The organism is Nitrosospira sp. Nsp13 (genome assembly GCF_900101945.1).
Classification (GTDB): Bacteria; Pseudomonadota; Gammaproteobacteria; order Burkholderiales; family Nitrosomonadaceae; genus Nitrosospira; species Nitrosospira multiformis_D.
Genome location: NZ_FMVD01000005.1, coordinates 230,351 through 271,977 on the forward strand (window position 1 = coordinate 230,351; position 41,627 = coordinate 271,977).

35 protein-coding genes (1 of these 35 cut by a window edge) are annotated in these 41,627 nt (G+C 51.7%); 27 read left to right on the forward strand and 8 right to left on the reverse strand.

Features of this window, described 5'->3' with window-relative positions; genetic code table 11:
* From pgi to BLO43_RS08505, 9 genes are all read left to right on the forward strand, one after another.
* On the forward strand, nt 1-1,392 hold the 3' portion of the coding sequence (gene pgi / locus BLO43_RS08465; protein WP_254773394.1) for a glucose-6-phosphate isomerase. It extends 345 nt beyond the left edge of the window; only the last 1,392 of its 1,737 coding nucleotides appear in the window; its start codon lies off the left edge, out of view; its stop codon occupies nt 1,390-1,392.
* An 87-nt stretch (nt 1,393-1,479) separates the two neighbouring features.
* On the forward strand, nt 1,480-3,159 hold the full coding sequence (gene pgm, locus BLO43_RS08470) for a phosphoglucomutase (alpha-D-glucose-1,6-bisphosphate-dependent) (RefSeq protein ID WP_090906681.1): 1,680 nt from the start codon (nt 1,480-1,482) through the stop codon (nt 3,157-3,159).
* A 230-nt stretch (nt 3,160-3,389) separates the two neighbouring features.
* Nucleotides 3,390-4,409 (forward strand): phosphogluconate dehydrogenase (NAD(+)-dependent, decarboxylating), encoded by a 1,020-nt coding sequence (gnd, locus tag BLO43_RS08475; RefSeq protein ID WP_090906682.1) that lies wholly within the window; start codon nt 3,390-3,392, stop codon nt 4,407-4,409.
* Nucleotides 4,384-5,814: a glucose-6-phosphate dehydrogenase gene (zwf, locus tag BLO43_RS08480; RefSeq protein WP_254773395.1), complete on the forward strand. Its 1,431-nt coding sequence runs from the start codon at nt 4,384-4,386 to the stop codon at nt 5,812-5,814. Before gnd ends, zwf begins: the two co-directional genes overlap by 26 nt.
* Before the next feature lie 368 nt (nt 5,815-6,182).
* Nucleotides 6,183-7,055: a carbonic anhydrase family protein gene (locus tag BLO43_RS08485; protein ID WP_074631022.1), complete on the forward strand. Its 873-nt coding sequence runs from the start codon at nt 6,183-6,185 to the stop codon at nt 7,053-7,055.
* A gap of 204 nt (nt 7,056-7,259) precedes the next feature.
* Nucleotides 7,260-8,483: a tetratricopeptide repeat protein gene (locus tag BLO43_RS08490; RefSeq protein ID WP_090906684.1), complete on the forward strand. Its 1,224-nt coding sequence runs from the start codon at nt 7,260-7,262 to the stop codon at nt 8,481-8,483.
* Nucleotides 8,484-8,827: 344 nt separating this feature from the next.
* Nucleotides 8,828-9,262: a hypothetical protein gene (locus BLO43_RS08495; RefSeq protein ID WP_090906685.1), complete on the forward strand. Its 435-nt coding sequence runs from the start codon at nt 8,828-8,830 to the stop codon at nt 9,260-9,262.
* A gap of 165 nt (nt 9,263-9,427) precedes the next feature.
* Entirely contained in the window at nt 9,428-9,817 is a 390-nt protein-coding gene (locus BLO43_RS08500; RefSeq protein WP_090906686.1) for a hypothetical protein, read from the forward strand.
* A 647-nt stretch (nt 9,818-10,464) separates the two neighbouring features.
* Nucleotides 10,465-12,063, forward strand: coding sequence for a hypothetical protein (locus tag BLO43_RS08505; protein WP_090906687.1), 1,599 nt, complete (start codon nt 10,465-10,467; stop codon nt 12,061-12,063).
* Between the two features lie 172 nt (nt 12,064-12,235).
* Here the strand turns inward: BLO43_RS08505 and BLO43_RS08510 are convergent, their stop codons facing one another.
* A complete protein-coding gene (locus BLO43_RS08510; protein WP_090906688.1) occupies nt 12,236-12,877 on the reverse strand; it encodes a transposase in 642 nt (213 codons plus the stop codon).
* 459 nt (nt 12,878-13,336) lie between these two features.
* On the opposite strand from BLO43_RS08510, the gene BLO43_RS08515 reads away from it, so the two are divergent.
* From BLO43_RS08515 to BLO43_RS08525, 3 genes are all read left to right on the forward strand, one after another.
* Nucleotides 13,337-14,869 (forward strand): 2-isopropylmalate synthase, encoded by a 1,533-nt coding sequence (locus tag BLO43_RS08515; RefSeq protein WP_074631015.1) that lies wholly within the window; start codon nt 13,337-13,339, stop codon nt 14,867-14,869.
* 114 nt (nt 14,870-14,983) lie between these two features.
* Nucleotides 14,984-16,264 (forward strand): YihY family inner membrane protein, encoded by a 1,281-nt coding sequence (locus tag BLO43_RS08520; RefSeq protein ID WP_090906689.1) that lies wholly within the window; start codon nt 14,984-14,986, stop codon nt 16,262-16,264.
* 1 nt (nt 16,265) lies between these two features.
* Nucleotides 16,266-16,775 carry a TlpA family protein disulfide reductase gene (locus BLO43_RS08525; RefSeq protein ID WP_175443900.1) on the forward strand — a complete coding sequence of 170 codons (510 nt, stop codon included), beginning with the start codon at nt 16,266-16,268 and terminating at the stop codon, nt 16,773-16,775.
* 88 nt (nt 16,776-16,863) lie between these two features.
* Here the strand turns inward: BLO43_RS08525 and BLO43_RS08530 are convergent, their stop codons facing one another.
* Nucleotides 16,864-18,573 (reverse strand): proline--tRNA ligase, encoded by a 1,710-nt coding sequence (locus tag BLO43_RS08530; protein ID WP_090906690.1) that lies wholly within the window; start codon nt 18,571-18,573, stop codon nt 16,864-16,866.
* 322 nt (nt 18,574-18,895) lie between these two features.
* On the opposite strand from BLO43_RS08530, the gene BLO43_RS08535 reads away from it, so the two are divergent.
* From BLO43_RS08535 to BLO43_RS08580, 10 genes are all read left to right on the forward strand, one after another.
* Nucleotides 18,896-19,456 (forward strand): RNA pyrophosphohydrolase, encoded by a 561-nt coding sequence (locus BLO43_RS08535; protein WP_074631011.1) that lies wholly within the window; start codon nt 18,896-18,898, stop codon nt 19,454-19,456.
* Nucleotides 19,457-19,813: 357 nt separating this feature from the next.
* Nucleotides 19,814-20,812, forward strand: coding sequence for a cytochrome-c peroxidase (locus BLO43_RS08540; RefSeq protein ID WP_074631010.1), 999 nt, complete (start codon nt 19,814-19,816; stop codon nt 20,810-20,812).
* A 368-nt stretch (nt 20,813-21,180) separates the two neighbouring features.
* Nucleotides 21,181-21,426, forward strand: coding sequence for an RNA chaperone Hfq (gene hfq, locus BLO43_RS08545; protein WP_041512373.1), 246 nt, complete (start codon nt 21,181-21,183; stop codon nt 21,424-21,426).
* Entirely contained in the window at nt 21,419-22,609 is a 1,191-nt protein-coding gene (gene hflX, locus BLO43_RS08550; RefSeq protein WP_090906691.1) for a GTPase HflX, read from the forward strand. The genes hfq and hflX overlap by 8 nt, the downstream gene beginning before the upstream one ends.
* A 102-nt stretch (nt 22,610-22,711) precedes the next feature.
* Nucleotides 22,712-23,905 carry an FtsH protease activity modulator HflK gene (gene hflK, locus BLO43_RS08555; protein WP_090906732.1) on the forward strand — a complete coding sequence of 398 codons (1,194 nt, stop codon included), beginning with the start codon at nt 22,712-22,714 and terminating at the stop codon, nt 23,903-23,905.
* A complete protein-coding gene (gene hflC, locus BLO43_RS08560) occupies nt 23,906-24,784 on the forward strand; it encodes a protease modulator HflC (protein ID WP_175443901.1) in 879 nt (292 codons plus the stop codon).
* A 185-nt stretch (nt 24,785-24,969) separates the two neighbouring features.
* The gene (locus tag BLO43_RS08565; protein WP_074631008.1) at nt 24,970-25,155 is read left to right on the forward strand and encodes a DUF2065 domain-containing protein; all 186 of its coding nucleotides are present in this window, start codon (nt 24,970-24,972) and stop codon (nt 25,153-25,155) included.
* Between the two features lie 149 nt (nt 25,156-25,304).
* Nucleotides 25,305-26,474 (forward strand): ATP phosphoribosyltransferase regulatory subunit, encoded by a 1,170-nt coding sequence (locus tag BLO43_RS08570; protein WP_090906692.1) that lies wholly within the window; start codon nt 25,305-25,307, stop codon nt 26,472-26,474.
* Between the two features lie 99 nt (nt 26,475-26,573).
* The gene (locus tag BLO43_RS08575) at nt 26,574-27,881 is read left to right on the forward strand and encodes an adenylosuccinate synthase (protein WP_090906693.1); all 1,308 of its coding nucleotides are present in this window, start codon (nt 26,574-26,576) and stop codon (nt 27,879-27,881) included.
* Nucleotides 27,882-28,091: 210 nt separating this feature from the next.
* Nucleotides 28,092-28,520: a GNAT family N-acetyltransferase gene (locus BLO43_RS08580; protein WP_175443902.1), complete on the forward strand. Its 429-nt coding sequence runs from the start codon at nt 28,092-28,094 to the stop codon at nt 28,518-28,520.
* A gap of 97 nt (nt 28,521-28,617) precedes the next feature.
* Here the strand turns inward: BLO43_RS08580 and BLO43_RS08585 are convergent, their stop codons facing one another.
* Nucleotides 28,618-30,048, reverse strand: coding sequence for a porin (locus BLO43_RS08585; protein ID WP_090906694.1), 1,431 nt, complete (start codon nt 30,046-30,048; stop codon nt 28,618-28,620).
* A gap of 573 nt (nt 30,049-30,621) precedes the next feature.
* The gene (locus BLO43_RS08590; protein WP_090906695.1) at nt 30,622-31,251 is read right to left on the reverse strand and encodes a helix-turn-helix transcriptional regulator; all 630 of its coding nucleotides are present in this window, start codon (nt 31,249-31,251) and stop codon (nt 30,622-30,624) included.
* A gap of 189 nt (nt 31,252-31,440) precedes the next feature.
* Here BLO43_RS08590 and BLO43_RS08595 point away from each other — a divergent pair, with 189 nt between their 5' ends.
* Nucleotides 31,441-31,830 (forward strand): hypothetical protein, encoded by a 390-nt coding sequence (locus tag BLO43_RS08595; protein WP_090906696.1) that lies wholly within the window; start codon nt 31,441-31,443, stop codon nt 31,828-31,830.
* Between the two features lie 59 nt (nt 31,831-31,889).
* On the opposite strand, the gene BLO43_RS08600 is transcribed toward BLO43_RS08595, so the two are convergent.
* A complete protein-coding gene (locus BLO43_RS08600) occupies nt 31,890-33,233 on the reverse strand; it encodes a porin (protein WP_090906697.1) in 1,344 nt (447 codons plus the stop codon).
* Between the two features lie 200 nt (nt 33,234-33,433).
* Nucleotides 33,434-34,945 carry a threonine ammonia-lyase, biosynthetic gene (gene ilvA, locus BLO43_RS08605; protein ID WP_090906698.1) on the reverse strand — a complete coding sequence of 504 codons (1,512 nt, stop codon included), beginning with the start codon at nt 34,943-34,945 and terminating at the stop codon, nt 33,434-33,436.
* A gap of 293 nt (nt 34,946-35,238) precedes the next feature.
* On the opposite strand from ilvA, the gene rpiA reads away from it, so the two are divergent.
* The 4 genes from rpiA to corA all read left to right on the forward strand — a co-directional run bounded on the left by rpiA (nt 35,239) and on the right by corA (nt 39,350).
* The gene (gene rpiA / locus BLO43_RS08610; RefSeq protein ID WP_175443903.1) at nt 35,239-35,898 is read left to right on the forward strand and encodes a ribose-5-phosphate isomerase RpiA; all 660 of its coding nucleotides are present in this window, start codon (nt 35,239-35,241) and stop codon (nt 35,896-35,898) included.
* Nucleotides 35,899-35,979: 81 nt separating this feature from the next.
* Entirely contained in the window at nt 35,980-36,687 is a 708-nt protein-coding gene (gene phoU / locus BLO43_RS08615) for a phosphate signaling complex protein PhoU (RefSeq protein WP_074631000.1), read from the forward strand.
* Between the two features lie 33 nt (nt 36,688-36,720).
* Complete coding sequence (ppx, locus tag BLO43_RS08620) at nt 36,721-38,265, forward strand: exopolyphosphatase (protein WP_090906700.1); 1,545 nt, start codon at nt 36,721-36,723, stop codon at nt 38,263-38,265.
* Between the two features lie 14 nt (nt 38,266-38,279).
* A complete protein-coding gene (gene corA / locus BLO43_RS08625; protein ID WP_090906701.1) occupies nt 38,280-39,350 on the forward strand; it encodes a magnesium/cobalt transporter CorA in 1,071 nt (356 codons plus the stop codon).
* Nucleotides 39,351-39,440: 90 nt separating this feature from the next.
* Here the strand turns inward: corA and BLO43_RS08630 are convergent, their stop codons facing one another.
* Nucleotides 39,441-40,205: a 3',5'-cyclic-nucleotide phosphodiesterase gene (locus BLO43_RS08630; RefSeq protein WP_090906702.1), complete on the reverse strand. Its 765-nt coding sequence runs from the start codon at nt 40,203-40,205 to the stop codon at nt 39,441-39,443.
* A 180-nt stretch (nt 40,206-40,385) separates the two neighbouring features.
* On the reverse strand, nt 40,386-41,426 hold the full coding sequence (locus BLO43_RS08635) for a glycosyltransferase family 2 protein (protein ID WP_254773396.1): 1,041 nt from the start codon (nt 41,424-41,426) through the stop codon (nt 40,386-40,388).
* Between the last annotated feature and the right edge of the window lie 201 nt (nt 41,427-41,627).

Genomic DNA, 41,627 nt, shown 5'->3' on the forward strand with positions numbered 1-41,627 from the left:
AGCGGCCAGCAAATCAATTCGACGGAACAGCGTGCCGCGCTTCACACTGCCTTGCGCGCACCCGAAAGTGAACTGATTGTTGTCGATGGGCTCAATATCGTACCTGCGGTGCATGCGGTGCTGAATCAGATGGCCGCTTTTGCTGATCAATTGCGTAGCGGCCAGTGGCAGGGATACACGGGCAAGCGTATTCGCAATATCATCAATATCGGAATTGGCGGTTCCGACCTGGGGCCGGTAATGGCCTATGAAGCACTGCGCCATTACAGCTTGCGTGACATGGTCTTCCGCTTTGTATCCAACGTGGATGGTACGGATTTTAAGGAAGCCACAACCGGCATCGACCCCGAAGAAACATTGTTCATTGTCTGTTCGAAAACATTTACCACGACCGAAACACTTGCTAACGCGCACGCGGCCCGTCAATGGACGCTGGATAAACTCAATGATGTCCGCGCCGTACGCAAGCACTTCGTCGCGGTCTCGACCAATGTCAAGGAAGTATCGAATTTTGGCATTGATCCCGCCAATATGTTCGGTTTCTGGGACTGGGTAGGCGGACGTTATTCAATGGACTCGGCAATTGGCCTTTCAACCATGATCGCCATCGGATCCGAAAATTTTCGCGCCATGCTGGCGGGCTTTCACGCAATGGATCAGCACTTCCGCACTGCGCCATTTGACAAAAATTTGCCCGTCCTCATGGGGCTGCTTGCGATCTGGTACAACAACTTCTTCCATAGCCAGACGATAGCTGTACTGCCTTATGATCAGTATCTCAAGCGCTTCCCGGCGTATCTGCAGCAATTGACAATGGAGAGCAATGGCAAACACGTGACGCTCGATGGCTCGCGTGTTAGCTATCAAACATCACCCATCATCTGGGGGGAACCCGGCACCAACGGTCAGCACTCATTCTATCAACTTATCCATCAGGGTACGCGCCTGATCCCTTGCGACTTCATCGGTTTCTGCCAGACCCTGAATCCCCTGGATAATCATCACGACCTGCTGATGGCAAATCTGTTCGCCCAGACCGAAGCATTGGCGTTCGGCAAAACCATGGATGAAGTAAAAGCCGAGGGTACGCCGGACTGGCTGTGCCCGCATCGGAGCTTTGAAGGTAATCGTCCTACCAACACTATCCTGGCCGAGCGTCTGACACCCCATACGCTTGGAGCGTTGGTTGCGCTCTATGAACATAGCGTTTTTACGCAAGGGGCGATCTGGAATATAGATTCATTTGATCAATGGGGTGTTGAACTTGGTAAAGCACTCGCTCAGCGCATTGTCCAGGAGTTGGAAAGTCCAGGCGAGCCACTATTGACACATGATAGTTCGACAAACGCGCTGATGCGGCGTTACGGTAAACTTAAGGGAGCGCCGTCATGAAAGTAGGCACGCGTCAAAGCAGCCAAACCTGAACAGGTAAAATTCACCTACGCAATTTTGCTTCCGGTACCGTCACAGTGAGATAGCATGATCCTAAATCAAAAGACAACCAGGAAAGTCAGCTTCCTTGCGGGAAAACTCGCCCAGTCATCAATGCTGCTGAATGTACCCAGACTTGTTACCTCCTACTACACGCAAATCCCCGACTGGTCGGTGCCAGCGCAAAGAGTTGCATTCGGCACTTCGGGGCATCGCGGCTCGGCCTTTGAAACAAGCTTTAATGAATGGCACGTGCTTGCCGCCACGCAATCTATTTGTCAGTACCGTAAACAGCAGGATATTAATGGTCCGTTATTCCTGGGTATCGACACACACGCTCTTTCCGAACCGGCATATGCCAGTGCACTTGAGGTACTGGCCGCGAATGGGGTCGAGGTCATGCTGTCCACCAATGGGGAATATACGCCCACTCCGGCGGTTTCTCACGCAATATTGACTTATAACCGCGGGCGGACGAAAGGACTCTCCGACGGTATAGTTATTACCCCTTCCCACAACCCGCCCGAAAGCGGTGGTTTTAAATACAATCCGCCCCACGGCGGCCCGGCGGGTGTCGAGATTACTGCCTTGATCGAATCCATGTCCAATGAGTTTTTGAAGAACGGACTCGACGGGGTGAAAAGGCAACGTTTCGAGGAGGCGTTGCATGCCCCTACAACGCATCGGTATGACTTTCTCAATACCTACGTCAATGACCTTGGCCAGGTCATTGATATGGATGCCATACGTGGCGCGAATATCCGCATGGGGGTGGATCCACTCGGCGGTGCCGGCGTACACTACTGGGGTGCGATCGCGGAACGCTATGGGTTGAATCTGACCGTTGTCAATGAGGCCGTCGATCCGACCTTCCGCTTCATGACACTGGATTGGGACGGCCGGATTCGCATGGACCCATCCTCCCCTTACGCCATGCATGGGCTGATTGATCTGAAAGATCAGTTCGACATCGCCTTCGCCTGCGACACCGATCATGACCGGCACGGGATCGTTACCCGGAGTATGGGCCTGCTGCCGGCGGATCATTATCTTTCCGTTGGCATTCACTACCTTTTTCGGCACCGCCCCGTGTGGAACGGTAACGTAGCGGTAGGCAAAACGGTGGTGAGCAGCCAGATGATCGATCGTATCACCGCAAAACTTGGTCGACGGCTTTATGAGGTGCCGGTCGGCTTCAAGTGGTTTGTGGAGGGTCTGCACGAAGGCTTCCTCGGCTTCTGCGGCGAAGAAAGTGCGGGCGCATCTTTCCTTCGCCTCGACGGCACGGCTTGGACGACGGATAAGGATGGAATCACGCCGGCATTGCTGTCGGCGGAAATTACCGCGCGCATGGGCCGTGATCCCGGTGAGCTATACCAGGAGTTGGAGCGCGAGTTTGGCAAATCCGTCTCTGAACGTGTTGACGCGCCAGCCACTCCGGAACAAAAAAAGATTCTGGCCAGACTTTCGCCACAACAAATACGTTCCGCAGACTTGGCGGGCGAAAAAATTGAGACCGTTCTCACCCACGCACCGGGCAATGATGCCCCTATTGGCGGTATTAAGGTGATAGCCAGGAATGGGTGGTTTGCAGCGCGTCCGTCCGGTACCGAAGACATTTACAAAGTTTATGCCGAGAGTTTCAGTGGTGTCGATCATCTGCACCGTATTCTTGAGGAAGCACAGACAATAGTTGCTGACGCGCTTGCTACGGCGACGAATGTCTAGACCACCTCAGATAACGAATGGGTGGCAGACCCCGTATACCCAGTAATCTGATTGCAATCATGCGCTGCTATATGTATTCCGCACTACGGAATCTCTGAATAGACCCCTTATAGAGCACATTGCCGGCAACCTTGGGGGGCGGGAACACTCGGAAGTTCCCTAATGGATTCTTCCGACCTTTGCTTCCGCGCTAGTGCCACTTAAATTCAATTCTTAAACAGGAGGTCAAGATGCAACTGGGGATGATCGGCTTGGGGCGCATGGGTATTAACATGGTGGGACGTCTGATGAAGGCCGGAAACGAGTGTGTGGTTTACGATCCTCGCGCTGAAGCCGTCCAGACTTCACGGTCGCAAGGTGCCGTCGGAACATCCTCGCTTGAGGAGTTGGTTGCTCGTCTGGCTACACCGCGCGTCATATGGTTAATGGTTCCCGCGGCACTGGTTGATGAGATTCTTTCGAAAATCGCATCACTGGTTGAGGCGGGTGACATCATTATTGACGGAGGCAACTCTTATTACCACGACGATATCAGGCGTGGCGCCGAGATGCGTTCACGCGGAATCCATTACGTCGATGTCGGGACAAGCGGTGGCATCGCTGGCCTTGAGCGTGGATATTGTTTGATGATCGGAGGTGAAAAAGAAATCGTCCATCACCTTGACCCAATCTTTGCTGCCCTCGCACCGGGCATTGACGCAGCTCCACGCACGCCTGGCCGCCAAGACAGCGAGGGCACGGCGGAGCAGGGCTACTTGCACTGCGGACCGCATGGCGCGGGTCATTTCGTCAAGATGGTCCATAATGGGATCGAATATGGTCTCATGGCGGCTTATGCCGAGGGTTTGAATATCCTGCATAGCGCCAATGCCGGCAAACGGGTGCAAGACATGGATGCGGAGACAACGCCGATGCGCAATCCCGAATTTTACCAATATGAGCTGGATTTGCCGGAAATCGCCGAAGTCTGGCGGCGAGGCAGCGTCGTGGCGTCCTGGCTGCTCGATCTGACAGCCGAGGCTTTGATTGACGATGCCGAACTCACCGAATTTTCGGGACGCGTCTCGGATTCCGGCGAGGGACGCTGGACAACGCTGGCTGCAGTCGACGAAGGTGTGCCTGTGCCAGTGATTAGCGCTGCGCTTTTCAGCCGCTTTGAGTCCCGTGGCAATGCCGACTATGCAGACCGGTTGCTCTCTGCCATGAGGAAGCAATTTGGCGGCCATGGCGAGAAAAAAGCGGGAGGGTGAGATGGAAGAGGCGGGCGGTAGCGCGGTCCCATCCGATGCGTTGGTGCTGTTCGGGATAACGGGTGACCTTGCCCAGAAAAAAATCTTTCCGGCGCTTTATGCGATGGCGAAGCAGGGTTCTCTCAATGTGCCCGTGGTCGGCGTGGCCTCTTCGAATTATAGCGTCGCGCAACTCCGCGACAAAGCGGCTGCGGCCATCAGGAAGGCCGGAGAAGTTGATGACCAGAATGCGCTGAATCACCTGCTTTCCCTGCTCCGGTATGTAAGTGGAAATTACAATAGCCCGGAGACGTTCAAAACTATCAAGGCGGCGCTGGGTGATGCCCGGCGCCCGGCGCATTATCTCGCTATTCCGCCTTCTCTTTTCGCGACTGTCATAGAAGGCCTTGGCGCCGCCCATTTAGCGGATCATGCGCGAGTAGTCGTTGAAAAGCCTTTCGGACGCGACCTGGCCTCAGCGCGCGAGCTCAATCGCGTCGCGCGCTCGGTATTTCCGGAAAACGCGATCTTTCGCATCGATCACTTTCTCGGAAAGGAGGCGATCATGAACATTCTCTATTTCCGATTCGCCAATTCATTCCTTGAGCCGATATGGAATCGGAACTACGTAGCCAGCGTCCAGATAACGCTCGCCGAGAATTTTGGCGTGGAGGGCCGCGGTGGATTTTACGAATCCGCAGGCTGCCTTCGCGACGTGATACAGAATCATCTTTTCCAGATCGTCGCGCTGCTCGCCATGGAGCCCCCTTCCTACAGGGGTTTTGGATCGGTTCAGGGCGAAAAAGCCAATATTCTTCGGGCCATGCGCCCGGTAATATCAGACGACGTGGTGCGTGGACAGTATGCCGGTTATCACAAGGAAGCGGGTGTTGCCAAGGATTCCGACGTCGAGACGTTTTGCGCTTTGCGCCTTTTCATTGACTCTTGGCGCTGGGAAGGCGTTCCGTGGTACTTGCGCTCGGGGAAATTTCTCGCAGAGACGGCAGCGGAAGTTATCGTCCAACTGAAGCCGCCCCCGCAACGGCTTTTCGCCGATTCGGGACCGGAAAATTGCAGCGCCAATTACTTGCGTTTCCGGCTTTCTCCCCTCTCCGCTATTGCCATTGCCGCCCGGGTCAAGCGCGCCGGCAAGGAATTTATTGGCGATCAGCGGGAACTCTGCCTGGTCGAAGAACACTTCGGGCGTGAATCGCCTTACGAGCGGCTATTGCATGACGCCATGATCGGCGATGGTGCTCTGTTTACACGCCAGGAAGCGGTAGAAGCCGCCTGGGCGACGCTTGATCCCGTTCTCACAACGCATCATCGGGCCCTTCCCTATAAACGAGGGAGCTGGGGACCCAAAGCAGCCGAGGCCCTCATCGCGCCAGATGGATGCTGGCACAACCCGGAGTCGAGAATCTGATGCGCTGTTACGCCGCGCCGCGGCACTGACTATGACATCAATGGCATAAGAAGCCGATGTCGGGCTCATGCTGCGGCTCATTCCTCCAAGAAACCCATCTCTCCAATAACGCAATCCACTGAAATCCGGTTCCAATGGGAGCTTTTGATAATTGGAATCCGGAATGAAGCACACCGCCATCATGATATTCATCCGACATATTACTGATATATATGGGGAAATAATGATATCTTCGTATAACTGGAAGGGTTAACGAATTTTTTACATTAAGACGACGCTTTTTTCACAGTTCGCATGTTATTTTTGGATTGCATAACGTCATTTCTGTCCTTCCATATCGAATGTCATAATCTTACGAGGACTTTCTTATGAATAAATCATTTTATTTTAAATTGACACAATCGGCTGCACTGGTTTCCGCTGTTTTTTTCTGTACATTACCCGCCGCGCAGGCAGATACGCTGGCGGATAATCTGGCTGCGATGGAGGCGCAAAGCCCCATTAACATCACCACGAATAACACAACTTTTGTCAAAAACTTATCTCCTCTTTTATTTACGTTGAATTCCGATACTCAGCTGAAGGTAATCAATAATGGCTCGCCTGGCGTGGACAAAACCGCCGCCAGAGCTAATCTTGTTGATCCAGGTGCCGGATCGGTAACGGTTGGCGGTGATACGTACAGGTTGTCCCAGTTCCACTTTCATGCACCTGCGGAGCATTTGGAGAACGGCTATAAATTTCCCATGGAGATGCATATGGTATTTGCCGATTCCAAAAATAACTTGCTTGTCGTAGGCAGATGGGTTGAGGAGGGGGCATTCAATCAGGCGCTTGACCCGATTTTCTCTAACTTGCCGCAGACCGTAACGGATACGCTCACAGTCGATCACTTCAATTTGAATGCACTGATTCCGGATAATCTGAACTCCTTTCGCTACGATGGATCACTCACAACGCCTCCATTCTCGGAGGGCGTAAAATGGGTTGACCTGGCGCAACCGCTAGATATGTCCGCGGCTCAAATTAATGCTTTCAGTTCGCTTTTTCCCAATGGTGATGCACGTGAGATTCAGGCACTCAATGGGCGAACGATACTCACCGATGTACCGGGATTTGCTACTGTCGCGGTGGTTCCTGAACCGGAAACCTATACCATGCTGCTGGCGGGACTGGGCCTGATAGGCTTTATGGCAAGACGGCGTCTTGTTAACGGGGGCTTTATGGGTTCTGTCGCATAAATTTCCGTAAGCAAGAAATAGTCAGCACGTTTTTTTTACTTCCACCATCCCGGAAGGATGGTGGAAGATTAAAACACGAATCTGCTGATCCCTCTAGATTCCCTCGAATTAATGATTCTCTCGTACTCGATTATTCTTTACCGGAGATCTTTGCGGAGATTAAGTACGCCGCTGGTCTCTGCCACAGCCTGGTAGTCCGGTGAAATGAAAGCGCGTGTCATTCCGTTCGTCATTATTTCTTTTCTATTAGCTTTCTCATCTCTTATCCATGCCCAGAATGGGGAATGGGCAAGTCTCAACGCCGAAGCGAGGTCACTCTATCAGAATGGTCAATACGACCAGGCGGTAGTGCTGGTTAAAAGAGCGCTTGATATCGCTCAAAGGGAATGGGGCCCCGATCATCCCAATGTGGCCCAGACATTGAACAATCTCGGCTTAATCTTTCATGGTCAGGGCGAGTACGCGCAAGCGGAGCCGCTCTATACGCGTTCGCTGGCAATCTGGGAAAAAGCGCTTGGGCCCGATAGCCCCACAGTGGCTAAAGGGATGAACAATCTGGCGGAGCTTTATCGCGTCGAAGGACGATATGCGCAGGCCGAGTCGCTCTACAAACGTTCGCTGGCAATCTGGGAAAAAACACTTGGGCCCGGCCATACGGATGTGGCCACGAGTCTCAATAATCTTGCGCTACTCTACAAGATTCAGGGGCATTATGCGGAAGCCGAACCGTTATATCAACGCTCCCTCGCAATCTGGGAGCAATCCGCCGGACCCGATCATCCTGATGTGGCCATTAGCCTGAATAACCTTGCGGGACTCTATCGCGCACAGGGTAGCTACGTCAGGGCCGAGCCGCTTTACAAGCGTTCGCTGGCGATCTGGGAGCGGGCGCTCGGGCTCGATCATCCTAGTGTCGCCCAAGGTCTGAACAATCTTGCGGAGCTATATATCGCTGACGGCGACTTCACCCTGGCCGAGCCACTTTTAAAGCGTTCGCTGGCGATCAGCGAGGAAGCACTGGGATCCGACCACCCAAATGTGGCAACAACTCTGAATAACCTGGCGAAACTTTATTATGGGGAGGGCAAATACGAGGCGGCTATACCGCTCTTTGAACGCTCGCTGGCGATCTGGGAGAAAGCACTTGGGCCTGATCATCCGCATGTGGCCTTGAGCCTGAATAATCTTGCGAAACTTTATGAGGCCCAGGGACAATACGCGAGGGCTGAGCCGCTCTTTATCCGTTCCCTGTCCATCCTGGAGAGAGCTCTTGGCCGGACGCATCCCAATGTGATCGTAAGTTTAAATAATGTCGCCGAATTCTACAGAAAGTCCGGCAGAGAAATAGAGGCAGCGGCGGTGGAAAGACGAATATTAGCCGCCAATGGAGGAAGCGCTATGGAGCGAGTTTCTGGCGAAATCAGGTGATCACAGATTCACTACAATAGTAGCGGTGATTATGGTCCGGTCGACGGTGCCTGAAAGTGTAACGCTGTAAACGCTTGATTTTACTATTTTAACCTCGTGGCAGAAACTCTGGGAGCTTGCCGGACTCAAAGAATCGAAGCAAAGAAGTTACTGGGCCAGGACGGATTTTGACGATTTTTAAGGCCAATAGGTGTTCTATTAGCCAGAAAAGCGGCGAAATAGGGATCGGCCCCAATGTGTTTACAAGGCTTTTGCAGCCGATTTCCTTTAAGCCCGACAGACTGCTAAGATTTGGCAAGACATTTCATTTGTCTATCTTTCTGAGCCGGATAAGGAGGAGTACCATGAAACACAGGTTCACTCTGGATAACGCCATAGTTAGGTTCGCGGCGCTTGCCGGCATCATGATTTTCGGCTTGATGAGCGTATCTCATGCACAGACTGACAAGGCGGCGGCACCGTCTGGTCCTATGTCTGTACAGGGTACCTTGATCGTAGCGCAGCTCTCACAAAGATGGGGAGACGCCGCGACGGGTCAAAAAGATTTGCCGCCCGAAAGCGCAAGCGCTGCCTCCACACCCGGCACACCCAATCAGGCAAACTCTTCATCAAGCTGGTCATCCGTGGAACAAGCGCCTGGGTCTGGCTCGTGCAGGTACGCCACACCGGAACAAGAAAGTTTTTTTTGCAAGATGAGAAGAATCTTCTATGGCCGCGACTCCTGGGGACCGAACCAGGATATGGATAGTAATATCTCGGCGGGAGGCGCGGGAGGCTAGGATCCATATTCCAGTTTGTGGAGTGTCGACAGCGTCGCATTGATCAGATGAAACAATCATCTCCGCATTGAACCAGATGCGGGCATTCAGATAAGTTCGTAGATCTGTGCAGCATTCGTTTCGCTATTTCGCTGGATTAGCGGAAAAATAGAAAGAGGAATTGTCATGGTACGTTATTCCATTTTGAGAAACGCTGCGATTCAGTTTGTGGTACTTGCTGGTCTCACGATTTTCGCCATGACGACTATCTATGCCCAGGGCGGCGGGGCAGCGGGACAGCCGCCATCCGGACAGGAAGACGCCGCGTCAGGTCAGGAAGGTTCGCTGCTAAAAAAAGATAGCACCACACCCGGGCAGGGCACGCCCGATCAGTCCGGCTCTCCATCCGTCTCGTTACCTTCAGATCAGGAAGCCGGCTTGGACGAGCACCCTCCCCCTAAACCGAAGAGTCTTTTCCAAAAGATTATCACGATATTCTTCGGACGAGACTCGCCCCCCGGACCGAACCGGGATGTGGACACCAATATCTCCGCAGGGGGGGCAGGGGGAGGATAACGCACGCTTGGCAAAACAAAGCACGCGGCAAAGAATCAGGCGAATGTTTCCATTGCGGCCCATTCTCCAAACTTTATTGGATAACACTGATGTCATAATGCTGATCGGATATATCCATACCGGTCAAGTCCATCCGAAAAACCATTTAGATCAACCCCCAGAAGAAACTTAATGACGTAGGAATATTTACTGCGAGATCCCGGCAGGCCCGCAATTGAAAGCACTGACCTCCAGGATAAATACTCAATCCAGCCATACACCTGCCTTAGCTGCAACGGCTACCATAACTGTGACCGGCTTACCTCTTCCATAAAACGCTACATTCAATTATCGGCAACCCTTTTGCCGGTATGGTCTTGCAATCACATCCATCCATCGCTGAATTCTGGCAAAAACAGGGATGGTCTGATTACACCAGCATTTCTTGACAGGTTCTTCACTTCCATTTGACATTCTTTTAACGAATGTTCCAGCATTTTTCACATCTGCGTGACATTTCTTTGACACGCGCCATGCTATTTTTCCTACGAACATGAGTTTCTTTCAAATATCGAAACTCATCGATAAAAATTATTGCAACGACATAATTACAAGGCTCGCAATCTTAAAAACCTAGCCATATTTAATTCTGAAATCCGGAGCATGTGATGAAATCTAGTCTTACATTAACCTTTCTGTCCTGTTGTGTATTTTCGACCTCGCTATATGCTCAGGCTATCGATTTGTATGTGGATACCAAAACCAAACAGATCTATTCCGAGCCCGGGGCTGGGCGTGTACGCATGGGTTCTTTCGAAAAAGTGCCCGACACACCCGCGAAACCACCCGCCAGCGCGGATTCGGGTCAAGCACCGGCCACTGGCAAAGACGCCGGAGTGGCCCAAGCTCCTCAAGGTGCGCCGGTAAGCGCAACTCCTGCGGATAAATCAAAAGGCGTGGTCGCAGAGACGGCGAAAGGAGGGTTTGGCTTCGCAGATTGGAAAGAGAAAGACCCATTCAAGTGGAATCTGAATGGAGACGGTAGCCAGTATCTTAAATTTGGCTTTCTTAACCAGGTCCAGTTACGGTATGAGCAAAATAATCCGGGATCATTGATACAAGGCCAGCCCGTGGATGATTCGACCGACATCGGACTGCGCCGGACTCGTCTCGTCCTGCAAGGACAAATCACTGATCGGGTATACTTCTACACCCAATACGGGATGAATAATTTCAACTTCCTGTCTCAAATGAACGGGAATCGACATATTGAAGCCTATTTTCATGATGCCTTCGGTGAATTGCGGTTGACTGAGGGGCATCAAATGGTTTTTGGGGGGGGGCTCGGCATGTTTAATGGCCTCACCCGCTTCAGTGCCCCTAGCGTCAGTACCATTATGACAATGGATGTCCCGGTTGGTCTTCAGTACACCACGGAACGGACGTCCTTGTTTAATAGGCAGCTGGGCGTCTATCTTCGCGGCCAGATCAGCAAGTTTCGCTATATCGTAGCAGCTAATGATTCGTTTCCGATAACAACCGACGGAATAACGAATGACGGCGCTATTTCCCCCACAGTTTCCAATTTTGCCCAAGTTGGCCATAAAAAGAATTTTACGGGAATGTTCTACTGGAATTTCTGGGAGACGGAACCGAATACCAACCCTTATATGCAGGGAACCTATCTGGGCAAGAAAAGCATACTGAATCTTGAAGCCGGCTTTGCCACACAGAAAGACGCCATGTGGACGGGCACTTCTGCTGCGGACGCTCGATTTCATGATATGACACACTGGTCAGTCGCGGGCTATCTGGATGCGCCGGTGGATAAGGTGAGGGAAACAGCCATCTCCGCTTATATTGGATACACCAGTCTGAATTATGGGCCAAATTATCTTCGCATGAACGGCAATGGCCAGAACTCGGCTAACGGGGTCGGTCCGGGCGGCAGCTTGAATGGAGCAGGCAACACCTTCCCGATGTTTGGTACAGGTGATCTCTGGTATGCGCAGATAGGGTATTTGCTACCCATAGATTGGCTGGGGGGAAAGAATGGCCAGCTTCAACCCTACGCTTCGATAACAAGTGCGAATTGGGAGGCTTTGCGTGATCAAATGAATGTATTTAACTTAGGACTTAACTGGCTGATAAAAGGCCACAACAGCAAGGTTACTTTCGATTGGCAAAATAGGCCGATATTCAATACCGCCGGAAATACGATTGCCAATAGAAATCAATTCGTCTTGCAATATCAGATTGCTTTCTAACAGGTATTTCTCTCTCTCTATTCATTTGATCCCCCGGGCCGGCGAAGCTGGCCCGGGTCATTACATCCGCTCATTTTTCCTCCCGCGGATGCCTTCGCGATATAGTGTCTTCCGCGTACTGAGTGATGAGTCGGCAAGATTAAGATGGGGGCCTGCCACGTTTACGCAACGGTTATAGGCTATAGCCAAAGGGATTCTTTTTGCCTTTCCTGACCCAGGTCGCGTCCGGGTCAGCACTCCGGGTTCCAGTATAATTGGCCTGTTTGGGCGATGTCATTGCCGTGCTGCACGGCGTGCCGTCTTCATGAAATTTGGGCGCGCCTGTGGCATCCAGCTCAATGGTCTCGTCACGCCTTGGACGAGCGGCAGTCCATACCAGCGTGACATCAATAATTGCACCTTGGGCACACTCGACCGAGAAGCCATGGGTCTGCAACGCTGAATTCACGCCAGCGAGTAATCCAGCGAGCCTGCCCGATTCGATCAAATGATTGCGAAAACGGCGCAGCGTGGTTTCATCCGGCGCATTGTCAGAGAAATCCATGCCGCAGAAATGCATGAAATCAATACGCACGCGCAACGCTTCTCCCAGTTCCGAATCCGATAAGTTGTGCCACTGCCCCAGCAATACTGCTTTGAACATGACTAATGGATCTATGACCTCTTGCCCTCCCATCCGGCTGGCATCACATTTGTTGAGTCCCGCAAACCGGTCACGAAGCCCCTCCCAGTCAATCAGCGCGTGTGCTTTCATCAACACGCTATCAGCCCCCGCGCACGCTTCCATTTTCATCGATCCAAAACTCGTTTGCATCGGTTTGCGCTCCCTTCGTTATCCCTCACCTCAAATTCATTCAAACGTAATCAATTCGATTGTGCAGAGTCTTAAAAAACGAATCCGCTAGAGATAAGGCATCCAAGGCAAGCTAGCACAAGTCATGTGAAAAAAGCGTCGCAATGATCTCAAGAATTTGTGAAACCCATCGAGATTGCAACGGCTTGATAGGTGAGGGTTCATAACAATGGCCAGCACCCACCTTACTCCTGGAAACTATTGCACGAATTCGGGAAACCCTTTATATTTCTCACATGAAACAGACTTACTCCACTCTCCCGCTCCGTTTTTTATGCCATCCGCCGCTTGTGGCGAGATCACTGCTGCGCTTTGCGCGCTAACTACTAAACCCCCCTCCTCCAAGTTTTTACCCCCTGTGGAATCTGTTCCCGGATTCTGTATCACAACGTAATTATTCTTTCTGAAACGGAGAAACCAGTGAAAGATCATTTGATTATTTTTGACACCACGCTGCGCGATGGTGAGCAGAGTCCCGGTGCATCCATGACCAGGGAGGAAAAGGTGCGTATCGCGCGACAATTGGAGCGCATGCGGGTGGACATAATCGAAGCCGGTTTTCCTGCCGCATCCAACGGTGATTTCGATGCGGTAAAGGCGGTGGCTGACGCGATTAAGGACAGCACCGTGTGTGGCCTGGCACGGGCAACCGAAGCCGATATCAAACGCGCCGGCGAAGCCTTGCAAGGAGCTAATTCAGCGCGTATCCATACTTTTATTGCGACCTCCCCGATTCACATGGAAAAGAAACTTCGCATGTCTCCAGACCAGGTGATAGAACAGGCGGTGAAAGCCGTGAAATGGGCGCGCCAATACACGGACGATGTGGAGTTCTCCCCTGAGGACGCGGGCCGCTCGGACATTACATTCCTCTGCCGTATTCTGGAAGCCGTCATTAATGCGGGTGCAAAAACCCTGAATATTCCCGATACCGTTGGCTACACCATGCCGGAACAATTTGGCGGACTCATCCATACGCTGCGCGAGCGCATCCCCAATTCCGATAAGGTGGTGTTCTCTGTGCATTGCCACAATGATCTTGGACTGGCAGTGGCTAACTCATTGTCGGCGGTAATGAATGGCGCTCGGCAAGTGGAGTGCACTATAAACGGGCTGGGCGAGCGGGCAGGCAATGCCTCATTGGAGGAAATCGTGATGGCGGTACGCACGCGTCAGGATTTCTTTCCCTGCGAGACGCGCATAGACGCCACTCATATCGTACCAGCAAGCAAGCTGGTATCAGGCATTACTGGCTTTCCGGTACAGCCGAACAAGGCTATAGTCGGCGCAAATGCGTTCGCCCATGAATCCGGCATACATCAGGATGGCGTGCTAAAGCATCGTGAAACATACGAAATCATGCGCGCCGAGGATGTCGGCTGGGGTGCGAATAAGTTACTGCTGGGCAAACATTCGGGGCGCAATGCCTTTCGCAGCCGTTTAGCGGAACTCGGTATCGAACTGGAATCGGAAGAAGTGCTTAATGCCACATTCATGCGCTTCAAGGAACTGGCCGACAAGAAGCATGATATCTTCGATGAAGACCTGCACGCCCTGGTTTCGGAAGATGCCATCACCTTACATGAACACTACAAGCTTTTGTCGCTGATTGCGCATAGCGAAACAGGCGAAACACCGTATGCCAGCATAGTGATTGCCGAAGATGGCAAGGAGTCGCGCGCTGAGTCGGATGGCAGCGGGCCGGTAGATGCCACTTTCCGCGCAATCGAGAAAATTCTGGCCAGTGGCGCCGACTTGCAGCTGTTTTCGGTTAACGCCATCACCAGCGGCACCGATTCACAAGGTGAAGTGACGGTGCGGTTGCAAAAATCGGGGCGCATCGTCAACGGAAACGGTGCGGACACCGACATCGTGGTGGCTTCCGCCAAGGCTTACCTCAGTGCGCTCAACAAGCTGCATAGCAAGCTGGAACGGGCTCACCCACAGGTTTAGCGGCAGAACTGGCGGAGCAGAATAGCTCATCGTAAAACAGATGGAGAGATCAACTACTTTGCTTCAGTGCGCATTGGGCTTTTCCCTCAATCCTGTCAGCTGGCATTTCCGCTCATGAAATCCTCCCAATTTCCGGATTTCGCACATTATGTCCTTGTCCGCTTCTTCCAGCATAACTGCACCCAAGTCGCGGCCAGTCTTACCTTCACTACGCTGCTTTCGCTGGTGCCATTGATCGCTATCGGATTATCCGTGGTGGCCGCATTCCCGGCGTTTGCGGAATATTCTACCCAAATAAAAATATTCATTCTCACCACCATGGTGCCGGAGGCGGCGAACCGGGTCATCGCAGTATACATGCAGCAGTTTGCCGATAATGCGGTACAACTTACTGCCATCGGCACGGCTTTTCTGGGTGCGACGGCGCTTGCTCTGATGCTGACTATCGATAAAGCGCTGAATGCCATTTGGCGTGTAACCCGATTGCGTCCGTTCCTCCATCGCCTGCTTATTTACTGGGCCACGCTGACCATCGGACCGCTATTAATCGGCGCGAGCCTGTCGCTGACTTCCTGGCTAATAAGAATATCCATGGGGCTAACCGAGGATATTCCCGGCATCAAAGTCGCGCTTTTGCAACTGGCTCCACTGCTACTGACAAGTATCGCCTTTTCAATTCCCTATCTCATTGTGCCCAACCGCCAGGTCGCATGGCGTCATGCGATTGCCGGCGGCGTAGCCGCGGCGGTGGGATTCGAGATAATGAAACAAGGGTTTGCATTTTACATTACTCACTTTCCCACATACCAGGCGGTCTATGGCGCGTTCGCCACCGTCCCGATTTTTCTGTTGTGGGTATATCTCTCCTGGCTGATGGTGTTGCTGGGTGCGGTGATTGCCGCTTCGCTCTCGAGTTGGCATTTTTCCGAATGGCGACATGGTCCGGCGGCGCATGGTAGGCGATTCCTCGACGCACTGCGTTTATTGCGAGCGCTCGGAGAGGCTCTCAGGAGCGGAAAGGTTGAAACGTACGCTAGCCTTCATAAGCAACTCATGTTAAGTTTTGAAGAAATGGAACAGATACTTGACCTGATGAACCGTGCCGATCTGGTTCGGCAGGTAAAAACGGGAGGATGGGTTCAGATAATTGATCCCGATAAAATTATGGTTGCAGATATTTATCGGCTGTTTACATTTCGTCCCGAGGCAGTGCGTCCCGCCGCGGCAGGTGATGCAAAGCTGGAGCGGTTGCTCGATGGCATCTCAACCGGCATGAATGAGAAAATGAATGTGCCGCTGTCGCTACTTTTTGCGGAAGAAGCGTCCGGAAATTCGACACCACAGCCGGACAGCATCCTCGCCCAAAACGTCGCCCCACCTGGAATCACCCAGTAAAATGATGCAACGCACACTCGCCATCTTGTTCTGTGTGCTGCTTTCCCTGTCGCCCGGCGCCCAGGCGAAGGGTTTCGTGTTCACGGATTCCACAGGCAAGAAGCTCACTCTCGCCGACTATAAAGGCAAGTGGGTCCTGATAAATTTCTGGGCCACCTGGTGCCCGCCTTGCCTCAAGGAAATTCCTGATCTCGTGTCGCTCTATGAGAGCCGCAAGGATGTAATGGTCATCGGCATCGCGATGGACTACCAAAATCCAAAGACAGTCCTGAAATTCGTTGACTCACTCTCGATTTCTTACCCCATCGTGCTGGGTGACAGAAAAATTGCCGCTCAAATCGGTCCCGTGTCGATGCTGCCAACCACCTATTTATTCGATCCCGCCGGTCAGCCGGCGGCCTATAAGGTGGGGCTAATTTCGCGAGAAAGCATTGAGGAATTCATGCGGGAAAATTCCCCAAATTCTCAGAGTCATCGTCCCGGTGAAACCAGTCAACGAAAGCGCAAATAAATTCATGGGAATTAAGCATGCTCCAGTTTAAGGGTCGCCAATCTGAAGAGAGAATTGAACAAAATGGGAAAAAAGTGGAATATATACGTCAGGCTTTACCTATCTCTTTTTTTAGGAAATCAATAATATCCTGCAAAGGGACAGCCTGAGACCTCTCATCCTGCCGTCCCTGATACTCGACATTTCCCTCCTTCAAGCCCCGCTCACCGATCACAATGCGATGAGGGATGCCGATCAATTCCATATCGGCAAACATTACGCCAGGACGTTCGTCACGATCATCAAACAGAACATCAATGCCGGCATTAACGATTTCCGTGTATAGCTTCTCCGTCTCAACTCTCACCTGCGTATTCTTCTTCAGTCCGATGGGAACAATAGCGACTTGAAACGGCGCTATTGCGTCCGAAAAAACAATGCCGCGTTCGTCATGGCTTTGCTCGATGGCCGCGGCCACAATACGCGAGACACCGATACCGTAGCATCCCATCTCCATTGGCTTTGATTGACCGGATTCATCGAGATAGCCGGCTTTCATCGCTTCCGAATATTTGGTGCGTAACTGGAAAATATGCCCCACTTCTATGCCGCGGCAGATCTCCAGCCGCCCTCCGCCATCCGGAGACAAATCTCCGGATACCACGTTGCGGATGTCCAGCGTATACTCAGGCTCTTTCGCATCACGGTCGAAATTAACGTGAGTAAGATGATAGTTCTCTTCGTTTGCACCACAAACAAAATTGCTCATTACCCTCACGGAATAGTCCGCGATAACCGGAAGCTTTAGGCCGACCGGTCCTATGTATCCGGGGAGAGAACCGGTTCCCGCAAGAATCTCCGCCTCGGTCGCCAATCGGAAATCGGCCAGGAAAGGAATTTTGCGGACCTTCGTCTCGTTAAGATGATGATCGCCGCGCAGCAGCAATAAATACATCCTGTCATTCGCAATCACCGCCAGGGTTTTTACCGTGCATTCGACAGGGAGGTTGAGAAACGCCGCAACCTCCTGACAGGTTTTTATGCCGGTCGTTTCGACTTTCCGCATGATGCCATCCGCCGCTTCGCGTGACTGCGCCGGCCGCAGCGACTCGGCCATTTCGATATTGGCGGCATAGTCGGAATCCGGGCAGAAAACGATGGCATCCTCGCCCGAATCCGCCAGAACATGAAATTCGTGCGAACCGCTTCCGCCTATCGCTCCGGTATCCGCAGTGACTGCACGAAATCTCAATCCCATGCGGGTGAATATCCGCTGGTAGGCATCGTGCATTATTCTGTAAGTCTTCTCCAGGCTGTCAATCCCGGCATGGAATGAATAGGCATCTTTCATGATAAATTCACGTGCCCTCATCACACCGAATCGAGGCCGGATCTCATCGCGGAACTTGGTTTGAATCTGATAAAAAGTAAACGGCAATTGGCGATAGCTTTTGATCTCTCGCCGCGCAATGTCGGTGATAACTTCTTCATGCGTAGGACCAAAGCAGAAATCGCGCTGATGCCTGTCCTTGATTTTCAACATCTGTGGGCCGAATACGTCCCAGCGCCCGGTTTCCTGCCATAGTTCGGCAGGCTGCACCGCGGGCATCAGAAGCTCTACCGCCCCGCTCTTGTCCATTTCCTCCCGCACGATATTTTCAACCTTGCGCAGGACTCTCAACCCCAGCGGCATCCATGTATAAAGGCCGCTTCCCAGACGCTTTATGAGCCCCGCACGCAACATCAGCTTGTGGCTCACCAATTCCGCTTCGGCGGGCGCCTCCTTAAGGGTGGAAATAAAAAAACCTGATACCCGCATGTGCGTTCCGTTATAACAATTGAATTACAATAATTCTACTCTGAAAAACCGCAATCCCGGTTAGTGAAGCCTATTGTTTTTCGGCACAGATTCCAAAGAGGGACAAGCAACCTGAAGCCGCGCTGGAGAGGACTGCTTGTTCAACCCCAAACTGCGTTAAACCTATCGTGGTTGAATGGGTACTGGGCTGGCAAGGGAGCGCAATAAACTCAAAAAGCAAGCGCTAGCCAAATATGGAGTTTATTAATCTCGTGACAGCTTTCAATCTAGGATAAAATATGAAAAAATTTGTCCTCTTGTGACGGATCAAACGGGTGATTGCATGATCGACCGCAACGGATATCGCTCCAATGTCGGTATTATTCTACTGAACTCGAAGAATGAGGTCTTTTGGGGCAAGCGCATCAGGCAGGACTCCTGGCAGTTTCCCCAGGGGGGTATCAAGCCGGGTGAAAGTCCGGAACAGGCGATGTATCGGGAACTGACGGAAGAAGTAGGCTTGCACCCCCGGCATGTCGAGATCATTGGCCGCACACGCGACTGGCTGCGCTATGAAGTACCGGATCAATGGATAAGGCGCGACTGGCGAGGGAATTACAAAGGGCAGAAGCAAATCTGGTATCTTTTGCGCCTGGTCGGACGTGATTGTGACGTGTCGCTGCGTACAAGCGTTCGCCCGGAATTCGACGCCTGGCGCTGGAATCAATATTGGGTGGAATTGGAATCTGTGGTTGAGTTCAAACGCCAGGTCTATCGGCAGGCACTGACCGAGTTGGCTCGCCTGCTCAATCGCACTCCGTTTGATGGCAGCGGTTACGATGGATCCATTCATCCTGGCGGCAGGGAACAGGCGGCGATCGCTCCCGCTAAGCGGAGCGAGTAGATAAAAATGACAAAATTTAGTAAAAGCACATTGTGCGACGTTATCTCCAGCCTGTTAAGGCACTTATGGGCTCCTTCAGAATTCTGAATTTTGTGAGCATCCATTTCATGGATTGCTTGCTCATCCCGTCTGCCGCCTCTCTCACCGCTCCTCAATTGCCGAATGAGAAATATTTTTCTCATATATCGATATGGACACCGGGTTAGATTTTTTTGCTCTCATCTCAATATGAAAAAACGAGCTTGCCTGTAGCGTTGAATTTTTAGAGGCACCCATTATCGCCAAGAGGTGCCCTGACGGATAGTTTGTAGGCGTAATCGGCTGCGCCACTACAGCCGCGTTTTTAGGAGATTACCGATGATAATGCGGACATTAATCATATCGCTGCTATCCATTGGAGCCATTGCCGCCCCAGCCACCGCGCTGGCTGCCAATGAACCCATCCAGCCAATCGAAGCCGCGAAACCAAAGAATGCAGATATGGTGGAGCTGGGCAAGATGCTCTTTTTCGATCCGCGCCTATCGAAATCTGGGTTCATTTCCTGTAACTCTTGTCACAACCTGAGCATGGGTGGTACAGATAATCTGCCAACCTCCATCGGCCACAAGTGGCACGAGGGGCCGATCAGCGCGCCCACGGTATTGAACTCCAGCATGAATCTGGCGCAATTCTGGGACGGCCGCGCCAAGGACCTGAAAGAACAGGCAGGCGGGCCCATCGCAAACCCTGGTGAGATGGGATTCACCCATGAACTGGCAGTGGATGTATTACGCTCAATTCCAGAGTACCGGACCCGTTTCAAGCAATTGTTTCGCTCCGATAAGATCGATATCGGCATGGTAACCGATGCGATTGCGGCATTCGAAGAGACTCTGGTGACACCTGACTCTCGTTTCGATAAATGGCTCAAAGGTGACAAAAAAGCCCTGAATCAAGCGGAGTTGGAGGGTTACAAGCTATTTAAGGAGAGTGGATGCACGGGTTGCCATAATGGCGCTGCGGTGGGTGGCGGCTCATTCCAGAAATTTGGCGTTCATGAACCCTACAAAACGACGAGCAAGGCCGAAGGCAGGTTTGCAGTGACCGGCAAGGACGCCGACCGCTTCATGTTCAAAGTTCCGACCCTGCGAAACGTGGAATTAACTTACCCTTATTTTCATGACGGTGCCGCCGCGACCCTGGAAGAAGCGGTAGACACCATGGGCCGGCTACAGCTGGGCCGCACTTTCAGCAAGGAAGAAAATGCCAAAATCGTGGCGTTCTTGAAGACACTGACCGGAAAGCAGCCCGAGTTCAAACTACCCATCCTTCCACCTTCCACCAATGAAACACCAAGGCCCAAGCCCTTTGGGTAATTAGCACAGGGGTGATACTCGTCGTAGCGTTTCCTGCTTTGCGGGTATAATTTCTAAAACTTGTCCAGGCCGAGAAGTGCGGCCTGGGCAAGCTCAAGCAACAGATAATTCAATACCTTCGATTTCGAGTTACACGCTAACAGGCAATTATTGCCGTGACTGCTTGTAAAAGTAACAGTCATTTTTCCTGTATTGTTTTTAGCCTCCATTAATTCAATTTTTACGAATTAACGTTAAGCAAATTATTGTCCGTCGGGCTGATTCAATTTATTGAATGTTCTTTATTTTACCTTTCGAACAGGAATATGGATTTACTCCTGAAAATCAAGTAGAGTTACTTTTTGAATAATTAAAATATGGAGTCCCCCATGAGCGCAAAAGGGCAATTGTTACAAGACCCATTTCTGAATACATTGCGAAAGGAACATATTCCAGTGTCGATTTATCTGGTAAACGGTATCAAGCTGCAAGGTCATATTGACTCGTTTGACCAGTATGTGGTGTTGCTGAAGAATACCGTCACGCAGATGGTGTACAAGCACGCAATCTCTACCGTTGTCCCCGCCAGGGCGGTTACCATTCCATTTGAGGCGCCCGCTATACCTGATGCTTGATCGCCCTGCGGGTAACACATCCGAAGCTAACGCCGCTGTACTGGTTAGCCTCGATTTTAACGATGGCGATTACGCCGAGAATCTGGAGGAACTACGGCAATTAGCCGCGAGTGATGCACTCGCAATCCGCGCAGTAATCAAGGGAGGACGCTCCCGGCCTGATCCCGCTACATTCGCGGGCAGCGGCAAGGTTGGCGAGATTACGGTGGCATTGGAACAAACCGGCGCATCACTGGTGATTTTCAATCACGATCTATCTCCCGCCCAGCAACGTAATCTGGAGCGGCACCTTGGATGCCGTGTGATTGACCGCACCAGTCTGATTTTAGATATATTTGCCCAGCGCGCCAAAAGCCATGAGGGCAAATTGCAGGTGGAGCTGGCGCAACTTGAACATCTCTCCACTCGCCTCGTACGCGGGTGGACGCACCTTGAGCGGCAAAAGGGTGGTATCGGTTTGCGCGGTCCCGGCGAAACCCAATTGGAAACCGATCGGCGTTTACTCGGCAAACGGGTCAAACTGCTTAAGGAGAAGCTCGCAAAATTGCAGCACCAGCGCGAGTTGCAGCGCCGTTCCAGGCAACGCGCCCAGATGATGTCGGTTTCCATTGTCGGCTATACCAACGCCGGAAAATCCACCTTGTTCAATCGGCTAACCCGTGCGCATACCTACGTCGCCGATCAATTATTCGCCACCCTGGATGCCACCACTCGCAAACTATTTATTCCGGATCACGACTCACTCGTGATTTCGGACACAGTAGGCTTCATTCGCGACTTGCCACATACGCTCGTTGCCGCATTCCGTGCGACGCTGGAGGAAACGGTGCAGGCCGATATATTACTTCACATCGTGGATGCGGGCAGTTCCAATCGGGATGAACAGATTGCCGAGGTGAATAAAGTACTGAAGGAAATCGGCGCCGATTCGATTCCGCAAATATTGGTACTAAACAAGATAGATTTGATGAGTTTATCAGCGGGCGCGACGGGGTATGGGCGCGACGAGTGTGGTAGAATCATGCAAGTTCGATTGAGCGCGAAAACCGGCGAGGGAGTGGAATTCATTAAGCTGGCGCTATCGGAAGCAATGCAACGGCGCATTTCGCAGCGGTGTGAAGGTTCATCAGAAACCGGAAGCTTAATTGGCGGATACGCCGCGCTGAACTACTCTATTGAGTAGACGCAGGCAATCCGGTCTGTAGTTCCACGATAGATGGAATTCAGTTTTTGTACCGATGCGGGTTTGATGGTTGTATCTATTAAACAGAATATAGGAATCATCATGGGATTGAACGATCCTCAGTGGGGGAGAAAAAAAGGTAATTCCGGTCCACCTGATCTGGATCAATTGTGGCGCAATTTTAATAAAAAACTCAATAATCTTTTTAAACGTAAGGGTGGTGCCGGTAACGGGTCAGGCGGTGGCGAAGGATCTGGTGGCGGCACGCCGAGGCGGTATGGCGGTAGCATCGGAATGCTGATCGGAATGCTCTTGCTGATGTGGATAGCCAGCGGATTTTACATTATCAACGAAGGCCAGCGCGGTCTTGTTCTGCGTTTCGGCAAGTATGTTGAAACTACCCAGGCGGGCTTGCGCTGGCATATGCCATATCCGGTAGAAATAGTGGAAACCGTTAATGTGAGCCAGGTTCGCACGGTGGAGATCGGCTATCGCAACAATGTGAGAAGCAAAGTGTTGAAGGAATCGCTGATGTTGACTGACGATGAAAACATCATTGATATTCAGTTTGCCGTGCAATATATCCTCAAGAATCCCGAGGAATTCCTGTTTAACAACCGGGAGCCGGAAAACGCGGTGCTGCAGGCGGCTGAAACCGCCATTCGTGAAATTATCGGCAAAAGCAAGATGGACTTCGTGCTGTACGAAGGCCGCGAGCAGGTAGCGGCAAAGGCGACCCAGCTGATGCAGGGGATTCTCGATCGTTACAAAATAGGGATTGCCATCAGCAAAGTCACCATGCAGAATGCGCAGCCACCTGAGCAGGTGCAGGCGGCATTCGACGACGCCGTCAAGGCGGGCCAGGATAGAGAGCGGCAGAAAAATGAAGGCCAGGCCTATGCGAATGACGTTATTCCGAAAGCCAAGGGTAACGCTGCCCGTCTGCTGGAAGAGTCCGAAGGATACAAGCAACGGGTGATTGTCAGTTCCGAGGGTGATGCCAGCCGTTTTAAACAGGTTCTCGTCGAATATAACAAGGCGCCTGGTGTAACCCGGGATCGCCTTTATCTGGATATGATGCAGCAGGTACTTTCCAGTACGAGCAAAATTCTTGTTGATCAGAAAAATGGCAATAATTTACTTTATCTGCCGCTGGATAAGCTGATCCAGATGAGCGGACCTTCATCACCCACTACTTTAGCGCCCGATGCGATGCCCGCGGCGGCGCCGGAGGCAGCCCCTGACGCCGCTCGTACGCGTGAGGCATTTCGCGGCCGTGAACGGGAGACAAGATAAGTGAAAAACTATACCTCGATGATATTGGGCGCCATTGTTGCCCTGTTTCTTCTTGCCAGCTCATCACTGTATATCGTAGATCAACGTCAGCAGGCGATCCTGTTTCAGCTGGGTGAAGTGGTCGACGTCAAGACTTCGCCGGGTCTTTATTTCAAGATTCCTCTGGCGCAGAACGTACGCTATTTTGATTCTCGTATCCTGACCATGGATACAGCCGAGCCGGAACGTTTCATCACGTCGGAAAAAAAGAATGTACTGGTAGATTTGTTCGTAAAGTGGCGTATTGTCGATGTCAAGCAGTATTATGTTAGTGTTCGCGGAGACGAAATACTGGCGCAGACCCGGCTGTCACAAACGGTGAATTCCAGCTTGCGTGACGAATTCGGTAATCGCACGGTGCACGATGTCGTTTCCGGAGAACGCGACAAGATTATGGAAATCATGCGCCAGAAAGCGGATGCCGATGCCCGTAAGATTGGAGTGGAAGTCGTGGACGTGCGACTGAAGCGAGTAGACCTGCCGCAGGAAGTAAGCGAATCGGTCTATCGCCGCATGGAAGCGGAACGGAAACGTGTGGCGAATGAGTTGCGTTCGACTGGTGCGGCGGAGTCCGAGAAGATTCGTGCCGACGCCGACCGTCAACGCGAAGTTATCCTTGCGGAAGCTTATCGGCAAGCCCAGGAAGTAAAGGGCGCGGGTGACGCCAAAGCTTCTGCAATTTACGCTGAGGCATTCCAGCCGAATCCGGAATTCTATGCTTTTTACCGTAGCCTGGAAGCGTACAAGCAGAGTTTCAAGAACAAAGGGGATATGATGGTTCTGGAGCCCAATTCAGAGTTTTTCAAGTATTTGAAAAATTCGGGCCGCAACCCTAGATAGCATATGGGTGATTCCAATTCCGGTTCCTGGACAGCTTGCCGTTGTACTCTGATGTTCGTGACAGATCTATTGAACAACAAATTGCCACATGCTATCGCCTTATTGTCGCATTCTTGTTTTCGGGTGGCAAAAAAGCTCATATAGCGTTGTGAATTTATCGAGGTGTCTACTGAGGTTGTGGCGACATGTGGGACACTTTGTTGCTTGCATTCGCGCTGATGCTGGTGATAGAAGGGGTTCTTCCTTTCCTGATGCCGGGTGTCTGGCGCGAGACATTCAGGAAGCTGATCGAGGCTGGCGACGGCCAGATACGCTTCATTGGTCTAACTTCCATGCTGGCGGGACTACTGCTGCTTTATTTCGTGAACTAGGAAATCTACCGGGTTTGAAATATCCAAGACAGAATGGCTGGATGAAGATAAGTTTTAACGATCATTCCAGCAGACTTCCACTGAGTCAGACAGCCTGCTAAGTCTCCTGCACCATCACACTTCTGTTAAAACCTAATTGAATCATTAACATGCGTGAGTGGATTCTTCCCGAATACGTCGAGGATATCCTGCCAGCCGAAGCGCTGCGCATCGAGATGATGCGCCGTCGCATTATCGACTGGCTCTTGGTGCACGGCTATGAATTGGTAGGTCCGCCCCTATTAGAATATGTGGAATCCTTGCTCTCGGGCAGTGGTGGCGACACCGATCTACGTATGTTCAAAGTTGTGGATCAATTAAGTGGGCGCATGATGGGGCTGCGCGCGGACATGACACCCCAGACTGCGCGTATTGATGCCCATTTACTGAACCGCAAGGGGATTACCCGCCTATGTTACGCGGGAAGTGTGCTGCATGCCCTGCCGTCGGGGTTGACGCGGACCCGCGAGCCGCTCCAGATTGGTGCGGAGCTTTATGGCCATACCGGACTGGAAAGCGATCTGGAAGTGCAGCGGCTCATGCTGCAGACATTGGCAATTGCCGGTATAGGCGGTATTCATCTCGATCTTGGCCATGTCGCCGTATTTCGTGGCCTGGTCAGGGGCGCGGGAATTCCTGCCGAACTGGAGACAGAGTTATTTGGTGTACTGCAAGCAAAGGATATCTGTGGATTGAAGGAGCTCTGCTCCGGGTTGGGTAAGAATGTGGACGCACATGCGCGGCAGGCGTTGTTGCTGTTGCCGGAATTATATGGCGACGACAAGATACTGGCACTTGCGCGTAAATCGCTGCCGGAATACCCCGAGATCCTATGTGCGCTGGATGGGTTGGAAACAGTGGCGTTGCAATTGAAGCCCATGGTGGATACGCTGGCATTTGATCTGGCGGACTTGCGTGGCTATCACTATCATAGCGGCATGGTATTTGCCGCTTATACCGCCAATTGCCCCAATGCGATCGCCCTGGGTGGACGTTATGACGAGATCGGCAAGGCATTTGGAAGAGCGCGCCCAGCCACGGGCTTTAGTATGGACTTGCGGGAATTGGCTGGGTTGGTAAGATCTGATCTCTATCCCAAGGGAGTCCTGGCACCTTATGCCCAGGGTAACAAAGCACTGGAAGAGAGAATCGCGCAGCTCCGCAGTGAAGGACAGATAGTCGTGGTCGAGTTGCCCGGGCATGAAAACGGACAGGGTGCATTTAACTGTGACAGGAAATTGGTGCTGCAAGATCAGGGCTGGACCGTAATCGGCATCTGATTTGAATTCCGAGCATGTTGATTTGAGAATGCCTGCTCGGAGAGCCGTGGTTTTCATGTCATCCCGACTTAATTGTAAGCTAATTTAAAATTTTACAACATGACAAAAAATGTGGTCGTCATTGGTACTCAGTGGGGTGATGAGGGCAAAGGCAAGGTGGTGGACTGGCTTACCGATCACGCCCAAGGCGTGGTTCGTTTCCAGGGAGGGCATAATGCCGGACATACACTGGTCATTGCCGGTAAACAAACGGTTCTGCATCTGATCCCTTCCGGAATATTACGCGGTGATGTTGCCTGCTATATCGGAAATGGGGTAGTAGTGTCTCCACAGGCGTTGCTGGATGAAGTTAGTATGCTTGAGCAGGCAGGGATCGACGTACAGGGGAGGCTCCGCATAAGTGAAGCATGTCCGCTTATTCTTCCGTGTCACGTTGCGCTTGACAGCGCCCGTGAGGCCGCCAGGGGAACGGGTAAAATTGGTACCACCGGCCGCGGTATCGGGCCCGCTTATGAGGACAAGGTGGCGCGGCGCGCAGTGCGCTTGCAGGACTTGTTTCACCGCGACCGCTTCGCGGCCAAACTGGGGGAGATGCTGGATTATCATAACTTCGTGCTGAAGAATTATTTTCACGCGCCGATAGTGGATTTTCAGCAAACCGTGGATGACACGCTAATGTTGGCGGAACGCATCAAACCAATGATGGCGGATGTGCCGCGACTTCTGTTCGAAGCCAACAAGGCCGGTAATAGCCTGCTGTTTGAAGGTGCACAGGGAACATTGCTTGATGTGGATCACGGTACTTACCCTTTTGTTACATCGAGTAATTGCATTGCCGGTGCGGCAACGACCGGGAGCGGAATTGGCCCGCAAATGCTGCATTACGTATTGGGCATCACCAAGGCGTACACGACACGGGTGGGTGCCGGACCCTTTCCTACGGAATTGGACGACGATGTGGGCAAGTATCTGGCTAAGCGTGGCAAGGAGTTTGGCGCAACCACGGGACGCCCTCGCCGTTGCGGCTGGTTCGATGCCGCCGCGTTAAAGCGCTCCATTCAAATTAATGGGGTATCGGGGTTATGTGTTACCAAACTGGACGTACTGGATGGCGTGGAGACGCTGCGGCTCGGTGTGGGTTATAAGGTGATTGGCAATGGCGAAGGCGAAAGATTCAGCAGTATCCTGCCGGTAGGCGCGGATGAACTGGCCTATTGCGAACCGGTCTACGAGGAGATGCCAGGATGGAGCGACTGTACCGTGGGAATTAAAAACTTGGAACGACTGCCCAAAGCGGCGCGAAATTACCTCAAGCGCATGGAAGAGGTATGTGAGGTTCCGATAGACATGATATCAACCGGGCCGGACCGGGAAGAGACGATTGTGCTGCGGCATCCATTTGAATAATAACTGTTATAGCCGGTATCGTAATCCGGTCCTTCACCGCGGATCAAACGCTATTCTATAACGGATATTTGTATGCCAGACCAGCGTGCTATGCTGAATGTGCATCTATTCTATTAATCGTGGCGTGTTGGTGCCCCGCCGCCGGTAACTACCTTTTTAGATCCGTTTTGTGGCGAAGCCGATCTTGCATCACCCTACGATACGATTTGGATGAACGCCTACACCATACGCATAGCAAATTGGCAAGATGATGGCTTGGCACTGCGTGGGGTGCGCGAAACGGTGTTTGTTCACGAACAGCATATCCCTGTGGAATTGGAATGGGATGGGCTCGACATGAATTGCCTGCATTTGCTTGCGGTGGATTCGGCGAAAAATGCTATCGCCACGGCTCGCCTGTTGCCAGACGGCGTTATTGGACGCATGGCGGTGCTTAGGGAGTGGCGCGGTAGGGGCGTAGGCGGCGCCCTATTGCTGCGGCTATTGGAAGAAGCGAGGAAAAGGGAAATTCAGCAGGTAACCTTGAATGCGCAGCAATACGCCTCCGGATTTTATGCCAAATTCGGCTTCCAGATGGCCGGAAAGAAGTTCATGGATGCGGGAATCCCCCACATAAGAATGAGCTTATGGTTATCCTAGGTCTGGTTGATTGGATAGAACCGAAGTATCTTCTTTGGAAGTAACATTTTACTGCTTTTGCCCAAAGTTGCCAGATTGATACGCAACTAAATCGGCATCAGAACGGCAACATGAAATCGAGCGATAAGACGACCTGATCCTTATGTCCGCCAAAAGGCCGGTAGTCTACACCATGTAAGCCATCTGCCGCATCATACCGGACGTTCGGGCGAACGTTAAATTGTTTCATCGCCTTCCAGTCCATCTTCAGCGTTCTTGCTGCCTTCCAGTTCATGCCCAGGGTAACCGCGTAATAATCGGCGGGAGCACTGGTGGCGTTGCCGAACCGGCCCGATCCCAGCGCATAGCTCAGTCCTTGATTGTTGGTGGCAGCACTTACGCGACCGGGAGAAAAAACACGGAAACCGTCTCTATCGCGAAACCACTCGGCACGGACGCCTATCGATAGATCAGGCGTGATGTCATAGTACGTGTGCGTGTTGATGCCATACCACTCGGCATTCTGGACCACCCCGTTCACCAAAACCCCTCCGGCATAACCATGGTCGTGTTGCAAGACGAAATTTGTATTGGGCGTGATCCGGTGTTTCAGCACGATGCTGTACATCCCCCACGGCTCGTTGCTTCGTGTGGAAGTCTGGGCGTAAGTCCCGCTGATATTGGCTGAACTCCCCAGGTCATCGCTGGTCCAGGTGATACCAGCCAGCCCCCCCCAATTACCCAGTTGTTTATCAAAACCGCCATCCCACCCACCGGTAGCGCTACCGGTGGTCGTGCCTCCCATAAGCATCCAGTTCTTGTTGATATAATAGTTACCCAATGCCCCGGTATGGGTAAAGGGTTCACCATACTGCATGGTGTAGGCATGGGAATAGAAGAAATTGTTGGGGGCCGGAACCGACTCATAACCGATTGGCGTATAGAAATGGCCGACCTTGACGTTCAGCCCATTACCGACTGGCACATAAACTTCCGCATAGGCCTGCGGAATCGCGATCCCATAGTAACGCGTCGAGGCACAGCACAAATCAAGATCCCAATTGCTTCTGGCCAGGGGTTGTCCGGAATTCACATCAAATGCGGGAACGCCATACGCCTGCGTAAAAATGGCATCCGTACCAAACAAGACATCGAAACGTCCGCCGAAATCCCACTTACTGCCTTGCGCTACCACCGCGCGCTCTAAGAATATATTAAACTGATTCAACTGAAATCGATTGGCTTGATCACCAAAAGTAACCGGACCATTGAACCCGTCAATATGGCTTGGATTGAAAGTCGCTCCGCCATTGATCCATCCGCCTACCCTTATGCCGCTTTTTTTAAAGAAATCCACTACAGAATTGGATCCGGTATCGGCTGCGGGACCGGCTGCGATATTGGCTGCTGCAGCGTTATCGGCCGCGGTATTGGCGGCATAAGCTGCGGGATTAGCCTGGGCTTCGGTCAAATGCATGACCGTTGCAAACAAGCTACCTACTATAAAGGCAACCCGCATCTGGACTCTGCGTTCTGGCAGGCATGTCATGTTGGATCCCCCCGGAAGAAACACTACAGTTAGAATTGGTATTGTCTTCGAAACGTAACATGATATATATTAATTTATTGTGAAGAAATTGTGATTAAATTGTGAAATTACGAGATTTAGTATCCCTAAGGTAAAAATGAAACTACCGTATGGGCAAATTACTGGCCAGCGCATGATTATCGTCGTGTTTATCTGAACCAACATGCATGTATGGCGTTAACTGTTTATTATCCCTCAGCGAAATGGTAGAACATGTTTCATGAAATTTTCCTGATGACCCCCGATTCGATTACCTTGTTTCTTTTTTTATGTTGTGGTGGGTGATTATTCTCCCGTCGCAGTACGCAATATCGCGAGCAACAGGTGAAGTGAACGATTCAAATTCGGCAACCTGCCGGAATTAAAGGATTGGAGCAAAGAGATGGACAGGCAAGGGGCAGATTTTGAGGATTTCTTGAAGGCCGATAATTAATGCCCATTGGTACTCCAGATCCGCGTGGGCCGATGCGGCTGCGTGAAATTCCGCATGATGAAAATTTACATTTTTCGGGAAAGGAAACTGACTCGAACGGATTAGCCCATGTTGGACGTGAGCTTGAACCGGCACACGTTTCCGCCACGCGCCATACATTCATCGTGCTCAACCTTGCTGTCGGTAAAGTGTTCCATCAACCCCCTATCCAGGTGGCAAATCTCGAGATCCTTGTTAGCCATGGTGTGAAATACACAGTTATCAGCCTCGATTATCGCCTCACCCCCAGACACTGTCGTATTCCTTGCATTATACCCAAGCTGGTCCATTACTTCGGTGAGCTTCTCAACCTTCTCTTTGTGCGTGGTCAAGTGGGGATACTGGCTGCGTATCTGCTGCGCAACATTCGCACCAATTTCATTCATGCGCTTACCCATGTTTTCCATCCCTTCTTCGCGCCGAACCGACGCCACCACCAACTGTGCCAGCCAGGAATATTGACGCGGAGACATCTCCTTACCAAGCTCGGTCAGGATATAAAGCTGCTGCGGTCGCCCTCCTCCGGAGGGGCGCGTCGTGCCGATCGTCACCAATCCCGCAGCTTCCAGGGAGGCAAGATGCTGCCGCACCGCGTTTCGCGTAATCTCCAGCCCTTTTGAAAGCTCATCCACACTCAAACCTGGCTTGCTGCCACGCAGCAATTTAAGCAATTGTTTCTGTCGTTCACCCATATCAGTCGTCCTGCGCTTTTAAATAATTAAAGCTCATTGATAACATAATACAACATAAGTATCAACACAATACGATTCAATGATACTTATAACATAAAATAATTGACAAAGTGTCATTAGTCTATTAAAATAGATTCTAATAAATAACGAATCTTGCGCAAATTGCTCAGATTTATAGGAGAAGCCGTTATGAAACTAAAAACCTGTTTCGCAGCTTTCTCCCTCGGTTTATTGGCTGCCTGCGCTCAGATAACCCCTCACGAGGCTATTCAGAATGCAAATATTCGTAAGGCTGTGCAGAATGCCAGAACACGTAGCGATCATGACGCGCTGACGAATCACTTTGTAGGTGCCGCAAGGCAAATGCAAATAAAGGCCGAGGAGCAAAAGAAATTACTAGAGCACTATGAGGAGAAAAGTTATCTCTATGGCCGACGGGCCCAGGATTTAAAATCTCATACGTGGGCGCTAGCACGCAAATATGAGGAAACCGCAGAAGCCCACGTGAAGGAAGCGGCTGTTCATCGACAAATGGCGCTGGAAGCGGCGCAACATAATTACGCCGCGCGTGATGAATGATTGCCTAAGAGCACGCCTAAAATGATGAGAAACCGCGACTTTCGCCTCTCAATCAATGTTCAGAAAGGAATGGTGGCGTCCACGGAAAACAGGAATTGATCCTTTCTGCTATCGAAAGGCCGATAGGACTGATCGATGCCATCCGCCCTGTCATAACGAATGTTGGGACGGATATTCAATTTTTGCATCGGTTTCCAGTCAACTTTGAGTCTTTTTGCCGGTTTCCAATTCATGCCCAGGGTGACTGCATAATAATCAGCAGGCACCGCGGTGGGCGCAAAAGCACCCGCAAAACTGAATCCCGTGTGATTGGTAGCGGCAAGTACCCGGAATGGTGAAAAGACACGGAAACCATCTCTGTCATGAAACCATTCTCCACGGACACCTATAGACAAATCTTCCAGTAAATCATAATACAAATGCGTGCTGATACCATACCATTCCGCATTTTTAGGTGAGCCATTCAACAAAACGCCCCCGGCATAACCGTGTGTGTGGTGCAAAACAAAGTGTGTTTTGGTCGTGACCCTATGTTGCAGCACGACGCTGTACATACCCCAGGGTTGATTGCTCCGTGTGGAGGTCTCGGCGTAGGTGCCCGTGACATTAATCGAGCTTCTCATATCATTACTGGTCCAGGTAATCCCGCCTAACCCCCCCCAGTTACCCAACTGCTTGTTAAAACCCCCGTCCCATCCACCGGTTGCGCTGCCAGTGGTTGCGCCACCCATAAGCGACCAATTCTTATTGATTGAGTAATTACCCATCAACCCGGTATGGGTAAACGGTTCACCATTATTAAAGGTATAGGCGTGAGTATAAAAGAAGTTGTCAGGCGCGGCGACAGTCTCATAACCGGTTGGCGAGTAAAAATGGCCTACCTTGAGGTTCAGGCCGTTACCAACTGGAACGTAGACCTCCGCATATGCCTGCGGGAGTGCGATACCGTAGGTACGAGTCGAAGAACAGCACAAATCCAGATCCCAGTTTCCCCTGTTCAATGGTTGCCCGGAATTTACATCAAAGGGAGGAATACCGAAAGCCTGGGTATAAATAGCATCGGTACCAAACATGAAATCAAAGCGGCCCCCGATATCGAACGACTTACCTTCGGTTAATACGGTACGCTGTATGAATATATTAAACTGATTCAGTTGAAAACGATTCGCCCGGTCAGCGAAAGTGACGGGGCCATTGTAGCCATTGCCCGGAAAATTTGGATTGAAAGTCGCTCCGGCGTTGATCCAGCCTCCTACCTTTATGCCGCTGTCTCTGAATAAATTGACCAGGTTATTAGCATAAGTGTTATTCGCGTAAGCACTGCTGACTGTCATAACAATTGATAACAGACTGCCTGCTATGGCAAATACCATCCGGCTTCTGCATTTGGGCAGACATTTCATTTGTGAATTTCCTTAGTTCCCTAGACATAAGGACCTGATAAAAAAGAAATCATTATTATTTTTAGGGTGCGCTATTACACAATACTAATCCACCACCACTTCTCTCAAACATAAAAATACATTCATTCATAAACTGCCGTTCCGCCGGAACCGTCCATCCGGATCCCGGCTTACCGAAATTAAAAGGAATCGTAGCATCCCTATGCAAGAAACAATTTATACGCCGGATTGCTGCTTTCATCCCAGTAATGATTATCCATCCCCTTGAGAAATGCCTTGAACTCGGCTTTCTCTTCTGGAGGCACTTCCATACCCACTAGTACCCGGCCGTAGTCGGCACCATGATTGCGATAGTGGAACAGGCTGATATTCCAGTGATGACCCATGCTGTTCAGAAATTTCATCAGCGCTCCTGGGCGATCGGGAAATTCAAAGCGGTAGAGGAGCTCATTTTTCACTTCCCGGGCACGCCCTCCCACCAGATGGCGTATATGCAGTTTTGCCATTTCATTGTCGGTTAAATCTTCCGTGCGCAGGCCGCTTTTCTCCAGGCTCCTGATCAATTTTGTCGCTTCATCGCGGTTGCGTACCGATACCGCCACAAATACGTGCGCTTCTTTCGGGTCAGCGTAACGATAGTTGAATTCAGTAATACTTTTTGTACCCAGCATGGCACAAAATTTCCTGAAGCTGCCTGGCTGCTCGGGAATGGTAACCGCCATCACCGCTTCCCGCTGTTCGCCCAGTTCCGCTCGCTCGGAAATATGACGCAGCCGATCGAAATTCATATTTGCACCCGAGGCAATCGCAATCAGATTTTTATCGCGAATATTTTCTCGCTTGGCATAAATTTTCGCGCCAGCGATCGAAAGTGCCCCCGACGGCTCCAGGACAGTTCGAGTATCCTCGAACACGTCCTTGATCGCAGCGCAAATGGTGTCGGTATCCACCAGGATGATTTCGTCCAATAGTTCACGACACAAGCGGAAGGTTTCCACGCCCACTTGCTTCACCGCCACGCCATCCGCGAATAGCCCCACCTGGGCAAGCTTGATTCGGCGCCCGGCACGCAACGACTGGTACATAGTATCCGCATCCACAGGCTCGACGCCGATAATCTTGATTTCCGGACGCAGTCTTTTCACATAGGCGGCAATGCCGGAAATAAGGCCGCCGCCGCCTATCGGTGCAAATATGGCGTGAATAGGACCGCTATGTTGGCGCAGGATCTCCATTCCAACGGTACCTTGTCCTGCAATGACATCAGGATCATCGTAAGGATGCACAAAAGTCACGCGTTTCTCTGTTGCAAACTTCAATGCGTGAGCATAGGCCTCATCGTAGGAATCGCCATGGGTAATCACGGTCGCGCCACGCGCCTCTACTGCCTGCATTTTGATTTGCGGTGTGGTAACAGGCATCACAATGGTTGCCCGGCAATGAAGCCGCTGCGCCGCGAGCGCCACCCCCTGTGCATGATTGCCGGCGGAAGCGGTCACCACGCCACGCTTGAGCATCGCAGGAGAAAGTTTGACCATTTTATTGTAGGCCCCGCGCACTTTGAATGAAAACACCGGCTGCATGTCCTCGCGCTTCAGGAATAGGGAGTTGTGAATGCGCGCAGACAGATTGGATGCCAGCTCCATTGGGGTCTCTTCCGCCACATCATAAACCTGAGAAGTGAGAATTCTTTCGAGATAATCGTTTTTCATCGCTGCGTATTTTCGCAAAGTCGGAAACTGGGGATTTTAGCATGCCGAGGGCGCCCTAGCAGCCAGTCCGACTTGAAGTATCGAAGTAAAAGGTGACAGGGCGAGAACAGATTTTGACGGCTTTGAAGCCCATAATTGTTCTATTAGCCGAAAAAGTAGCGAAATATGAACCCGCCGGAAACCTTGCAGCCGATTTTCGTTAAGTCCGGCAGGCTGCTGGACAGCCCGCCACATTGTTATAATTGACGGATAGGATTATCCTAAACTTATTCTCACTCACACAATAATACATCATGACGCAAGACGAACAGAAACGCGCGGCCGCCCAAGCCGCTATTCAGCATATTCCCACTGGTTGCGTGGTTGGAGTGGGCACCGGTTCCACCGCAAATTACTTCATAGATGAACTGTCTAATATCAAGCATAAGATCGACGGTGCAGTGGCAAGCTCCGAGGCAACAGCCCAGCGCCTGAAGGGACACGGCATTGAAGTGATTGATCTGAACAGTATTGATGCACTTCCGGTATATGTAGACGGCACAGACGAAATTACCGAGCATCTGGCCATGATAAAAGGGGGTGGCGGCGCGTTGACGCGCGAGAAAATCGTCGCCGCTGTGGCTAAAAAATTTATCTGCATAGCGGACCAGGGTAAGCTCGTGCCAGTGCTCGGCAAATTTCCGCTCCCGGTGGAAGTGATCCCTATGGCCCGCGGCTATGTGGCACGCGAGATCACGCGACTGGGAGGGGAACCGGTACTGCGCCAGGGATTTATCACGGACAACGGCAATATAATCCTGGATGTGCATGGCTTAAAAATTCTGAACCCCGTTGAGCTGGAGGCAGCCCTGAATCAGATAACGGGTGTAGTGACCAATGGTCTTTTCGCGAAGCGCGGCGCCGATGTGTTGCTGTTGGGCATTGATGCCGGCATCCGGACGATTGTTATCTGATCTGATGTAATCGGAAAGCAACAAAACTGTCACAACTTGCGAGTATCATTTTTCGTCTCTTCTAACCAGTCAGGTTACGCCATGGCAAGCAGTGAACATACATCCAAGCAGTTTGACACTGATCTTGAGGCAGTGCGCACGCGTGTGCTGCATATGGGCGGATTTGTGGAAGAACAGATCGAAAAAGCCATTGAGGCGCTTACCAGCGGTAACGAAGGCCTGATCGAGAATATCGTTGCCGATGACCACCGGGTGAATGCGATGGAAGTGGCAATAGACGAAATTTGCAGCCAGATCATCGCACGCCGCCAACCTGCCGCCGGCGATTTACGCATGATTATGACGGTCATCAAAACCATTACCGATCTGGAACGCATTGGCGATGAAGCGGAAAAGATTGCACGCATGGCCAAGCTAATTTACGCAGCTGATCGCATGCATATGCCACGGTTTGTCGAGATCAGGCATGTTGCCAATATCGCGATGGACATGCTGCACAAATCCCTGGATGCATTCGCTCGCCTGGATCTGGCGGCGGCCGCCCGTGTCGTGCGCCAGGATGAACAGGTCGATGAGGAATTCCGCTCCATCATGCGTCAGCTCATTACCTTCATGATGGAAGATCCACGCAAAATTTCCACCGCGCTGGAAATCCTGTTTGTGGCAAAAGCGATTGAACGTATTGGCGATCACGCCAAAAATATGGCGGAGTACGTAATCTATATGGTTAAGGGCAAGGATGTGCGGCATGTGACGGTTGAAGAGATTGAACGTGAAGTCAGAGAGTAAATCTGTCTAGCAATAATTCTGAATCGGAAAGCCATGCTCGAATATTCCACCCTTGCGGCAGTAGACCTTGGCTCAAACAGCTTTCGTTTGCAGGTAGCGCGAGTGGTAGGCAAACAGATCTATCCGCTGGACAGCTTACGCGAAATGGTACGGCTCGCCGCCGGCCTGACTGTCGACAAGCGGCTGGACGAAGATTCCCAGGCACGCGCATTGGATTGCTTGAAACGCTTTGGTGAGCGTCTGCGTGGTTTTCCACCGCACTCCGTTCGAGCAGTCGGAACAAATACGCTAAGAGTCGCAAAGAATGGATCGGCTTTTCTAAAAAAAGCGGAAGCTGCCCTCGGATTCCCGATCGAAGTTATCGCGGGGCGCGAGGAAGCACGGCTCATCTACCTGGGCGTCGCGCGCAGCCTGCCAGCCTCCACCAGCAATCGTCTGGTTATGGACATCGGCGGAGGCTCTACCGAATTTATCATCGGCAGACGGCTGAAGCCCGTTAAACTGGAAAGTCTCTATATGGGCTGTGTCAGTTACAGCCTGCTTTTTTTTCCGGATGGCAAGATCACCAAAGGTGCGATGAAGCGGGCTGAACTCGCGGCGCGAAGCGAAGTACAGGCTATCGCCGCCGAATTCTCCAATACCCATTGGCAGGATGCATTCGGCTCGTCCGGCACCGCGCGCGCACTGGGTGAAATAATAGAACTGAACAATCTCGATGCAAGCGGTAGCGATGGTGACATCACCCCGGAAGGGCTGGACAATTTTCGCGACTATCTGCTCAGGGCTGGCGATATTAAAAAGCTGGAAATTGCCGGATTGCGTACTGACCGGGCGCCTGTCATCCCTGGCGGGTTCGCCATCATGTCCGCCGCGTTCTCCGAGCTAGGCATTCGCCGCATGTCACAGGCTATGGGAGCATTGCGCCAAGGCGTACTCTATGATTTGCTGGGACGTTTCCATAATCAGGATATGCGCGAAATGACCGTGAGACAATTCATGCAACGTTATCGGGTGGATTCCGCTCAAGCGAGGCGAGTGGAAACGTCAGCGCTACTGCTGGGAACGCAATTGCTGACGGCTTTTCCTGATGACATGGAAGAAATGCTGCAAAGCCTGTCATGGGCGGCACGGCTACATGAAGTCGGTATTTCAGTGGCTCATTCGGGCTATCACAAACACTCAGCATATATCCTCGGTAACGCGGATATGCCCGGCTTCTCACGGATGGAGCAGGAGCGCCTGAGTCTGCTTACGCTTGCTCATCGGGGCCTTATCGGCAAAGTGCGGGGGGTTGTTGTCGAACCGCTGGATTTTGCCCTGCTGTTCGCGCTGCGTCTGGCAACATTATTTCACCGCAGCCGCTGCGATATCGAGTTGCCTCAGCTCAATGTGCGTATGGACAATACGGAATTCGAGCTGATTACCGAGCAGGGATGGCTGCAACGCAATCCGTTAACCGATACCGCGCTGTCCGCCGAAATCGAAGAATGGGCGACTCTTGGCTTTAATTTCCGTATCAAGGAACGGCTGGAAGGAAACATGGGCTGTAAAACAGTCAGAAGCACAATCGGTGTATAGCCCGGATAAGGTTGATGGCATCCCATTCAAAAAAGAGATCCACTAAAGCAGGATTGCCGCCGGGCACACTGGTGCATATTGGCAAAAAGAAAAATGTCACCCCCCACATCATTTTGCTCGACTATGACGACAATGGTGTACGCGAGTCAGAGATAACCACTGCGGATCTGGCTGATAAAACCAGGTTTGCGCACGGTATCCAGTGGATCAGCGTTCATGGATTGGGTGATACCCGCATGATGGAACAAATCGGTGCTTGTTTTGACCTCCATCCATTGGTGCTGGAGGACATATTCAACACCGACCAGCGTTCCAAGCTGGAGGATTACGGCGATTATCTCTACGTGGTGCTGAAAATCTTTAGTTGTGAATACAACGGAACGGAAGAAAGAATAGATTCAGATCAGATCAGCCTGGTGCTGGGAAAAAATTTCGTACTATCGTTTCTTGAAACGGACGATACCCACTTCGGGGCGGTGCGTGAGCGATTACGTGCCGGCAAAGGCCAGATCAGGCAGTCAGGCGCGGATTTTCTGATGTATAGCCTGATCGATTCCATTGTTGACAGCTACTTCGTCACTCTTGAGCAGTTCGACGAGAAAACTGAAGTGCTGGAGACAGAGTTGATAACCCGCCCTCAACCCAGTACCCTGCATTCAATTTACCGCCTGAAGCGTGAAGGGGTTTTCCTGCGAAAATCGCTGTGGCCGCTACGTGAAGTCATCAGTTCATTGCAACGGGGGGATTCGCCGCTGTTCACCCGCAATACATTACTTTATCTGCGGGACGTATACGATCACATCATTCACATTATCGAGTCGGTCGAGTCCTTGCGCGACTTGACAGCGGGAATGCTCGATATCTACGTGTCCAGCGTGAGCTACCGCATCAGTATAGTGATGAAAGTTCTCACCGTTATCACCACCATATTCATGCCGCTGACATTGATTGCCGGCATCTACGGCATGAACTTCAGGCACCTGCCGGGACTCGAATGGGAGTGGGGGTTTTTTGTGGTGCTGGGGGTTATGGTCACAATCAGCGTGGGAATGCTGGCCTTGTTTCGCTGGAAGAAATGGTTGTAGCAAAGTGAGCGGCCCAAACTTGGAAACCATTGAATAGATCCTCGCGGAACGTGTCACCCGCCCAGAGCGGAAAGCTTGGTCAGAAGTTCGTTAAAGCTCGAATACCTGCCCGCGCTTCAATCTTTCCGGTTTGAATTCTCCTGCCGCTGTCTCAATTTCCGCCATCGTGGCATCCTCATTGCCGGGTTCCATATGCGTAATCAAAAGACGTACCGTTTTATTGAGTTGATCTAAACCCTTTGCCAGCAGTTCCGGGCGCATATGGCCAGAGGCCTCCGCGCCCGCCGTGTTGTAGTTGAGAAACGTTGCCTCGATCATCAGGTAGCGCAGATTGCTGATTGCATTCAGCGCATTCCAGAACGGCTCATGGTAGGTTGTATCACCACTGAAGACAAAGCTTGCCTTGCCGCTGTCAAGTTGATAGGCCACACCAGGCACAGCATGCCGCACCGGCAGTGGAGTGATTTTTCTTCCTGATAACTCCACTATCTGTCCCACCACGATGGGCTCGAACACGACATAGGGTTTCTCCGGCGAAGGCAGGATGGTGTAATCCGGCCAAAGCCGAAAATTGAACATATCTTGCTTGAGTATGGCGATTGTTTGAGGAAGGGCATAAACCGTGAGTGGCATATCCCGGCGCGGCCCCACAACGTCAGCCAGCATCGGCAGCAGTGCTACATGGTCAAGATGGGAGTGGGTAAGAAATACCGTATCAATCTGCAGCATCTGGCTCACCGTTAAATCACCCGCGCCAGTACCCACATCAACCAGAATGTCATCGTCCAGCATCAGGCAAGTGCTTCTTAAATCCGCCGCCACACCGCCAGTGCATCCAAGTATGGTTATGCGCATTTTACCCTCCGATCCTTTTAGATTAACTGCTAAAGATTGAAACCAAACCCGGCAGTTAAACGCTTATTTTTCACTCATTCTCAAGTTCGGCGCTATGCTCCACAAAGATTTTCTGCATCGTTTGATTTTCACCTTCCAGTCAGCTTGTCACGACCCGATGCAGGTTAAAGATTAACGTGCCTAAACCTCCGTTGAAGCGACCTCTTCCCATAATAGTACTTTAAGGCCGTGGATGCGTGCCCAAAAATCGAGCAAAGCGCGCCACACGCGTGGAGCATCCGATAAAACCCAGACTTCGGCGACGCGCTTGTCGGCACGCCAGCCTCGCAGCATGAGCTCTATATTGAAACCATGCCGCATTTGCAAGCACGGAATCAATCGCGCGGGGCGCATTGGCGCAAGCCAATGAACGTATCCTCCTGCGTGAAACACGTTCTCGATTGCATCCATGAGATTCGGGGGGAAATGCGCCGGTATGGAATTACCTGAGAGAAGCAGCACATTGCGCCGTGCATTGGGATAACGCGAGTAGTAAAGATTGCGGTTGCGGCGTGCCAGTTCCCTGAATGCGCGCCCGCGTCCGAACGACCCGCCGCCTTTATGGTATATATGAGCATCGGGATGCACGCCGAGGCGCCACCCCCCCAGATCTAGCCGCCGGCCGAGGTCTATGTCCTCATAATATCCTCGACCGAATGCCGGGTCGAAACCACCGATCTCCAGAAAAACGTCGCGCCGAACCAGAAACGCGTGGCCTTGCAGGCGCTGCGTTGGAATGTAGCCACCGGGCCTGCGCAAATATTGCTCCAGATCATGCTTGGCGTAGTCGTTGCCAGCGGGAATGATCACCGCAAGCTGCGGGTCAGTCGCTAGCGCCGTATACAACAGCGGCAGAAAATTTTCGCTGACTTCGACATCCGAGTTGAGCACCAACACACAGGATGCGCTGGATCGCTTAATCGCTTCGTTTACAGATGCTCCAAAGCCCTGGTTTTTTGGCGCGTGATGGACATGGATATGCTCATAAGGCAAGCTATCAAGCATCTGACGTGTTTCAGGGTCGGATGCATCATCCTGAATATAAATATACTCTATGGACCGCCCGAGGCAAGTCACGACGGAATCAATGCAGCGCCGCGTCAGTTCGGGCGCGTTATAGACCGGGATTACCACGTCAATGGAGGGGTTGGACAAAGGCATAACCGACGACGGGATCGGCATGACGCTTAGTAATTTCCTTGAAAAAGACCCGGCCACGTCATGAGGTCATCCAACGGCGAGATTCACGGCACGTTCGTCCGGACAAGACTGATCCTGGCTGGCTGGTGGCCGCCCTTGCCCTTCCAGCAACGCCACATAGCGGGATAGTACGTCCGGGTCTCCCACATCGATCATTTCCTTCACAAAGCGCTGGTGGTGCGC

Coding starts and splice junctions, on each gene's coding strand:
- pgm (WP_090906681.1), top strand. CDS start 1,480: ATGATCCTAAATCAAAAGACAACCAGGAAAGTCAGCTTCCTTGCGGGA.
- gnd (WP_090906682.1), top strand. CDS start 3,390: ATGCAACTGGGGATGATCGGCTTGGGGCGCATGGGTATTAACATGGTG.
- zwf (WP_254773395.1), top strand. CDS start 4,384: ATGGCGAGAAAAAAGCGGGAGGGTGAGATGGAAGAGGCGGGCGGTAGC.
- BLO43_RS08485 (WP_074631022.1), top strand. CDS start 6,183: ATGAATAAATCATTTTATTTTAAATTGACACAATCGGCTGCACTGGTT.
- BLO43_RS08490 (WP_090906684.1), top strand. CDS start 7,260: ATGAAAGCGCGTGTCATTCCGTTCGTCATTATTTCTTTTCTATTAGCT.
- BLO43_RS08495 (WP_090906685.1), top strand. CDS start 8,828: ATGAAACACAGGTTCACTCTGGATAACGCCATAGTTAGGTTCGCGGCG.
- BLO43_RS08500 (WP_090906686.1), top strand. CDS start 9,428: ATGGTACGTTATTCCATTTTGAGAAACGCTGCGATTCAGTTTGTGGTA.
- BLO43_RS08505 (WP_090906687.1), top strand. CDS start 10,465: ATGAAATCTAGTCTTACATTAACCTTTCTGTCCTGTTGTGTATTTTCG.
- BLO43_RS08510 (WP_090906688.1), bottom strand. CDS start 12,877: ATGCAAACGAGTTTTGGATCGATGAAAATGGAAGCGTGCGCGGGGGCT.
- BLO43_RS08520 (WP_090906689.1), top strand. CDS start 14,984: ATGAAATCCTCCCAATTTCCGGATTTCGCACATTATGTCCTTGTCCGC.
- BLO43_RS08525 (WP_175443900.1), top strand. CDS start 16,266: ATGATGCAACGCACACTCGCCATCTTGTTCTGTGTGCTGCTTTCCCTG.
- BLO43_RS08530 (WP_090906690.1), bottom strand. CDS start 18,573: ATGCGGGTATCAGGTTTTTTTATTTCCACCCTTAAGGAGGCGCCCGCC.
- BLO43_RS08535 (WP_074631011.1), top strand. CDS start 18,896: ATGATCGACCGCAACGGATATCGCTCCAATGTCGGTATTATTCTACTG.
- BLO43_RS08540 (WP_074631010.1), top strand. CDS start 19,814: ATGATAATGCGGACATTAATCATATCGCTGCTATCCATTGGAGCCATT.
- hfq (WP_041512373.1), top strand. CDS start 21,181: ATGAGCGCAAAAGGGCAATTGTTACAAGACCCATTTCTGAATACATTG.
- hflX (WP_090906691.1), top strand. CDS start 21,419: ATGCTTGATCGCCCTGCGGGTAACACATCCGAAGCTAACGCCGCTGTA.
- hflK (WP_090906732.1), top strand. CDS start 22,712: ATGGGATTGAACGATCCTCAGTGGGGGAGAAAAAAAGGTAATTCCGGT.
- BLO43_RS08565 (WP_074631008.1), top strand. CDS start 24,970: ATGTGGGACACTTTGTTGCTTGCATTCGCGCTGATGCTGGTGATAGAA.
- BLO43_RS08570 (WP_090906692.1), top strand. CDS start 25,305: ATGCGTGAGTGGATTCTTCCCGAATACGTCGAGGATATCCTGCCAGCC.
- BLO43_RS08575 (WP_090906693.1), top strand. CDS start 26,574: ATGACAAAAAATGTGGTCGTCATTGGTACTCAGTGGGGTGATGAGGGC.
- BLO43_RS08580 (WP_175443902.1), top strand. CDS start 28,092: ATGAACGCCTACACCATACGCATAGCAAATTGGCAAGATGATGGCTTG.
- BLO43_RS08585 (WP_090906694.1), bottom strand. CDS start 30,048: ATGACATGCCTGCCAGAACGCAGAGTCCAGATGCGGGTTGCCTTTATA.
- BLO43_RS08590 (WP_090906695.1), bottom strand. CDS start 31,251: ATGGGTGAACGACAGAAACAATTGCTTAAATTGCTGCGTGGCAGCAAG.
- BLO43_RS08595 (WP_090906696.1), top strand. CDS start 31,441: ATGAAACTAAAAACCTGTTTCGCAGCTTTCTCCCTCGGTTTATTGGCT.
- BLO43_RS08600 (WP_090906697.1), bottom strand. CDS start 33,233: ATGAAATGTCTGCCCAAATGCAGAAGCCGGATGGTATTTGCCATAGCA.
- ilvA (WP_090906698.1), bottom strand. CDS start 34,945: ATGAAAAACGATTATCTCGAAAGAATTCTCACTTCTCAGGTTTATGAT.
- rpiA (WP_175443903.1), top strand. CDS start 35,239: ATGACGCAAGACGAACAGAAACGCGCGGCCGCCCAAGCCGCTATTCAG.
- phoU (WP_074631000.1), top strand. CDS start 35,980: ATGGCAAGCAGTGAACATACATCCAAGCAGTTTGACACTGATCTTGAG.
- ppx (WP_090906700.1), top strand. CDS start 36,721: ATGCTCGAATATTCCACCCTTGCGGCAGTAGACCTTGGCTCAAACAGC.
- corA (WP_090906701.1), top strand. CDS start 38,280: ATGGCATCCCATTCAAAAAAGAGATCCACTAAAGCAGGATTGCCGCCG.
- BLO43_RS08630 (WP_090906702.1), bottom strand. CDS start 40,205: ATGCGCATAACCATACTTGGATGCACTGGCGGTGTGGCGGCGGATTTA.
- BLO43_RS08635 (WP_254773396.1), bottom strand. CDS start 41,426: ATGCCGATCCCGTCGTCGGTTATGCCTTTGTCCAACCCCTCCATTGAC.